The following is a 56,412-nucleotide window of genomic DNA, read 5'->3' as shown; positions in this document are numbered from 1 at the left end:
AAACAATCCCTAGCTCCACCGTGCAGATTCCCCTCTGGCAGCGGCTGCTTGCACCGCTGGTGTACCTGCTCCCCTGGAGTGATGCCATTCCGTTTGGCCTCGGGGCTGACGGCGTGTTCAACCAGATCCCGTTGCTGAGGCTGCTGATCGTTCCAGCGGTACCGCTGATCCAATTGGATCGGGGAGTTCCCTTCGGTGGCCTGCTGCTCTTCTTCGTGCTGTTTCTGGCGGTAGTGCGGAATCCAGCCGTTCCTTACTTCCTGCGCTTCAACACGCTGCAGGCCCTGCTCACCGACATCGTGATCGTTGTGCTCAGCTTCGCGTTTGGCATCCTGCTGCAACCGATTGCTGGGGGCAGCCTGCTTCTGGGCACCCTGTCCAGCACGATCGTGGTGGCGGTGCTGGCGATCCTTCTGTTCGCCCTAGTGGAGTGCTGGCGCGGGCGCGAACCTGATCTGCCCGGCATCAGCCAGGCCGTACGCATGCAGCTCTACTGAAGGTACGGGGACACACCAGGGGATAAGGTGTTGGATCCGTCGCTCACTCCGGTGAGCCTGATGCCCCTTAGGTGCTGCCCATGACGCACGATCCGTATTACGAAACCATGTACATCCTTCGTCCGGACATTCCGGAGGAGGAAGTTGAAAGCCACGTCACCAAGTACCGCGACATGCTCGTGGAAGCTGGTGCCGACGTTCTGGATAACCAGATGCGTGGCAAGCGCCGTCTGGCCTACCCCATTGCGAAGCACAAGGAAGGCATTTACGTGCAGCTGAGCCACAACGGCGATGGCCAGCAAGTTGCTGTACTCGAGAAAGCGATGCGTCTCAGTGAAGACGTGATCCGCTATCTGACCGTGAAGCAGGACGGCCCCCTTCCCGCACCTCGGGTGATGCCGGGCAGCGAAGCTGCTCAACAGCAACAAGCCGAAGCCGCTGCATCAGCTGACTGATCAGCATTGTTGGATTCGTGGGTGGGCGATACCGTCCGCCCATGGATTCGAAACACGACCAACCTCAGCCAACCGAACCTGTGTGGAACGAGCGTCATGGCGACGCTGAAGTGATTCGATTGCTGAAAAAAAGAATTTCAGAGCTCGAGGGCGAGATCAAGGCCTACAACGAGCTTTTGGCCGAACTGCCAGACGTTTTTGAACGCCGCTTCCAACAGCGGCTTGAGCCCTTGATGGAGCGTTATCAACTTCTGGCTGAACAGGTTGATCAAGAACAGATCGAGCGGTCTCAGCCGGCCCTGCCTGGAAGCTCAGAACCCGACAACGTTGTGCGTTTTCCGGTTCTGAGGCTTCCCAAGTTCCTGCAGAAACTGCAGCGCTCAGCTTGAACGGCGCTGGGATGCTGACCAGAGTCGGGTTGGCAGACCCCAGATGTAAATAAAGCCCTCTGCAGCGCGGTGATCGAACTGATCCTCACTGCCGTAGGAGGCCATTTCGGGGACGTACAGACTGCTGTCTGCTGAGCCGCGTCCGGTGACCGTGGCCGTTCCTTTGTGCAGCCGGAGACGAACGACACCATTGACGGTGATCTGGGTGCGGTCCATGAAGCCGTCCAAAGCATTCTTGAGGGGGCCAAACCAAAGCCCCTGGTAGACGAGGTCAGCCCACTGCATTTCCAATTGCCGCTTGCTGCGCAGCACATCGGCAGCCAGGGTCAGGCTTTCCAGTTCCTGGTGGGCCTGGATCAGCAGCAACAGCCCGGGCGTTTCATAGATCTCCCGGGATTTGATCCCCACCACCCGGTTCTCGATCATGTCGAGGCGGCCAATGCCATGGGTGCCCGCCAGACGGTTGGCTTCACGGATCAAAGCCACGGGGTCCAGCTGCTGACCGTTGATCGCCACAGGATTGCCTGCTTCAAAAGCAATCTCGATCTCTTCAGAGACATCCGGAGCAGCCTCCACCGATCGCGTCATCGCAAACACCTCCTCCGGCGGAGCCACCATCGGGTCTTCGAGGGGTCCTGCCTCAATGCTGCGGCCCAGCAGATTGAGGTCGATCGAGTAGGGCGACTTCTTGCTCACCGGTGCGGGCAGACCACAGCGTTCGCCGTAGGCGATGGTCTCCTCACGGCTCATGCCCCACTCACGGGCTGGGGTGAGCACCTTGAGATCCGGTGCCAACGCAGCGATGGCCACATCAAAACGCACCTGATCGTTGCCCTTGCCTGTGCATCCATGGGCAACAGCATCGGCACCCACTTCCCTGGCCACCTCCACCAGGCGCTTCGCGATAAGAGGCCTCGCCAGGGCCGTGGAGAGGGGGTAACGGCCTTCATAGAGGGCATTGGCACGAATCGCTGGAAAAGCGAAATCCTTAATGAAAGGCTCGATCAGATCTCCCACCAGCGACTGACTGGCACCGGCATCTAGCGCTTTCTGACGAATCGGCTCCAGTTCATCGCCCTGGCCGAGATCAGCGGCAAATGTGATCACATCCTCCACACCCCATTCCTGCTTGAGGTATGGGATGCAAACACTGGTATCCACTCCCCCGGAATAGGCGAGTACCACCTTCTTGGCGCGGCCCATCAATGGGTCTCCTGATCACAATCGTCTGATTCTCTCGTCTCGCCTGCCGCCACCGTTGAGGAAGCCACAAGCAACCATCCAGCCAACGCCAGAGCCGGGGAAAAGACCAGCAGCAGCGCCAGGGCCCAAGAGGTCTGCAACGGTTCAGACCGCTGCAAACCCCACCAATGCAGGCCAGCACTGATGATCAGGGCCAGGCCCCACAGAAAAACGAGCAGCGCAGATTTGTTCAGGTGCGGACCAAAAACAGCACGTGGTTTATCTTGGTTGATTGGCCCGCGTCCCTCCCTGCATGAGCGCTCTGGTTGATTTAAACGCCCTGGACAGCGTCAACCCGTCCCTCACCCGCTACGGGCGCCGCGACCCTGCGCCCGTGCTGCCCCTTCGTGAGGAGCCCGACCTCCTGTCCTGGCTCGAAACCAGCGGTCGTCTCGTTGCCGACGAAGAATCCGGATCACCTGAAGTGAGCACCGTCGAAGAGGAAGAACTCTCCGCGCTCATGGGCGAGAAAGAGGATTACAACAAGGATGACGAGCAAAACGAGGAGCAGTGGGAGGACTGACGTCCTCTTTGCACTGACTGGTCGACCCTGAGCGACTCACCTAGGGTCCCAGCGACCAGTCCGGTGCCGCTTTGCAATCCACGGATTCGAACCACCGTTCTTGGTGGGAGAACGGCTCAATAAGTGCCAGCTTGCTGATGCTGGTGGTCTTGATGACCAGCTTTGCAGCCGACAAATGGATCACCAATGCGCAACTGAGCCTGCCGCTCTTGATTTCAGCGGTCTGCGCAACAGCGGCTGCAGCCTTGGGCATTCCCCTTCTGCGTCGCTTGAAGATGGGGCAGTTCATCCGTGAGGAAGGCCCCAAAGCCCATCAGAGCAAGGCGGGAACCCCAACGATGGGGGGCCTTCTGGTGGTTCCCGTCGGGGTGATTCTTGGGAGCTTGATCACACGGGACGCCGTGGCGTCGCAACAATTGCTCAGCCTGGCCGGACTCACCTTGGCGTTCATGCTGATCGGCGGCATCGATGACTGGAGCAGCCTCACCAAACACACCAACACAGGCCTGACAGCACAAGGGAAATTGCTGCTGCAAGCCATGGCGGCTGCAGCCTTTCTTGCCATCGCTGCCTGGCAGGGCTGGATCAGCAGCAGCATTGCTTTGCCCTTTGGCCTTGAACTGCCGTTGGGACTGCTGATCTGGCCGCTGGGGCTGTTTGTCGTTCTGGCGGAGAGCAACGCCACCAACCTCACCGATGGCCTGGATGGCTTGGCCAGCGGCTGCGGAGCACTGGTGTTCACAGGTCTGGCACTTCAACTGATGCTGCGAGGAGACAATGGAGATCCCGCCTTGGCTGGCTTCTGCATGGCCATGGCCGGGGCATGGCTTGGGTTTCTCGTGCACAACCGAAACCCAGCTCGAGCCTTCATGGGCGACACGGGATCCCTGGCGATGGGGGCCGCCCTCAGCGGTGTGGCCCTGTTGTCCAACAGCCTCTGGCCCCTGCTGGTAATGGGAGGCGTCTTCGTGGCGGAATCCCTCTCCGTGATCATCCAGGTTTGGGTGTTTAAGGCCACGAAAGGCCCTGATGGGCAAGGGCGACGCGTGTTCCGCATGGCGCCACTCCATCACCATTTTGAGCTGGGGGGCGCCAATGAACGAAGCGTGGTGCCTGCGTTCTGGCTTGTCACAGCAGGGCTTGTCGTTCTCGGACTGGCTCTGCGTCCCTGATCTTTGATCCAATCCTAAGGAGCATCATTTTGAAGCGATCTCAATGATGCAGTGATTCAGATCGCCAATAAGAAAATTTAGTTTCGCACCAAACAAAGCCAATATCTTCGGAGAAAGATTGAACCTGACGCAGAAAAAATGACCGACATTTTTATATTTTGGAGTGACCACACTTAAGCGCCCTGAATGAAGGAAGGCCTGAACGACCTACCAGATACTCAGGGGATTTTTCATGTTCAGAACGAAAGCCTCATGCCGCTTAAATCCCTTAAAGTCATGTTTTGAGGCAGCAGGGCAAGATGACCTACTTCACCTGGCGTGAATCCGGTCTCACAGCTGACTGCTCAAGCCTCGAGGCGATGGCTGCCCGCTTTGAGGAGTCGGCCAGTTTGATGCGGCGCATGTCGAGCGAAGGGTTCCAACTGGAACGCCATGGAACGGAGCAGCGCATCACGCATCCCGATCCCACCGTGTTTGAAGCCTGGGGTTTCGTCAGCGAGGAATCACCGGTCCGCCAACTCACGCTGATCCCCGATCTTCAGAACTGATGGACAACCTGCTTGCCAAAACCGCTGAGCTGCTCGCCAACGCAGCTGCCGATCCAGATCGGGTTCTGCGGTGGGTGCTGATCTATTTCGGTGTGTCGTCGCTCGGATTTATGGGTGTATGGCTGATCGGAGAAGTGCGCCGTCAGAGCAGTACCGATTCGAACTGAGCCCTTAGCGGCTCGCTTCCACCGAGCGCTGACGCCATTGAGGCGATTGCTCCATCGATTTCAACTGCTCTGCGTTGGGGCTCTCGAGCACGTCCAGGAGATGCAGGGGTTCTGCTTCGAAATGCAGATGAGGACCTGTCGACCAACGGCCCGTGTTCCCGCAAAGACCAATGATCTCGCCGCGGTCGTAGGAGCCTGCTGGGGCACCAGCATTGAGATGGCTGTAACGCGTCTTGACGCCTGCCCCAGCCAGATGAAACGTCCATCCGTGGGTCGCTGTCCAGCGACTCCGACCGACCCCGTCATGAGCGGCACGCACAGGGCGACCAACACGGCAGGAGATGTCCAAGGCTGGATGGTCCTGTTCGACGCCTTGGGTCACCACACCCGACATCGGCACAAGCAACGCGGCAAACAGACCGAGCAAACAATCAAAACGAGAATTGGAAGAGAATCTTAAGACAAAGTCCCTTCCGTCAGAGAAAAGACAGCATTCTCGTTTTTCCTTAACGCTCTCTTAAAAGGAAAAAAACCCTGTGCTTCCAGGCCACTTCCCGGGCGGTCTGGCGACGGTTCGAAGGCAAATCAACTGCAGCTCATGCGCAGAGCACTTCTCTTCACCGGCGCCGGACTGATGGTCGCCGCTGCTGGACTTCCCAGCTTCGCCGCTCCCAAGCAAACCGCCCGCACCGTCACCAACGGTTTCGTGCGCTCCAACGTGCTGTTGCCCATCGGTGGCAAAAAAGCCGTCTCCAATCCCGTTCCTGAAGATCTGAGCGATCTGTCCGGTTGGACCCGTGAAGAACTCGAGGTGGGTCTGGAGAAGCAGTACGACGTCGACGTTGCAGACGTCACCCGCTTCCTCTACTCAACTGAAGGCGAGGCTTTCCTGAAAGAAAGCATCAACGGCAACTATCACCCGTACTACAGCCAGCAGAACGATCTGCAGGCCGTTCGCAGTGCCATCATCCTTGATGCTGAAGATGGCCAGCTTTCCAGCTACGGAATGATGGCCAAGCTGCCGACCGACCAGCGCCTGCAAGGTGCCATGAAGGTCTGCAATGCCGATGTGCAAGGTGATTTCCACAAGGACACCTCACTGCTCAGCTGGTACATGAACACCCCGGCCTGCATCCAGGCCTACACCGCCAAGGCCCCCGAGCCCGCTCCCGCTGCTCCCGTTCAGGGACTCTGGTGATCTAAAGGCAGAACGACAAAACACGTCCACCGAGCCCTGGGTCCACCCAGGGCTTTTTTATGTCCCTGTCTGTCAAGACAAAACCATCAAGGCAGAACCACCACCGGCGTCCCCACATCCACAAGGTCAAAGACCCTCTGGATGTGTTCGTCGTAGAGGCGAACACATCCATGGGACACGGCCCGTCCAACGGTCCAACGATGGGGCGTGCCGTGCAAGCCGACGTGGGAGCAGCCGCGAACCTGCACCACCTTTTCGCCATCCCAACCACCGGGATTGGAGCAGTCCTGATAGAAAGCAATCCAGCGGGATCCCAGGGGATTTCTACCGCCGGGGGGAACCAAAGCACCGGTGCCTGGATGCCGCCAGACGGGATCCACCGCTTTGAATAGCACCCGATGCTCACCGAGAGGCGTTTCCCAGCCTTGCGTGCCGACCGCAGCAGGCACACGCAAACGAAGCTGTCCCTGCTCCAGCAGGATCAGCTGACGGCTGGAACGATGCAGCACCAGCTGCTTGGTGGAACGGGAACGAACAGCAGCAGGCAACAAGGCCAGCGCCTCCGCATCACTGAGCCAGGGGGCAACCGGTGGAATGGGATCCGCAGACCTGGCCTGGGCAGGCCCGAGCTGGAGACAGGCTCCAGCCAAAACCGCCAACAACGTCGCCCGAAGCACTGGACTCAATCAAGAACGCATCCTTGACCTAGCGGGAGATCGGGCCCTGCACTCAAGGCTGCGGAAAGTCTCAGGACTTGCATTGATTGATGATGCAGGCAGGCCGTTCAAGGATCACCATGCCGTCGTTTCCACGCACCGTGATGCTGCTGGGCAGCGGGGAGCTGGGCAAGGAAGTGGCCATTGCTGCCCAACGGCTTGGCTGCCAGGTGATCGCCTGTGATCGCTATGACGGGGCCCCGGCCATGCAGGTGGCTGACGTGGCCGAAGTGCTGCCGATGACCGATGCCGATGCCTTGCTTGAGGTGGTCAGGCGCCACCAACCCGACGTGGTGATCCCAGAAATCGAAGCACTCGCCGTCCATGCCCTGGCGGAACTCGAACAAGAGGGAATCACCGTGATTCCAACGGCCCGTGCGACGGCCGTCACGATGAACCGAGACCGCATCCGCGACCTGGCGGCCGGCGAACTCGGTCTCCGCACCGCCCGGTTCGCCTATGCCTCCAGCGCTGAGGAACTCACAGCGGTGGCGGAACCTCTGGGCTGGCCCGTCGTGGTGAAACCGGTGATGAGTTCCTCCGGCAAAGGCCAGAGCGTGGTGGCTTGTGCGGACGATCTACCCAAAGCCTGGGAGGCCGCCATGGCCGGCGCACGGGGCACCTCAACCCAAGTGATCGTGGAGGAATTTCTCCATTTTGATCTGGAGATCACCCTGCTCACCATCCGTCAGCGCAATGGCGAAACCCTGTTCTGTGCACCGATCGGCCACGAACAGGAAGGAGGGGACTATCAGTGCAGCTGGCAGCCGGCGCAACTGACCGACCAACAACTGCGTCAGGCCCAGGCCATGGCCAAGACCGTCACCGACAACCTGGGCGGTGCCGGCCTCTTCGGTGTGGAATTTTTCCTCTGTGGCGATGAGGTGATTTTTTCCGAATTGTCTCCACGGCCGCACGACACAGGCCTGGTCACCCTGATCAGCCAGAACCTGAGCGAATTCGAACTGCACCTGCGCGCTGTTCTCGGTCTGCCGATCCCCACCATCACGGCAGCTGATGCCGCCGCCAGCCGAGTGATCCTGTCCCAAACAAAAATGGACTCCGTCGCTTTTGAAGGGGTCGAACAAGCGCTCACGGAAGCTGACACCCAATTGCTGCTGTTCGGCAAGCCCACGGCCCGCCCCGGTCGGCGGATGGGTGTAGCCCTGGCAAGGGGAGGAGATCGGAAGGAAGCACAAGCCAAGGCCGACAGGGCAGCCGCCTGTGTAACCGTGATCCCAGGATCAACGGCTGCCTGAAAACCGGTAGTGGGTTAAGCCATCCAGCACGGCTCCAACACTGGGGCGTTTCGACACATACACCCGCTGCTGGGTCCTTTGACCCAACAGGCAGGGATCGTGATCCGCAGGAACCACCGTGGCGGGCAAACCCTCCAGCAATTCTCCATCCCCCTGCTGACTGGCCACCACCAGAACCTGGTCCAGGGGGAGCTGCCAAGACTGGGCCAGAAAACGGATGGCCTCGCTGCGGGATGCGCGCTGGGGCAGAACATCCAGGAACCAGTGGCAACGGAGCTGGGGTTCAGCTTGCAAACCATGGCGGCGCAAGCACTGACGGGCCAAACCAATCAGACCGCGGTTGGAGGCACGCAAGAGGTAGCTGACCTTGAAGTGACTCTGATGATCAGACTCCTGAAGCTGAAGGTGTTCCTGGAGTTGCCCCATCGCTGCGAGAACAGCCTCGCGATCCCAGGCTTGGCTGATGCGCTGCGCCCAAACGGGATCTTCTGCACGATCCAGCCTGTGGTGAATCTCGGTCCCAGCACGGCAGATCCAGGCCTTGGGGTCGGGAAGATGCAACTCCTGGTAGCGCTGACGCGCCTGATCCAGCGACCGCCCCGTGAGGATCACCAAGCCTGTCGAGGCGGCAAAAGGTTCGGCATGAAGCCGATCGCGCAGATGCGCCAAGGAGCGTTCCTCCGGCAGCTCCAAGCAACTGTCAAGATCCAACGCCAACAGCCTGGAGACGGGACTTGGCCGCCGCACCACCGACATCGGACGAACAGGTGACACGCGGATCTTCTGCTGCATCAGGGCGAGGTACTGACACACATGGGCATCCCAGCTGAAGTGGCGACTGATGGCCTCAACCCCGTTGTCACTCCAACGACGCCAACGGGAGCGATCGCTGCCGGCCAATTCCAAGGCCTCTTGAAGTGCACCGGGATCGGTGACGTCCGCCAGAAGACCGTTGTCGCAGCGGAGTTGGATGTCCCGTGGACCGCCATCATCGGTGGCCACCATCGGCAAACCACAGGCCGCGGCCTCCAGAAGGGTGAGTCCGAAAGGTTCGGTCAACGCCGGGTTCACAAACAGCCCTCCACGACGCGCCGCCCAGCGGTAAAGAGCGGGAATCTGGGCACGGCTGTGTTGTTTGGGATAAGCCACCTGGCCATAGAGATCAAACCGATCCACCAGATCGAACACCTGCTGAAGCACATCACGCTGCTGCTTCTCGAGCTGACGCGGGTCATCCCGACAGCCCAGCACAAGCACCAGGTTGTGACGCTGCCGCAACACCGGCGACTGGCCAAAGGCTTCCACCAGCGCGGGAATGTTCTTGCGCCGCACCGCACGGGAAATCGCAAGCAGGGGCGGACGATCCGGCTCCCTTAGGAAAGGCTGCAACAGACTTTGCAGCGCGGAGCATTCCTGCGATGAACTGTGGGGATGGAACCGGGTGGCATCGACCCCGGGGGGCACAACCTCCGCCTGATCCGCCTGAAAGTGGCCGTAGCGGGAGTACTGCTGATCCGCCTCCTGACGGGTGCTGGTGATCACAAGATCCGCCTGGGCCAGAGCACGCTCTTCAGCGTCGATTCGGCGGCTGATGGCATAGGTCTGCTCGATCTGAGAGCGATCCAGGCCACTGGCAAGGAGACGTCGCTGTTTCTCCCGACCGAGGGAATGGCCGGTGAAGACAAGCGGAATCCCCAATCGCTGACTGACCAAAGCACCCACCAGCCCGGCATCGGCGTAGTGAGCATGAATCCAATCAACCCTCTGGCCGGGCTGGCTCAGATGTTCCACCAGCTGATCAGCCAGCTCCTCGAGATGGGGCCAAAGCAACTCCTTGCGCAGATACCGCTTCGGACCAAAGGGAAAGCGCAGGATGCGGGCAGCCGGACCAATGACCTCTTCCCGTTGGCTGTAATCGAGGTGAACCCGACGGTCCTGAATCAGGCGAGTGACCACATCAACCTGATCGACCTCGGCCCGCTGAGCCAGGCTTCGCACAAGCTCCAACACGTACAACGTCTGGCCACCGGTATCAGCATCCCGTCCCAGCTCAAGCTCATGAGAACGAAACAGGCCGTGAAGATGCAGATGCAACAACCGGATCCCCATTCGCTCACCTCACAAACAACAACGGAACCCAAATTCGGTCCCGTTGGTTTTTCTTTAGAGGCGGAAGAAGGAATAAAAAATGAAAAAAACCTTAGAAGAACAGCAATTTAAACCGACAAAAAAAGCCGAGTCCTTTTGCCTTGCAGTGGATCTGGACCTAAGAAACCAAAGTCGTTGCCGACTGCTGGATGTAACAAGCCAGCAACGTCAGAGACGGTTGCTCACATCGACAAGGCTGCCCTGCTCGTCACCCCAACCACCCGCAGAGAAGGTGACTGAGCCATCCATCTCAAGCTGCTCGTTGATCCAGCCAAGGATGACCGGCCCAACCTGTGCCGGGGACGTTTCACCTTGAAAACTGCGAAGGCTGAAGTGGTCCGCACCCTGCACCAACACCAGGCGGTGACCCAACCGCACGGCCTTGCTCTCACGCATCGGAACGATCGCTTCCGGCCCCGAAGGCACCACCCAATCACGGGTACCGCTGATCAGCAGCAACTTGGCCGGAAGGCTCTCCAGGCGACTGCCGTCAAACAACAAACGCAAGGGCGGGCTGACGGCCACAACAGCCTTGACCCTTGGATCAGCAACAGCGGCTTGTTTAACCCCCGACAGCCAACTGCATTGGAGCACCCAGCTGATGTTTCGCTCCGGATCCTTGAGGTCGTTGCAACGGGCTTTGAGTCTGTAATCAATAGGAACACCACCGGCCAATTGGAGCGTGGTGGTGGCTCCCCAGGAATGACCCACCACCGCTACGGCATCGGTGTTCAAGTTGGCCCCTGGCCGAAAACGTCCAGCACTGATTGCATCCAACAAAGAGGACACATCAAGGGGCCGAAGACGCAATTCTTCAGGCCCCGGCGGTGGCGCATCACCAGCGAGCATCGCCTTCTGCTGATTGAGATCGCTGCCGGGGTGGTCTGGCAGCAGCACGGTGTAGCCATGGGCAGCCAGCACCTCACCCCAACCTTCAAAGGATTCCGGATCGTCCCAGAGCCCATGGGAAATCACGACCAAGCGACCATTCCCAGGCGCTGCAGGCTGAAGCGTCAGAACCCGCAGGGGTTTCGGCCGGTGGGGCACGGACACCTGAACAACCTCACGGGACCAACTGGGCCGCAGTGGGCCCCGCAGAGCAGCCGTCACGGATGCGGGCTCAACGGAACGGGCCAAAGCAACCCCCTCCTCAAGATTGGTTTTAAGCCGATTGGCCACCTCAGCGAGACGCGACAGATCGATCGATGCCTGTTCTCCCGGCAACTCCCGCAAAAAACCAAGGATGTTGGGTTGCCCCCGGCGTTCAGCACGAATCAGGGCCTCGGTCAGCATCCGCCCGCTCACATCCGGCTCAACTCCTTCAAGAGCCACCACCTGCGTCGCCGCATGGAGGGCCTGCTCCAGAAGCGGCTGACCGGTCGATCCCGCCAGCAACGCCTTGGTTTCCAAGGGCAGTGGCGTGAGGAACACCTGGCGCAACAGCGGCAACAACTTGCCACCACTGGCCAGTTCCAGATCCTGCAGATCCGGACTGGCCTGGATCAATTGTTCAGCGGACTCACCGTCATCGAAGTTGATCGTGATCTCCGTTTCCAGGAATGGCAGTCGCAACACCAGCCGCTCCAACGCTGAAGCGGGACCCCCGCTGAGGGCCAGCGACATGCCAAAAGCCAGGGCCGCCAGGTGTGTCCGAAATCGAGCCATCAAGCCGCCAGGGGAACGAGTAGTTCTGGTGGATGCTGCTCCAAAACCCGGCTGAGGTAACGGCCGGTGTGACTAGTGGGATGCTGGGCGACCTCCTCTGGAGTGCCGGTGACCAGGATCTCGCCACCCTTGTCACCGCCTTCAGGGCCGAGATCGATGATCCAGTCGCTGCAACGGATCACATCAAGATTGTGCTCGATGCAGATGATCGAATTTCCCTTGTCCACTAGGCGTTGCATCACATCCATCAGCTTGTGCACGTCGTAAAAGCTGAGGCCGGTGGTGGGTTCATCAATCAGATAAAGGGTCTTACCGGTGGCACGCCGTGAAAGCTCCGTTGCAAGCTTCACCCGCTGGGCCTCACCCCCCGAAAGTGTTGGCGCCGGCTGGCCGAGCTTGACGTAGCCCAGGCCCACATCCACCAGCGTGCGCAAGCGATCTGCCGCCTGAGGAATTGCATCGAAGACTTCAGCGGCCTGCTCCACCGTCATTTGGAGCACATCCGCAATGGTGTGGCCCTTGTATTTCACCTGCAGGGTCTCACGGTTGAACCGAGCGCCCTTGCAGACATCGCATTGGACGTACACATCCGGAAGGAAGTTCATCTCAATCACGTTCACACCCTGACCGCGACAGGCCTCACAGCGGCCGCCCTTTACGTTGAAACTGAACTGCCCCACCTGATAACCACGGGCCTTGGCCTCCACCGTGGCGGCAAACACCTGACGGATTGGGTCAAAGGCACCGGTGTAGGTGGCTGGGTTGGAGCGGGGTGTCCGTCCGATCGGGCTCTGGTCGATCACGATCACCTTGTCGATCGACTTCAACCCCCTTAGTTCTCCCAACCCTTGAGGGAAGGGGACCTTGAGACCCAGTCCGTTCTCCAGAGCCGGATGCAGGAGCTCATTCACCAGGGTGCTCTTGCCGCTGCCGCTCACCCCGGTGACAGACACGAGCCGACCCAAGGGGAACTCAACCGAAACGTTCTTGAGGTTGTTGCGGTTGCAATCGATCAACTTGAGTGAGCGTGAACCGCTCTGGCGACGTTCGGCCGGCGTTGGAATCGAGCGACGGCCGCTCAGGTAAGCGCCGGTGATGGATTCGCTGCTCGCCACCAAGTCATCGAAACTTCCCTCCGCAACGATGTGACCCCCATGGACCCCGGCACCAGGGCCGATGTCCACCACGTGATCGGCAGCACGAATGGTGTCTTCATCGTGTTCGACCACCACCAGGGTGTTTCCGAGATCCCTGAGCCGCACCAACGTGTTCAAGAGGCGGTCGTTATCCCGCTGATGCAGGCCGATGCTCGGCTCATCGAGCACGTAAAGCACCCCGGTGAGACCAGCACCAATCTGGGTGGCCAGGCGAATGCGCTGGGCTTCACCACCGGAGAGCGTCATCGCCGGTCGATCCAGGCTCAGGTAGTCCAGGCCAACATCGAGCAGGAACTTCAGACGTAGGCGGATTTCCCGGAGCACCAAATCACCGATCTGGATCTGACGAGCATTCAGCAGGGGCTCTAAACCCTCATGAGCGCCCACACCCATCAATTTTTCGATCCGTTCCAGGGTCTGACCGACGCTGACGGCCGTGAGCTCTGGAATCCGATAGGGCCCCACCTTCACCGCCAGGGCTTCGGGGCGGAGCCGCTGACCAGCACAGCTGGCACAGGGCACCAACTCCAGATACTTCTCAAGTTTCTGGCGCTGGGACTCGCCGCTGGCGTCGCGAAGCTGACGCTCAAGAATCGGAAGAATGCCCTCAAACGGGCGGGTGTAACCGGCTTTGCCCTTGTGGTAGCGGCTATCAGCCTGGATCAGAATCGGTTCGCGGCTTCCATTGAGCAGCACATCCCGCTGTTCATCAGTGAGTTCATTCCATGGGGTCTTGATCTCGAAACCAAAGGCTTCTCCCACTGAGTAGAGCAGTGAGAAGTAATAGCTGTTGTCTTTCTCGGCCCAGGGAGCAACAGCGGAGTACACCGGCTGAGATGGATCCGGGATCACCCGGTCAACAGTGAACTTGCGCAGATGGCCAATGCCATGGCAAGCCTCACAGGCGCCGTAAGGGCTGTTGAACGAAAACAGCCGTGGTGAGAGCTCCTCCATCACAGCCCCATGCACGGGGCAGGCGTAATTCTCGGAATAGAGCCGCTCCCGCTCAAGGCCATCAGGAAGCTCCTCACCTTTCTTGGGCACCACCTCCACCAACGCCAGACCATCTCCACGTTTGAGAGCCGTGCGCAGCGAATCGGTTAGCCGCTCCTGAATCCCCTCACGGGCCACAAGGCGATCGACCACCACCTCGATGTTGTGGCTGTGATTCTTGTCGAGCTCAATGTTGTCGGCCAGCTCGCGCACCTCACCGTTAATGCGCACCCGCGCGAAACCTTCGGCCGCAAGGCCGCTGATCAACTTGGTGTGGGTTCCCTTTTTGCCGCGCACCACGGGCGCCATCAATTGATAGCGGGTTCCTTCCGGCAACAGCAGGATCTGATCGACCATCTCGTCGATGCTCTGCGGCTTGATCGAGCGGCCGCATTTGGGGCAGTGGGGTTCACCAGCCCGGCCGAACAGAAGACGCAGATAATCCTGAATCTCGGTGACGGTGCCCACCGTGGAACGGGGGTTGTGACTGGTGGATTTCTGATCAATCGAGATCGCAGGAGACAGGCCCTCGATGGCATCCACATCGGGCTTGTCCACCTGCCCCAGGAACTGGCGGGCATAAGCCGAGAGACTTTCGACGTAGCGGCGTTGCCCCTCCGCAAAGATCGTGTCGAAGGCGAGCGAACTCTTGCCACTTCCACTCACCCCGGTGAAAACCACCAGCTTGTTGCGGGGAATGGTGACGTCGACATTCTTGAGGTTGTGCTGTCGGGCACCCCTCACTCGAATTACATCGTCCTGAGTCGCCAGCGGGCCAGCTGAGTCAGCGATCTTGGCAGCAGCTCGCGCCATCAGGACCCATTGGAAAGCTCGTGAGCTTAGGAAGAACCGAAGCCTTCAAGCTGTTCGCTGGTCCAGCAGGCTCGCTGCATAGGCATCGGCCTGATCGCCACCAGCGAGGTCTGCCAGCTCCTGGCGGCGTTCCTGAGTGTCCCGCAGTCGGGACACTCGCGAGTGGGTGACACCGTCATTCACATGCTTGCTCACCCGGAAATGGTGATCAGCAACCGCTGCCACAAGCGGTTGATGGGTGACGCAAAACACCTGACGCTGACGGGCCAGGGTCTGAAGGAGATCCGCCATCGCTCCACTGACGCGACCGCTGACGCCGGCATCAATCTCATCGAACAGCAGCGTGCTGGAGCCATCCACCGCGGCAAGGGTGGTTTTGAGCGCAAGCAGAAAACGAGACATCTCACCGCCGGACGCCACCTCCGTCAGCGGTGCCATCGGTTGGCCGGGATTGGCGGAAAACAGAAATTGAACAGCGTCCGCACCATGCTCAGCCGGATCACAGGGGGTGAGATCCACCTTGAAACGCACGTTGGCCAAGCCCATGGGAGGCAACAGCTCCAGCAACGACGCCTGCAAAGCCTCCGCCGCCTTGGACCGCTCGCAACGCAAGGCGGCATTGGCCTGATCTCGCGTCTGGCGACGGTCGTTTTCCTCCTGGTGCAGGCGGGCGAGATCCGCCGCGAAGCCTTCCGATCCCAAACGCTGAAGCAGTTCATCGCGACGCTGAATCAAGCCGGCCAGATCAAGCCCGTAACGACGCTGCAGACGTTTCAAGACCGACAAGCGGTCCTGGATCCGCTCCAGATGGTCTGGATCGCTCTCAAGCGCCAGACCGTATTGATCGAGGGAGCGCAACAAACCGTCCACACCAGCCTCGAGATCCAGAGCCTGATCACGGAGAGGCTCAAGCGAACCATCCAGCTGCGCCATGGCCTGCAGCTCCTGAATGCACGCCGCGAAGTGATCCTGCAGCGAAGGCGCCTGATCCACACCATCGCGAATTCGGCCAAACAGCAAGGCCAGACCCTCCAGCAGCCTCACGCCATGGACGAGGCGGTCTTGATCCTGTTCCAGCCGCTGCTGCTCATCTGGGTCTTCGAGATCTGCAGCTTGAAGCTGCTCCAGCTGCTCTTCCTGTTCAGCCCGCTCCTGTTCGGAGCGCTGCTGCTCCTGCTCAAGTGCCATCAGGGCATCTGCAGCCTGGCGCCATTCGATCCAGGCATCAGCCACCCGTGCTTTGACCTCGGCCAATGCAGATCCACCGAGACGATCAAGCCAAAGCCGTTGCTGCCCCGCCCGCGACAACAACTGGGTCTGTCCCTGAACAGTGAGATCAATCAACAGCGGCCTGAGCTCAAGCAACTGCTGACGGTTCACCGTGCTGCCGTTCAGACGACAGCGACTGGAATAACGATCACCCTCCTGCCGTTTCCATTCACGGCTGATCAGGAGCTCCTCTTCGGGGTCAAAATCCGCCGCGGTCAACCACTGCTCGAGGGCTGGGTTGAGTTGAAATGCGGCTTCAATCCTGGCGCGATCCGACCCAGTCCGCAGCAGACGAACGCCACTCGAACCTTGCGCTCCACCCAGTACCGCATCGAGGGCATCGAGAAGGATCGACTTGCCTGCGCCGGTCTCACCGGTGAGCACCGTAAAACCCGAGCTGAACTCAAGTTCGAGACTCTCAATCAGAGCGATGTTCTGCAGCAGCAGACCGGTGAGCACGTCCAGCCCTGTGATGATGCCGACCGTAGCGGCAGCTCGGTTCGTTTAGAAGGGGTGTCGGACATCCCGATGAATTGATGGCGCAGGAGCTCGGGGATTTCATCGAAGCGGCGGGATTGCTCGAGTACGACCCCGCCGCCATCACACGTATTTATGCAGGCCATCCCCAGCGACTGATCCGCCGGCTCTGGCAAACGCTGGTGCCCATCGGCCTGTTGCTTCTGGGCGTTGCCTTCGACTGGATCTTCCAGTTGCTGAAAGATGAAGAACGGGCCCGGGGCCGAGCCCGCGAATGCGCTGAATTGCTGGTGGATCTTGGCCCCGCCTTCATCAAAGCCGGCCAGGCCCTCTCCACCCGACCCGACATCGTCCCCCCGCTGCTGCTGGAAGAACTGGCCCAGCTGCAAGACCAATTGCCCGGCTTCGATAGCGGCCTGGCCATGGCCTGCATCGAAGAGGACCTGGGCGCACCGGTGGATGAGATTTTCGAGCAGCTGGACCGGGAACCAATTTCAGCCGCCTCGCTGGGTCAAGTGCACAAAGGAAACCTCAAAGGTGGCGCCAGGGTGGCGGTGAAGGTGCAACGCCCGGGGTTGCGCGAACAGATCACCCTGGATCTGTACATCGTGCGAAACATCGCCGCCTGGTTGAACAGCAACATCGGATTGATCCGCAGTGACCTCGTCGCACTGATCGACGAGCTGGGGCGACGGGTGTTTGAGGAGATGGACTACCTCAACGAGGCCTCGAACGCTGAGACCTTCGCTGAGCTGCATCAGCACAACCCTCGAATCGCTGTTCCCACGATCTATCGCAGCGCCACCAGCCGCCGCGTGCTGACGATGGAGTGGATCGACGGTGTCAAGCTCACCAACCTTGAAGCGGTTCGGGAGCTCGGTGTAGACCCCGACGACATGGTGGAGGTGGGCGTGAACTGCAGCCTTCAACAGTTGCTGGAGCATGGCTTCTTCCATGCCGATCCCCACCCCGGCAATCTTCTGGCCCTTGAGGACGGACGCCTCTGTTATCTCGACTTCGGGATGATGAGCGAGGTGAGCCGCGAATCACGCACCGGCTTGATTCAGGCGGTTGTCCATCTTGTAAACCGGAACTTCGGGAAGCTCTCCAAAGACTTCGTCACCCTGGGGTTCTTGGCGGAAGACGTGAACCTGGAACCGATTGTTCCCGCCTTTGAAAAGGTCTTCAGCCAGGCCTTGGAAGCCGGCGTCAACCGCATGGATTTCAAAGCGGTCACCGACGACATGTCCGGTGTGATGTACAAATTCCCCTTCCGGGTGCCCCCTTACTACGCCCTGATCATTCGGTCGCTGGTCACCCTTGAGGGCATCGCCCTGAGTGTGGATCCCAACTTCAAGATCCTCGGTGCTGCCTACCCGTACTTCGCCCGGCGGCTGATGGAAGATCCCGATCCCCAGCTGCGTCAGAGCCTTAAGGAAATGCTGTTCGACGGTGACGCCTTCCGCTGGACCCGCCTTGAAAATCTGGTGTCGAGCGCTGCCAGCCAGGCCCAGCTGGATCTGGAAGCCTTGCTCGATCAACTGCTCGATTTCCTGTTCTCACCCAAGGCAGGACTACTTCGGGATCAACTGGTGACCGCCACCGTGGAACGGTTGGACGCCCTGGGTTGGTCAACGATGCAACGCCTGGGTCGACGCCTCCCCAAACGACTGCAACCCTCCGCCATTGCCCAGACACCTCCAGGGCTCTCCGATCCACTGATGCAACTGGAGCCGGTGCGGGAGTTGATTCAGGTGTTGCAGTCGTTGCCTGGATTCACACCCGACCTTCTGCTTCGTCGGATGCCAAGGGTGCTCAACGAACCCAGCACCCGACGCATGGGCTTCAAGGTGGCTCAGGGGCTGGCCGAACGGGGAGTTGTCCGCCTGGTGCGGGTCGCCGCTGGAGTTCCTGCCTAACTTCCGATCAACACCTTCAGCGTGATGCTCCCCAAGCCCTTCAGTCGTTCCTCTCTGCTGGCCGCGGCGGCGGGACTTGGGCTCAGTTTGGGCAGCGTGATGCAACCTCTGAATGCCGCCACGGATGTCGCCCTGGTGAGTGGGGCCTTCCGTCGCTCCATTCCCGTCAAGGAAATTGAACACCTGGCCGAAACCGGTGAAGCCACCGGCCTGCTGGAGGATCTGCTTGAACTCTCCGGGCAGGACCGCAATGAGGTGTCGCAGATGCTTAACCAGAGCCTCGAGCTTCCCCTGGTGCTCACAAGCCGTCTGATCAACACACGGATCGGTGAGGCCATCCTGCGTCGTGTTGCACGCATCATTCATCCGATCTACACACCGGAACCTGAAGTGAGTGTTCCGGCGATCCGCGCCGGAGTGATCAGTGGATTGCAGAGTGAAGATGGGCTGACTGCCGTGAGCTTTTTGAAGGGCTACCCCAATGGCGTGATGGCGGTGAATCTTCCAGCTCTGTTTGGGGTGATCGAAAAAGCAGAATCGATCGCCGGCCTGGTGCAGTTTTTCTCCGACTCCCCCTTGGACGGATTGAAGGAAGCGCAACCCTGACCAAGCCCTGAACGGACGCCGCCTAGATTCCGGAAATCCCCCCATCCCAGCCGGTGTCCCTGTTTCAGAACCTCCGTCGGCGTTTCACTGCCACCCCTGTGATGCAGGACTGGCCTGGACTGATCGAGGCCTATCGCAGCTGGCTGCCCGTCAGCGATGCGACCCCGGTGATCAGCCTGCGCGAAGGAGCCACCCCTCTGATTCCCGTCCCATCTGTTGCGGAACAGATTGGCAAGGGCGTGAAGGTGTTTGTGAAGTACGACGGCCTGAACCCCACAGGGTCCTTCAAGGACCGGGGCATGACCATGGCCATCAGCAAAGCCAAGGAAGCCGGTTGTGAAGCGGTGATTTGTGCCAGCACGGGCAACACCAGTGCTGCTGCAGCGGCCTATGCCAGGCGGGGAGGGATGCGCGCCTTCGTCTTGATCCCTGACGGCTATGTCGCCCAGGGAAAACTTGCTCAGGCTCTTGTATACGGAGCTGAGGTCTTGGCGATCCGCGGCAACTTCGACCGCGCTCTCGACATCGTTCGGGAAGCGGCAGAGAAGTATCCCGTCACCCTGGTGAACTCGGTTAATCCCTACCGGCTGCAGGGCCAAAAGACGGCGGCCTTCGAAATCGTGGATGCCCTCGGAGATGCACCTGACTGGCTGTGCATTCCCATGGGCAACGCAGGGAATATCACCGCCTATTGGATGGGTTTTCAGGAATATCAGCAGGCCGGCCGGAGCCGCAGTCTTCCCCGAATGATGGGATTCCAGGCCAGCGGATCAGCCCCACTGGTGAACGGCACCACGGTGACGGACCCCGAAACCATCGCCACCGCCATTCGCATTGGCAACCCGGTGAACCGAGCCAAGGCCCTGGCAGCACGCGAAGCCAGCAACGGTGCATTCCTGGATGTCACTGATGCGGAGATCATCGCGGCCTACAAGCTTCTGGGCGGCCAAGAGGGAATCTTCTGCGAACCCGCCAGCGCTGCCTCTGTGGCAGGCCTGCTCAAGCGCAAAAATGAAGTTCCAGCCGGAGCCACAGTGGTCTGCGTTCTGACCGGCAACGGCCTCAAGGATCCCGACTGCGCCATCAGCAACAACGACGCCTCGTTCCACACCGACCTCAATCCCGATCTGGGGACCGTCGCCAGTGTGATGGGCTTCTGACACCGCCTTCCATCAACGTGCTTCAGCCCCCTGACGGGGGCTTTTTTATGGCCATAAGACAAAACCAACCGACAAAGCGGCTACGGAAAACGCCCTAAAACCATCCCAACACGCTGTGGAAAACAGGCGAAAACAATCCACCCGTTGGCCCCGCAGGTTTTCCACTCCCTGTGAAGCGGTGGAAAACGGGGTCTCACTCCCCATCCTGTGAAAAATTCTCCTCAGGCTTGGTTCATCGAGAGCTGTGATGAAAGCTGGGTTTTGGGTGCTTTTCCCCCTTTTCCCCAAGCCCTACGACGGCTGTATTTGTTTTTTATTTTTTTAATCCATAAAAACCAAACAGCCGAACAGAGCCTCCCAATGCGCTGGCCATTGCACTTCCCCTCAGCCTGTGAAACCGTGGGACACCTCAGCGCGATCAGGTCGTCAGGACGATGAAGGTGGTCTGTTCACAGTCCGAACTGAATGGCGCTCTGCAGTTGGTGAGCCGTGCGGTCGCCACACGCCCCACCCATCCGGTTTTGGCCAATGTGCTTCTCACCGCCGATGCCGGCAGCAACCGCCTAAGCCTCACTGGTTTTGACCTAAGCCTCGGAATTCAGACGTCTCTCGCCGCCAGCGTGGAAACCAGCGGCGCCATTACACTTCCGGCCCGGTTGCTGGGAGAGATCGTTTCCCGCTTGTCCAGCGATTCTCCGATCACACTTGCCGTTGATGATTCCGGTGAGCAGGTTCAGCTCACCAGCCTCAGCGGCAGTTATCAGATGCGCGGCATGAGCGCTGATGACTATCCCGATCTTCCGATGGTGGAGAGCGGCATGGCGCTCAAACTGCAACCTGAACGGTTGGTGCAGGCGCTTAAAGGCACCCTTTTCGCCAGCAGCGCTGATGAAGCAAAGCAACTGCTCACCGGCGTGCATCTCAAGTTCAACCAGCGAGCTCTGGAAGCGGCTGCCACCGATGGGCACCGTCTTGCCGTGCTCAATGTTGATGATGCTCTGCAGGATGCTGCCGTAACCGACGCTGTGGATGACGAGGGTTTCGCGGTGACGCTCCCATCGCGCTCGCTGCGGGAGGTGGAGCGGCTGATGGCGTCCTGGCGGTCCGATGAACCCGTCAGTTTGTTCTGTGATCGCGGCCAGGTGGTGTTTCTTGCGGCCGACCAGATGGTCACCAGCCGCACCTTGGAAGGCACCTATCCCAATTACGGCCAGCTGATCCCTGATGGTTTCACCCGCACCTTCGGAATGGACCGTCGCGCCCTGATTGCAGCTTTGGAGCGGATTGCTGTACTGGCTGATCAACACAACAACGTTGTGAAATTCAGCAGTCAGCCTGAGGACGGTGTTGTCCAGATCAGTGCAGATGCGCAGGATGTGGGTAGTGGCTCTGAGTCGCTTCCCGCCAACTTGGAGGGTGACGCCATGCAGATTGCCTTCAATGTTCGTTATTTGCTGGATGGCCTGAAAGCCATGGGCTCTGATCGGATTGTTCTGCATTGCAACGCGCCCACCACGCCGGCCGTGCTCCGCTCCGATGACGTGCCTGAAGCCTTCACCTATCTGGTGATGCCCGTTCAGATTCGTTCCTGATGTGTCGCTACCGGATCAGCTGCTTCTCAGTGATCTTCTGAGTCATACGGTTCGTTGTGATCTGGGCCTGGATCACGGGCCTGGGGTCATGGCTTGGATGCATCCGCCGGTGCATCGTCTGCTGGGCTGGGTCAGCCGTCCATCAGCCTTGCGCATGTCGCGGGATGTCTGGCGTTTGAACCAGTGTTGTGGTTTGAGCGATCAACAGGTTTTTGTGCGTGGCGAGCCGGCGGTCACTGATCAGGTGACCTTGGAGCGCTTGCCAACGCTGATGGATGCAGCCTTGCTGGACCGCGACGGTGAGCGGATCGGGAGTGTTGTTGACCTTGATTTTCGACCTGCTGATGGCGCGATTCTTCATTACCTAATCGCCCGTAGCGACCCACGTCTGCCGGGGAGTTCCCGATGGCGTTTGGCTCCCGATCGCATCCTTGATCAACAACCGGGTCAGATCCAAACCGGTCTGATGGGATTGGATGATCTACCGATGGCCCGTGCCAGCGTTCGTCAGGATCTGCTCCAACGCACCCAACACTGGCGGGACCAGTTGCGTTCCATGGGTGACCGTGCGGGCGATCGCCTGGAGGGTTGGTTGGACGACTCGCCCATCGATGAGCTGCGATCGGAAACCAGGCGTTCGTCGCTTGACGACGATGAACCAGAGGAGGTGTCTGGACCTGAGGTCTGGGACGACGAAAGCTGGGAAGAGACCCCCACCCGCCGCCGCCGCGAGGACGAAGACCCTTGGGTCTGACGGCCGGTCGGCAACACTGGTAGGAGGTGCTCCGCGATTCGTGGTTTCCTCCCCTGCGTACGACATAGCTGCAGCCCTGAAGCAGGAAGGGCTCAAGCCCAGTGACTGGGATGAGATCTGTCGGCGGCTCGGTCGCGAGCCGAATCGAGCTGAGCTGGGCATGTTCGGTGTGATGTGGTCCGAACACTGCTGTTATCGCAATTCCCGGCCCTTGCTGAGTGGCTTCCCCACTGAGGGACCACGCATCCTGGTGGGCCCCGGTGAAAACGCCGGCGTGGTCGATCTCGGAGGGGGGCACCGGTTGGCTTTCAAGATCGAAAGCCACAACCACCCCTCCGCCGTCGAACCCTTTCAGGGGGCCGCAACAGGGGTGGGCGGCATCCTGCGTGACATCTTCACGATGGGGGCCCGTCCGATTGCGCTGCTGAACGCCCTGCGCTTCGGTCCCCTTGAGGATCCCGCCAACGTTGGCCTGATGGAAGGTGTTGTGGCCGGCATTGCCCATTACGGCAACTGCGTTGGGGTGCCGACGGTGGGCGGCGAGGTGGCCTTTGATCCCTCCTATTCCGGCAATCCGCTTGTGAATGCCATGGCTCTCGGGTTGATGGAGACCGAGGAGATCGTCAAATCCGGCGCGATCGGCGTCGGCAATCCTGTGGTGTATGTGGGCAGCACCACCGGTCGGGATGGCATGGGGGGAGCCAGCTTTGCCAGCGCTGAGCTCAGTGCTGATTCCCTGGATGATCGCCCCGCCGTTCAGGTGGGGGATCCGTTTCTGGAGAAAGGGCTGATCGAAGCCTGTCTTGAGGCCTTCGCCAGTGGTGATGTGGTGGCAGCGCAGGACATGGGCGCCGCTGGTCTGACCTGCAGCTGTTCGGAGATGGCCGCCAAAGGGGGCCTCGGGGTGGAACTGGATCTAGATCGTGTTCCGGCCCGAGAAGCCGGGATGACGGCTTACGAGTTCCTGTTGTCGGAGTCCCAGGAACGGATGTTGTTCGTGGTGAAGGCTGGCCGGGAGGACGCATTGATGCAGCGTTTCCGTCGCTGGGGATTGCAGGCGGCGGTTGTGGGCAAGGTGCTCCAAGAACCGATTGTGCGGGTGTTGCATCACGGTGCCGTTGCCGCTGAGGTGCCGGCCACGGCTCTTGCCGATGACACCCCGATCGAAAAACATGCTCTGTTGCAGGAGCCCCCGGCAGGCCTTCAGGCTCTTTGGAGCTGGACCGAGCAGGAACTTCCGGAGCTGAGCGATGCCGCGGCAGCCCTGCTTCAGCTTCTGGATGACCCCACCATTGCGAGCAAGCAGTGGGTTCACCGTCAGTACGACCAGCAGGTGCTGGCCAACACGGTGGTCTCATCCGGTGCCGCTGATGCTGCTGTGGTGCGTCTGAGACCCCAGCAAGGCGATGGATCCATGGCTGCATCCAATCGTGGTGTTGCCGCCACAGTGGATTGTCCCAACCGTTGGGTTGCCCTGGATCCCGAACGCGGCGCTCAGGCGGCCGTCGCAGAAGCGGCACGCAACCTGAGTTGTGTGGGGGCGGAGCCTCTGGCGGTGACCGACAACCTCAATTTCCCGTCACCGGAAACACCCAAGGGCTTCTGGCAGCTCGCTATGGCCTGTCGGGGGATATCTGATGCCTGCCGCGCCCTCAACACACCCGTTACTGGCGGAAATGTCTCGCTCTACAACGAGACCAAACAGGACGACGGCACCATGCAACCGATCCACCCCACGCCGGTGATCGGCATGGTTGGTTGTGTGGATGACATCAGCCGTGTGACTGGCTTGGCCTGGCAACAGCCCGGCGATGCGATTTTCCTCATCGGTGTTCCTCCGGAGGATGGTGCCAACCCCAGCCTTGGTTTGGCTGGCAGTGCCTATCAACAACAGACCCTTGGCTCCTTGGCCGGACGACCGCCCAAGCCCGATCTTGCCGTCGAATCAGCGGTTGGGCGTCTGGTGCGTGAGGCCATTGCTCAAGGTCTGTTGGCCTCCGCCCACGACTGCAGTGATGGCGGTCTGGCAGTGGCGTTGGCTGAATCCTGCATCGCCTCTGATCTGGGCATCAACGTGACGCTTTCCACAGGATCGGCGCGCCTGGAGCGGGTGCTGTTCGCCGAAGGCGGCAGCCGGGTGATTGTGTCGGTGAAGGCAGCTCGCCTCCCCGCATGGGAGCAGTTGATCGGATCCAATCCAGCGCTCTGCATTACCCCGCTGGGCAGTGTTACGGCGGAGTCTCGATTGGTGATTCGATCCGAATCTGCTGTTCAGCTCGATCTTGAGGTGCAACGCTGTGCTGCTGTTTTCCATGATGCGTTGCCCCGACGGATGCATTCGGAGTGATTGAGTCAGGCGTTGCCTGACGGTCGTTTCTCTTCCTTATCTATCTGACTTCGGATTCATCATGTGCGGCATTATCGGAATGTTCTGTGTTGACTCAGTCAACCAACAGATCTACGACAATCTGCTTCTGCTTCAGCACCGTGGTCAGGACTCGGCAGGGATTGTCACGATGGACAATCACACCTTCCATGTGCACAAACAAAGGGGACGTGTGCGTGAAGCCTTTCGCACTCGAGATATGCGAAAGCTGTTGGGCAATGCCGGGATCGGTCACGTTCGCTATGCCACCCGTGGCGCTGCTGCGTCAGAAGACGAAGTTCAGCCGTTCTATGTGAATGCCCCCTATGGCATCACTTTTGTTCATAACGGCAATCTCACCAACACCCATCAGCTTGAGCAGGATCTGTTCAAGATTGATCGTCGTCACACCAATTCGAGTAGCGATACGGAGATGCTGGTCAATGTGTTGGCCACGGAGATTCAATCTCAACTCACAGGCGGTGATTTGACACCGGATCAGTTGTTTGATGCGGTGGCGTCATTGCATCACCGCGTTCAGGGCTCCTATGCATCGATCGCTTTGATTGCGGGCCACGGAATGCTGGCCTTCCGGGATCCCTATGGAATTCGCCCCCTGATTCTCGGCAGGCGATTCTCTGAACAGGGTCGTGAGGAGTGGATTGTTGCCAGTGAATCGTTGGTGATTGAAAACAGTGGCTACGAGATCGTTCGCGATGTTGACCCTGGCGAGGCGGTGTTCATTGACGTTGATTTGAACTTGCACCAGCGTCAGTGTGCCGAGTCTCCTCGGTTAATTCCCTGTGCTTTTGAGTACGTTTATTTGGCGCGGCCTGATTCCGTCATGAACGGCATTTCGGTTTATGAGTCGCGGCTGCGGATGGGTGATCGTTTGGCTCAAACTATTGCGTCAACTTTGCCGGCTGGTGATATCGATGTTGTGATGCCGATTCCTGATTCAGCAAGGCCTTCGGCGATGCAGGTGGCCAAGCAATTGGGTCTTGAGTATCGCGAAGGTTTTTACAAGAACCGCTATGTCGGCCGCACTTTCATCATGCCGGGTCAAGCTGAACGGAAGAAATCTGTGCGGCAGAAACTCAACGCTCTCGGCACTGAATTTGCCGGAAAGAATGTCTTGATCGTCGATGATTCGATTGTTCGTGGCACAACGTCCCGCGAGATTGTTCAGATGGCACGCAGCGCTGGTGCCAACAAGGTGACGTTTACGTCGGCTGCTCCGCCGGTTCGCTATCCCAATGTTTATGGGATCAACATGCCGACCCGGGCGGAACTTCTTGCCCACGGTCGAACTAGTGATGAGATTTCAGATATTCTTGGTGCTGATCATGTTGTTTATCAGACTGTCGAGAACTTATTAGAAAGCATTGTTGAGAAAACTGAGATCAAGGATCTCGAGATGTCTTGTTTTGATGGTCATTATGTGACCGGTGGAATCGACGAAGATTATTTCCAATGGCTGGAGCAGAATTGCAGCTCCTGATCGGTGATTATGGATTCGGTTGAATGGCGTTAATCACTTCAACGATGGTTTCTCCGTCCTGAAGACCCGTCTGTTCCGTCAGTTTTTCTCCGGGGTTTGAGATGTTGGTGTCTTCCGGATCCAAGCGTCCGTGACGGTCTTTGCTGGTGCGCACGCCGACCAGTCCTGTCCCAGCGCTGATACCAACTAAGCGATCAGATTCCGCATCAACCTGCACGGCCATGCTGCCGAGATCGCCCCGTTGGTTGTAGCGCAGGCCTGAACAGTCGATTCGCGCGATCAATCCCCTTTGGCTGAACAGCATTAGTGGTGTCTGTTCCGTGCAGATGGCTCCGACGATCTGTTCCCCGGGCAGCAATCGCATGGTCATGGGTCCCTGCGCCAATCGACCCATCAAAGGGAGCGCTTCCTCAGTGACCCGCAGTCGCAGCAGGCGACCAATGTCGCTCATCAGCATCAGTGTTCCTTGGTCGCGACAGATCACTGCACTATTGAGCTCGACGCCCTCTTTCAATTTGAGAACGCTGGTGGCCCGACCGGACAGGTCCACCACTTCGCTGAGGGGAAGTCGCTTGAAACGACCATCGCTGCTGAGCAAGCCCAGACTTAACGCCTCGATGTTTTTGCTGGGCAACGACAGCAGCGAAACGATCGTGTCTCCGTCGAGTCCGGTGGGAAGGAAACGCTCCACTGGGCCCGGCTGTTGTCCTGCAAACTCCCAGCGCACTTGGGCAATGCGTCCGCTCGCACTCACGGCCAGCAGCCGCGGTGGTGGTTCGATTGGCAAGATCACGCGCGCTGGAGATGGTGCATCACCAATGGGGCAAGGATCATTGAGGTGCAGCCGGCCCAGCACCTGAGGGGTGACGATTTTCACTTGTCCATCGGCCTGGATCAGAACCCGACCATCTCCGGGCAATGCGGCCAGGGCCTGCTGACGCAGCAGTTCTGTGTTCGGGCGTTGGCTGGCTGCCCGTTCGGCTATCAGGGCATCACCGCCCTCCACCAGGCGGGTTCGACGCGGGGTGCTGAAGCGTTTTTTCAATGCTTTGAGCTCCGTCACCATCGCCTCCAGCAGCTGATCCCGGTTGTCCAAGAGCAACTTGAGCCGTTGACGTTCCGCCCGAAGCTCCTCCAGCTCCTGGCGCAGGCTTTCCTGTTCGAGTCCGGTCAGACGCCTCAGGGGCATGGCCAACACCGCATCCGCCTGCCGTTCGCTGAGGTCGAGGCGCACCATCAGGCTGGCGCGGGCTGAGGCGGCGTCATTCGCCTCCTGAATCATGGCGATCACGGCTTGAAGACTGTTAAGGGCTGTGATCAGTCCTTCCACCACCTCAAGCCGGTCTTCGGTCTTGCGCAGGGCATGACTGGTGCGCCGAATCAGGGTCAGTTCCCTGAAATCGAGGAAGGTCTGGAGCAGTTGGCGCAGAGACAGCTGCTGGGGGTGTCCATCCACAAGGGCCAGCAGGATCGCTCCAAAGTTGCTCTGCAGCGCCGTTCGACGCTGCAGATCCTTCAGCACCTTCTCCGGATCCGCATCGCGGCGCAGCTCCACCACCACGCGCATGCCTTCGCGGTCGCTTTCGTCCCGGATGTCGGCGATTCCGCCGATCTTGCCGTCGTTGACGGATTCCGCCAGTTTTTCAATCCAGCCGGCCTTGCTGAGCTGGTAGGGCAGTTCCGTGACCACAACTGCATTGCGTTTATGGCGCCCCTTGCCGAGTTGCACTTCTTCGGTGTGGGCGACGCCGCGCATCGGGATGCTGCCGCGGCCGTGCAGATAGGTGTCTCGTAGGCCTGAGCTGATCAGCACCTCACCACCTGTGGGGAAGTCGGGCCCTGGGATCAGTTCCAGAAGTTTGTCGTCACTCAGCTCCGGCTTGTGGATCAGGGCGATCAGGCCATCCACCACCTCTCCCAGATTGTGCGGGGGGATGCTGGTGGCCATGCCGACGGCGATACCGGAGCAACCGTTCAGCAGCAGGAAGGGAAGCTGGGCCGGAAGAACGGTGGGTTCCTGTTGGGATCCATCGAAGTTCGGCGCAAAATCAACGGTGTCTTCACCGATCTCCTCAAGCATCGCCTGATGGGAGATCGGCGCCAGGCGGGTTTCGGTGTACCGCATCGCCGCCGGTGGGTCGTCGTCCACCGAGCCGAAATTGCCGTGGCCGTCGAGCAGGGGATGACGGCTGGAGAAGGTCTGAACAAGCCGCACTAGGGCGTCATAGACCGCTTGATCACCGTGAGGGTGGTACTTGCCCAGCACGTCACCGACGACCCTCGCGCACTTGCGGTAGGGACGGTCTGGGGTAAGACCCAGTTCCTGCATCGCGTAGAGGATGCGTCGCTGTACAGGCTTGAGACCATCGCGGGCATCGGGCAACGCCCGACCCACGATCACGCTCATCGCGTATTCGAGGTAGGAGCGCTGCATCTCCTGATGCAGGGCGATCGGTTGAACGCGCTCCTCAGCCATTCGGTCTGTCGCTCTCCGACCGGAAGGCGCTCAGCCTACAGATGATCACTGGCTTTTCTTCCACGTTGCGTTGGCTTGAGCCCGTTCCACGATGTTGGTGAGCTCCGTCTCGCTCAGCAATTGTGCCGTCGCCTCACGGATGCGCACCCCCCAAAGCTGTTCGGCTTGATGCAGGGGCAAGACGTAGTTGGGGTTCTGGGCCAACGCTGTGGAAGCCAGCTGAATTGCCTCGGTCTGCTCACCCTGTTGATGCAGCGCTGCGGCCAGAGCCAGCATCGGTTCCGCGTTGGGCTCCAGCTTCAACACCCGGCGCCAACGCCGCACGGCTTCCTGACGCTGGCCCATCTCAAAAAGCACCAGGGCTTGGTTGTTCAGGGCTTCCCAGAACTCCGGTTTTAGAGCGGTGGCTTTTTCGAACGACTTCAGGGCCAGAGGGAGTACGCCCTGCATGATTCTGGCGTTGCCAAGGTCGAAATAGGCCGAAGCGTTGTTCGGATCCAATTGGAGTCCGCGGGTGATCAAGGGAACGGCATCGTTCGGTCGCTCTGCCCGAAGGGCGATCGCTGCTTCGGCGAACCACAGGCCGGCTTTTTCAGGATTCAGCTGCTTGGCGCGGGCCAAAGACCGGCTTGCGTCCTTGAGGTTGTTGTTGCGGAGTTGAGCCTCCGCCAGGATCGACCAGAACCGCTCGTCATTTGGGTTGAGCCGCACCGCTAGAGCCGCGAGTCGTGCCGCGTCCTTGGCTTGCCCCAGCTGCAGCAGCTGGGCAGCAGTCCGTCCGATGCCGATCGATGAGCCCTTGAGCTCCTCCTCGGTGGGTAGGTAGACGTAGGGGATCAGGGCGTTGGCTGCTGGGGCGCCGAACCAACTCCCCAGAACGACCAGTGCAGCCGCCAGCGTTTGACGCAAGCCAATTCGACGCAGCACTGGAGCAAGGGTTGAGTCGCTAAAGCGTAGGTGTGGGATCCGGTTGTGCTGCAGCGGCGTTGCGTCGCCACATCCAGGGTTTGATCCGTCGCAACGCCGACCCCCGCAGGTTTTGGTCCCAGACGCTGTCATCCCAGGTCTGGATCTGCTCCTTGTGCAGATTGAGCAGCCATGGGCGTGGCTGCATTTCGGGATCGCTGCTCTGGGGCAAGCTTCGATGATTCCAGGGGCAGACGTCCTGGCAGATGTCGCACCCGGCCACCCACGGTCCAAGGGCGGTGCGAATGTTCTCCGGTAGGTCGTCCTCACGGTTTTCGATCGTGTGAAAGGCCAGGCATCGCCTTGCATCCACCACAAAAGGTTCGTGAATCGCATCCGTGGGGCAGGCATCGATGCAGGCGCTGCAGCGTCCACAGAGGCTGCGGGCTGGTGTGTCGGCGTCCAAAGGCTCTGTGGTCAGCAGATGGCCGATCACCATCCACGAGCCCCTTTCGGGGTGAATCAGATTGCTGTGCTTGCCGATCCAGCCAAGACCGGCTTCCTCAGCCCAGGCCTTGTCCAGCAGCGGTGTTGCGTCAACACAGGCGCGCCAGTCGCAGTCTGGCCGTTGTTCCGAAAGCCAGCGGCCGATCCGTCGCAGCCGTTGATCCACAACCCGGTGATAGTCACGTCCCCAGCCGTAGCGGGCGACCTTGAGGGAGCCGGGCGAGGGTTGGGCGTCGACGTAATAGTTGAGGCCAACGGCGAGCACGCTGTTGGCTCCGTCCAACAGAAGCCTGGGGTCTCGCCGTCGTGGGGCCGCCATCCAAGCCATGTCGGCTTGATCGCCATGGTCCAACCAGCGCTGCAGGGCTTGAGTGCGCAGCTGCAGCCGTGGACTTCCCGGAATCCTGGCAATGCCAACGGGACTGAAGCCTTCCTCAGCAGCGCGACGCTTCAGAGCCTGACTCAACAGCGTTTGTTGATCGGTGACATGCCCTTGCATCGACCTTAGGGTTGGGCGCTTATCAGCATCTTCTCTGTGACCGGGACTGAGACAGGACGTCTTGCACCTTTGCTGCGCTGGCTGGGCTTGACCCTCGTGGTGATTCTCGTCCTGCAGATGCTGGCTGTTCTTGTTGGCGTCGACTGGAGTGAGGATGCTCCTCGCCCGCAGGTCACCGGTCCGCTGGTGGCTTTGGCTCCCCTTGGGTTTGCCGGTTTGTTGATCTGCCTGATTGGATCAAGGCTGGATCACCCTCAGCAGCAGCGCAGTCCTTTGCGCCTTCTGATCGCCGTCCTTTCAGGACTGTTGGCCCTCGGCATGGTGGTTGCCGTGCCGATGTCCCTGGATGGGGGTGCGGGTGACGTTGCCCGCCAGCGCAATCTGGAACAGGGTCGCGAAGCGTTGAAGGATGCCCGAGCCTTCCGCGCCGATGCAGCGCAGGTCACCTCCTTGGGTGAGCAGCTGGCCCAGGCCGGTCAACTCGCTGCCGATGCCACGGAGGACGACAAGCTGCGGGCGGCCGAAAAGATGGTGGACGATCAGATCACCCAGATGGAGGCCCAACTCAAGACAGTTGAGGTTGGCCAGGCCCGTGAATCCCAGCAGCGGTTCATCGGTGGAACCATCACGGCTGTGGTTCTTGCGATTGCGTTTGTGCTCCTCGCGTTCACGGCACTGCTCTGACCGCTGGTTAGGTTGGTCAGACCTTATTCAAAGCTGGGCGCAGTACCTCCTTGGTCCAGTCCAATCCCAGACCTGATCTGCCGCTGTCCGCAAGGCTTCGGCAGGATCTAAAGAACGACCTGATTGCAGGCTTGCTGGTGGTGATTCCACTGGCAACAACGATTTGGCTGTCAACGATTGTCAGTCGGTTTGTTCTGGCGTTCCTGACCTCGATACCAAAGCAGTTCAATCCGTTCATCACCCTGAATCCACTGCTTCAGGATCTGATCAACCTGGCTCTCGGTCTCACGGTGCCTCTGATGGGCATCCTTCTGATCGGCTTGATGGCTCGAAACATTGTCGGTCGCTGGCTGTTGGAGTTTGGGGAAGGCACCTTGAGCCGGATCCCCCTGGCTGGATCGGTCTACAAGACCTTGAAGCAGCTGCTTGAGACCTTTTTCCGCGATAACTCCACCCGGTTCCGTCGTGTTGTTCTCGTTGAGTACCCCCGGGAGGGATTGTTCAGCGTTGGGTTTGTGACCGGGGAAGTGGGTCCTTCACTTCAATCTGATTTGAAGGAGCCCCTGTTGAGTGTGTTCATTCCCACCGCTCCGAATCCCACCACCGGTTGGTACACCCTTGTTCCAGAGGGGTCCGTCCGAGATCTTGAGATCAGCGTTGAAGAAGCTTTCCGAACAATCATTTCGGCCGGCATCGTCAACCCCGATGATCGTGAAGCCCCTGTGAATCGGAGTTTTTCCAGCCTCATGGCCCAGTTACGGGCTTCTGCATCTCCTTCCAGCTGAGTCATGGCGACACGATCCCTTACACGCGAGCTGGCCTTGCTGGTGCTTGGTCAGGTGCCGGAACAGAAGTCAGCCTCAGTCGCTGACCTGGCCCTTGATTCAATCCTGGACCAGGCCCTCGACACCCTCACCCAGCACTGGCGTGAGTCGCTTGATGCCAGTGCTGCAGAGCTCGATCAGGCGCAGCAGTCCCTGCTGGACAGTGAGTTGCAGCAGGGCGAAACCGGAACCCATGACACCGTCCGCACCCATCTGCGCGCATCGTTGAGTTCCGCTGAACAGGTGCTGAATGGATTGTCCGCCAGTCTTGAGTTGCCTCGGCTGTTGTTGCTTGGGGATCAGGAGCAGATTCGCCGCGGTGCCATGGAGCGGGTTCAGAAGGTGCTCACCCAGCGCGAGGGCATTGACAAACGTCTGGATCAGGTGATGGAGGGCTGGAGGCTGACCCGACTTCCACGGATCGATCGCGACATTCTCCGGTTGGCTGTCGTTGACCTGGAAAGCCTGCGCACTCCGGCTCCAGTGGCGTTCAACGAGGCGGTTGAGCTGGCCAACCGTTATAGCGATGAGCAGGGGCGCCGGATGATCAATGGCGTGTTGCGCCGCTTCCATGACGCTCAATCGAAAGCATCGGCCTGATGGTGTTCAACTGGTTCGAACGACAGGCTGACGAGTCTCAGACGCCGGAGCCGACGCCCACCCCCGCGCCGACGCCGGAACCGACGGCTGGTGGGACTGATGCTCCCGTTTCAGAAGCGCCGGAGCCCACTCCAGCTCCTGCAGCCAGTGAGGAAGAAGACGAAGCTCTGGTTTGGGCCCGTGAGGCCTATGCCCGCCTGAAGGCTCAGCAACAGGCAGCGTCCCCTGTTGCTGAAGCGGCCCCCGAGCCCACCCCAGCGCCCAGTCCAGAACCAGCACCTTCACTTACACCTTTACCAACACCAGGTCCGGCACCTTTACCGACACCGTCTCCAGCACCAGCTCCCGGACTGTCGCTGCTGGAGCAGGCAGCGGCTCAGCGACAGCAGCGTCAGCAGGATCTGGATGACAGGGCTCGTGAGGCTCCACCTGCACCCACTCCGGCTCCCACCCCTGCGCCAGCTCTCGATTCAGAAGAGCCGCAGCTGGGTGACTTTGATCAGGATTTCACCTGGTCTGCCGAGGTGCTTGCGGCCCAGGGCCGTCGCGTTGATCAGGTTTCCCTCGAGGAAATCGATTGGTTGGGCCGGCTTCGCCGCGGCCTTGAAAAGACCCGTCAGGGCTTTGTCACCAGCCTTCTGGAGAATCTTGGTGACGACCCGTTAACGCCGGAGGTTCTTGACGATCTCGAAACTCTCTTGCTGAGGGCGGATGCTGGCGTCCAGGCCACCGATCAGGTGCTGGATGCCTTGCGTCAGCGGATGAATGAGGAGGTCGTTGATCCTGTGGAAGGGATTCGCTTCCTTAAGGAACAGCTGCGTGGCCTTTTGGACACGCCGATTGAGGCCAGTGGTGTTCCTCTTCTGGCGCCGGAACGGGATCGCCTCAACATCTGGTTGATGGTGGGGGTGAATGGGGTTGGTAAGACAACCACCCTGGGAAAACTTGCCAATCTGGCTGTTCGCAGCGGCTATTCGGCTCTGATTGCGGCCGCAGACACCTTCCGGGCTGCAGCCGTGCAGCAGGTTGAGGTCTGGGGAGAGCGCAGTGATGTTCCAGTGGTGTCCAACCCCAGCAGCAATGCCGACCCCGCTGCCGTTGTTTTCGATGCGATTGGTGCCGCTCGCTCGCGCAAGTCTGATCTGCTGCTGGTGGACACCGCCGGACGGTTGCAGACCAAGCACAACCTGATGGAGGAACTTCAAAAAGTCAGAAAGATCATCGACCGTTTGGCGCCGGAGGCGAAGGTCGAATCCTTGCTGGTTCTTGATGCAAGCCAGGGTCAGAACGGGCTTCGCCAGGCCATGGCCTTTGCCGAGGCGGCAGGCCTCACTGGTGTTGTAATCACCAAACTCGACGGCACAGCCCGTGGCGGCGTCGCCCTAGCGGTGTCGTCTGAGGCAGGTTTGCCGATTCGTTTCATCGGCGCTGGGGAAGGAATTCGTGATCTGCGCCCCTTCAACAGTTTTGAATTCGTTGAGGCTCTGCTGGCTGGACGCTGAAGCGTTGCTACCTTGCGGACCCTGGGGGTGCGAGGTTGAGCAGCAAGCCGCCCGGACGTCATCCCAGCTCTGCGCAGCGGACTGGACATCCCTCGCCCGAGGCCATGGCTTCGTTGCGTCAGCTGTTTGACAGCCTCAGCAGCGAACAGCGCCGCAATCAGGATCTGTTGGTCTCCCTGGGATTTGCCCTCCGCAGCTTCACCAACCTCCAGCGCTTTCTTGAGCTTGTGCCTGTCGTGGCCTCGCGCCTGGTGGGTGTTGAGGGGGCCTTGCTTGTTCCGTTTCAGACGGATGGTCGCCTCTGGCGTGATCAGTTGCAGGGGAGTCCAGCTGAGCCGTCCCAGGATCTGCTGCAGCGCTTAGCCGCCTTTGAACCTGGATCGGCCGTGGGTTTTGGCAGCGACGATCAGCAGCTGTTGGCGCTCGATCGTCTGGTTCAACGCTGCCTGCCCAAAGCGGCTTTGTTCGCCACGTCTGTCACGGCCCGTGGTCGGACGCGGGGCCGCCTTTACGTCTATGCCCGCAACGGCTCCTTAGTCTGGACCGAGGTGCACCGTCGGCACGTTCAGTTGGTGGCGGATCTTGCTGGTGTTGCGATCGAAAACGATCAGATGCTGCAGGACGCCCGCCGGCATGAGCGGGTGGATCGACAACTCAGCATTGGTGCAGAGATTCAGGCGCAGTTGTTGCCGGATCGTTGCCCCGTGATCGAGGGCATTGATCTGGCCGCGCGCTGTCGGCCCGCTTTTCAGGTGGGCGGTGACTACTACGACTTCATTCCCACCCGTCCGGAACTCATCGGCAGACGCCGTGAGCGGGGTCGCTGGGCATTGGTGATGGGGGATGTCATGGGCAAAGGCGTTCCTGCTGGTCTGCTGATGACGATGTTGCGCGGGATGCTGCGCGCTGAGGTTCTCAGCGGTCTGCCACCGGATCGGATTCTCCACGACCTCAACCAGCTGGCGCAGGAAGACCTTGCGCAGTCGCACCGGTTTGTGACGCTGTTTTATTCCGACCTGGATCCGCGCACGCTGCGGTTGCGTTATGCCAATGCGGCCCACAACCCGCCCCTGCTCTGGCGCGCCGAGCGACGGGTGATCATGCGGCTCGATGCCGCTGGGCTTCTGATCGGTCTCCAACCTGAAGCTGAGTTCGCCCTTGGCGAGGTTCGCCTTGAACCGGGAGACGTGTTGCTTTACTACACCGATGGTGTGACCGAAGCACCGGGGATCACTGGCGATCGTTTCGACGAGGCGCGGCTGATTCGTGCCCTTGAAACGGCCTGTCGAAGTGGTCAGGGAGCGCAGGGAATTCTTGAAAGCCTGTTTGAACGCTTGGACCGTTTTGTTGGTCCGGATCGTCAGCTGGAGGATGACGCGTCGCTTGTGGTGTTGAAAGTTCCGGAAGCGGTCACGTTGCCGAGTGTGCAGGGACGGTCAATCGCCTGACAAGCTGAGGAAATCGACGGATGAATTGATGGCTGGTGGGGTGACCGGTGGTGCTGCAGGCACCTGGAGCGATCGTTTTGAGCAAGGTCTGCATCCCTTTATCGAGGCGTTTAACGCCTCCATCGGTTTTGACCTGTCCCTTCTTCAGGAGGATCTCGATGGGTCGATCGCGCATGCCCGGATGCTGGCCGGCGTGGGAGTGATCACGGAGGCGGAGGCTGAGCAGTTGGTGGAGGGCCTGGAGACGGTTCGTGCTGAGGCGGCATCCGGCAGTTTCCAGCCCGGTTTGGCTGATGAGGATGTTCACTTCGCTGTGGAACGCCGGCTGATTGCTTTGCTGGGTCCCGTGGGCAAGAAGTTGCACACCGGACGCAGCCGCAATGATCAGGTTGGGACTGACCTACGCCTCTGGCTGCGGCGACGGCTGGATGGCCTGGATCAGGATCTGCAGCGGTTACAGGGGGCACTGCTGACCCAGGCGGATCGACATCGCCGCACCATGATTCCCGGCTACACCCACCTGCAGCGGGCCCAGCCGCTCTGTCTCGCCCATCACCTTCTCGCCTATGTCGAGATGTTGGAGCGCGACCGCGAGCGTCTTCAGGATGTGCGGAAACGCGTGAACATTTGCCCGCTCGGCGCTGCTGCCTTGGCGGGCACGCCAGTACCGATTGATCGCCAGCGCACCGCGAAGGAGCTGGGTTTTTCAGCGGTTTATGCCAACAGCCTCGATGCGGTCAGCGACCGTGATTTCTGCGTTGAGTTCTCCGCTGCCGCCTCCTTGGTGATGGTGCACCTCAGCCGTCTCGCCGAAGAGGTGATCGCCTGGGCGTCCGAGGAATTCGGCTTCGTGCGGCTCAGCGATCGCTGTGCCACGGGCAGCAGCCTGATGCCTCAGAAGAAGAATCCCGATGTGCCTGAGCTGGTTCGGGGCAAAACAGGACGGGTCTTCGGACATCTCCAGGGATTGCTAACCATGATTAAGGGTCTTCCGCTGGCCTACAACAAGGATTTTCAGGAAGACAAGGAGGCGTTGTTTGATGCCTTCCGCACAACACGTGATTGTGTTGAGGCGATGGCGATTTTGTTTGAGGAAGGCCTTGATTTCAGAGTCGAGCGCCTCAATGAAGCGGTGGAGCAGGATTTCTCCAATGCAACGGATGTGGCCGACTATCTGGTGTCTCGTGGTGTTCCATTTCGCGAGGCTTATCAATTGGTCGGCGCTGTCGTCCGGCGCTGTCTCGAGCAGGGTTGTTTGTTGCGGGACCTTGATCTGACTGCTTGGAAGGAACTTCATCCGGCCTTTGAGGCGGATTTGCATGACGCCCTGGCTCCCCGGGCTGTTGTTGCCGCCCGTCGCAGTGAAGGTGGAACGGGATTTGAGCGTGTTGATGAACAGCTTCAGCGTTGGTTACAGCGTTTCAACGGAACTCAACCGGTGGGATGACTCTCACCCATAACCGGGTCTACGCTTGTTTAGCCAGAGCTATGTCACTTCGTTCCGGAGTCATGGCCCGATGGCAAAGTTCAAGGCCTCATCGGTCCACTGTTTCGTACCCGGTCCACGCAAAACGTGAGCATTTTTGTCGGCAACCTTCCCTTCCGCGCTGAGCAGGAAGATGTGATTGAACTGTTTGCCCAGTTCGGTGAAGTGTCCAACTGCGCGCTGCCCCTCGAGCGGGACACAGGTCGCAAGCGTGGTTTTGCTTTCGTTGAGATGGCCGATGAGTCCACCGAAGAAGCAGCCATTGAAGGCCTGCAGGGTGCAGAACTGATGGGCCGTCCTCTCCGGATCAACAAAGCTGAGCCCCGCGGTAGCGCCCCCCGTCGTGGCGGTGGCGGCGGCTACGGCGGCGGTGGTGGCTACGGCGGCGGTGGTGGCGGTGGCGGCTACGGCGGCGGTGGTGGCGGTGGCGGCTACGGCGGCGGTGGTGGCGGTGGCGGTGGCGGCTACGGCGGCGGTGGTGGCGGCGGTGATCGCCCCTCCGGTGCAAGGGGATGGGAAGACCGCAGCTATGGCGCCCGAGACAATGCTGGTGAGGGCAATGCCTACGACGAGGGTCGCAGCCGTCGTCGCCGTGGATCCTCCAGCGGCGGTGGCGATGACTATTCCGGTTACGGCGGAGCTGAGGGCTGAACTCAGCCGTTCATCAGAGTCCTGCGTCCTTGAGTTGCTGTCCGGCTTGGAGCAGCACATCCAGATCAGCTCCAGGGCGCTGGGCTTTCTCCCCCAGCTCCCGCCGCCAGTGCCTTGCACCACGGACGCCTTCCACGAGTTGCACCAGGTGACGGCATATGTCCCACAGCCGGCCCCCTCTCTCCAGATGAGCCTCTGCATGGGGAAGTAGACCCTCCACAACATCTGACGCCAGCATCTGGCGTGACTCTTCCCCGAAAATCAAGGCATCGATGCTGGTCCAGCGCAGGGGATGGCTGTAGGCCGCCCGTCCCACCATGGCGCCATCGCATCCTTCCAGTGCCTCAAGGCAGTCTTCAGGGGATTCCAGCCCCCCGTTGAGTTCAATCACCAGATCGGGGCGGCGTTGTTTAAGAGCCACCACGCGGTCATGCTGCAGCGGAGGAATCGTTCGGTTCTGCTTGGGATCCAGGCCCTCCAGCCAGGCTTTACGGGCGTGAACAGCGAAGCGGCTGGCCCCTGCCAGAGCCACTCGATCCACGAAGTTCGTCAGCAGGGCATCGCTGTCGAGATCGTCAATACCGATCCGATGTTTCACGGTCACGGGGAGTCCCCCTGCGTCCACCATGGCCTCCACGCATCGGGCGACCAGATCCGGTTCCGCCATGAGGCAAGCCCCGAAATTCCCTGCCTGCACCTTCTGACTGGGGCAACCCACATTGAGGTTGATTTCGTCGTAGCCCCAGTCCTGCGCCAGTCGTGCCGCCTCGGCCAGTAGGGCTGGATCGTCTCCCCCCACTTGCAGGGCGATGGGATGTTCCACCGGATCGAAATCCAGCAACTTGTTGCGTCGTTTGCTGTGGTACAGCGCCTGGGCCACCACCATTTCGCTGTAGAGCAGGGCTCTACGGCTGATCTGCCGCATCAGCACCCGGAAATGGCGGTCGGTGCAATCCAGCATCGGCGCCACACTGAAGCGGTAGGCAGTGGTGGATCCGGCGGCAGTCATCAATCCATTAGAACCGCCCGTGATTCCCGCTTCAGCGTTGATGAGCTTGAGTGCCGCCGTTCTGTCCCGTCGATCGCTGTTGTTGGCGGCAATGGCAGGTGTGTTTGGCAGTCTCTGGAGACCTCAACCTGTGTTGGCGGCTTCCAACGCTGGCGATCCCTCTTGGGATCTCAATGCCGAGCAGTGGCGTGAGCGTTTGTCTCCCCAGGCCTATGACGTGTTGCGCAATGAGGGAACGGAACGTCCCTTCACGAGTCCGCTCAATGGAGAGAAGCGTTCCGGCACATATCACTGCGCCGGCTGTGATGCAGCTTTGTTTTCGTCGGAGGCCAAATTCGACAGCGGCACCGGCTGGCCCAGCTTCTGGCAGCCCCTAGATGGTGCCATCGCCACGAAAGTAGATTTCAAATTGATCCTGCCGCGCACGGAATACCACTGCAGCCGTTGTGGTGGGCACCAGGGCCACGTTTTCAATGACGGACCACGACCCACCGGCAAGCGCTACTGCAACAACGGAGTCGCCCTGCGCTTCCAGCCCGCTTGATCTGATTGTTGTTGGTGGTGGTCCTGCCGGGTACATGGCAGCAATCACTGCAGCCGAGCAGGGGGTTCGGCATGTGCTGGTGCTGGAAGGCACCTCTGAGCCCCTCCAGAAGGTACGCATCAGCGGTGGCGGTCGCTGCAATGTGACCCATGCCTGTTGGGATCCCCGTGAACTGGCCACCCACTACCCCCGTGGCAGTCGACCCTTGCGGGGGCCCTTCAGTCGCTTCGCCTGCGGCGATGCGATTGCCTGGTTTGACGAGCACGGGCTCACCCTGGTGGAGGAACCCGATGGACGGATGTTTCCGCAGCAGAACCGTTCTGAGGCCGTGATTCAGTGCCTGCAGAAGGCGGCAAGGGCTTCAGGTGTAGAGCTGCGCACAAAGGTCATGGTCCAGCAGGTGCGCGTTCACCCCAAGGGGGGGTTTGTGCTCGAGGGCCGCGGCCTGGAGCCTTTGCGTGGGCGCTGTTTGATGCTGGCCACGGGGGGGCATCCCAGTGGCCGAAAACTGGCGGAAGCCCTTGGTCATCAGGTGGTGCCGCCGGTGCCATCGCTGTTCAGCCTCACGCTGCAGGCACCGGCGCTGACGGCCTGCAGTGGCATTGCCATCGACGGTGTGGGCCTTGATCTGAAACTGGGCAACCAGCGCTTCCGCCAGACCGGGCGGGTGCTGATCACCCACCGCGGTCTGAGTGGTCCGGCCACGCTGCGCCTCTCGGCCTTTGCCGCCAGGGCCCTGCATCAGAACCGCTACCAGGGTGAGCTCAAGCTGGATTGGAGTGCTGGGTTGGGTCGTTCGGGGCTGACCGACCGATTGCAGCAATGGCGGCAGGAGCAGGCGCGGCGAACTCTTTCAGCATCGAAGCCTTTCGAGCATTTGCCGCGACGGTTGTGGCAAGCCTTTCTGAGCCTGGCTGGGGTGGAGCCAGAACGCCGTTGGGCCGATCTGCCGATCAAGGCGGAGCGTCGATTGGTGGAGCTGCTCTGCGCGCAGAGTGTGCCGATCCAGGGACGTGGGCCGTTCGGGGAGGAGTTCGTCACCGCCGGCGGTGTCGCCTTGGGGGACGTCAACCTGGCCACGATGGAGAGCCACCGATGCCCCGGCCTCTACCTGGCCGGAGAATTGCTGGATGTGGATGGGGTAACCGGCGGTTTCAACTTTCAGGCCTGCTGGAGCGGCGGTTGGTTGGCGGGCCAGGCCATCGCTGCAGTGCTTACTGGATCTGATCAAACACGGTGAACATCGGCAGGTACATCGCCAGCAGGATGGATCCCACAATTCCGCCCACCACAACGATCATCGCGGGTTCGAGCATTGATGTGAGTGCTTTGACCATGGCGCCGACTTCGTCTTCGTAGAAGTCCGCCACCTTGCTGAGCATTTTGTCCATTTCACCGGTTTCCTCGCCGATGGCCAGCATGTTCAGTGCCATGTCTGGCAGCACCTTCTGGCGGATCAGCGCATTGCTCAACAGCACGCCCTCCTGAACCATGGCCCGCGAGGCAAGGATGGCATCGGAAATGATCGCGTTGCCGGCGGTTTCGCTCGAGATTTCCATCGACATCAGGATCGGCACACCGGCCCGCGTGAGCGAACTGAAGATCCGGCAGAACTGAGCTGTCGCCGTCATCAGGATCAGTTCGCCGAAGAGTGGCAGCTTCAGCATCAGGCGGTCGATCGTTCGACGACCGTTGTGGGTTGCGTAGAACCGGTTCAACATCCAGATCGCTAGCAGGATCACCCCGATCGCATAAAGCGAGGCAGAGGAACGCAGCAGTGCGCTCAGATCAACGAGCAGTCGGGTGAAGGCCGGCAGCTCGGCCCCTAGATCTTCGAAGATCCCCGCGAAGGTTGGGATCAGAAAGATGGTCATCCCCAGGAACACCAGGATGGCGATCACCAGCACGGCGATGGGATAGCCCAAGGCTCCCTTGATCTGGTTCTGAAGTTTGGCGTTGTCTTCCAGCAACTTGGCAAGTCGCTTCAGGGCCTCATCCAGCACACCGCCGGCTTCGCCGGCTTCCACCATGGCGATGCTGAGTTGATCAAACACCTTCGGCCATTGACGCAGGGCTGTCGCCAGCGCAATGCCCTCATTGACGTCGAGGCTCACTTTGGTGAGCGCCCGTTTGAACATCGGCAGCTTTTGCTGCGTGGCCATTAGATCGAGACTGCGCACGATCGGCACGCCGGCATCGACCAGGGCCGCCAGCTTGCTGGCGAACACGGCCTTCTCCTTAACGCCCGGTGCCTTTTCAAACATTCGGTTGAGGTCGATCGACTTCAGACCTCCCGCCTCGGCCCCATCGGTTTTGGTGTCTTGGCTGTTTCCGGGGCTGACGGGCCGCAGTTCTTCGGCGCGAATTCCACGACGCCGCAGCAGCTTTTTGGCCTCAGCCAGGTTGGCTGCCTTGATCGTCACCGTTCGCGGTTGTCCGGTGGGACCGGAGTAGGAGGCAATGAAGGCGGCCATCGATGCTTACCCCCTGGCTTCAGATTTCACCGATTAAGCGCTGCAATTCGCCCGGTTTGCTGGCCTTGCCCATCGCTTCGGCGCGGGATACATCCCCATTGAGCACCAGGTTGGCCAGGGCTTTCTCCAGGGTCTGCATGCCCTGTTCTCCCCCCGTTTGGATTTGGGAATAGAGCTGCGCCGATTTGCCCTCGCGGATCAGGTTGGCCGTGGCGGGTGTGTTGATCAGGATTTCCTGCGCCATCACCCGACCGAACTGTCCCTCTGCGGGGTTCTGACGCCGGCAGAGGGTCTGGGAAAACACAGCCACCAAGCTTCCCGAAAGTTGCACACGGATCTGGGTCTGTTGCTCCGGCGGGAAGACGTCGACCATCCGATCCACGGTCTGGGCCGCTGAGCTGGTGTGCAGGGTTCCGAAGACGAGGTGTCCGGTTTCGGCGGCACTCACGGCCAGTTGAATGGTTTCCAGATCACGCATCTCACCCACCAGGATCACGTCCGGGTCCTCCCGCAGGGCGGCGCGCAACGCGTTGGCGAAGCTGCGGGTGTCTTCGTTGAGCTGGCGTTGGTGCACCAGACTTTTGTCGCTCTGATACACGAACTCGATCGGGTCTTCGATCGTGAGGATGTGTTCGCTGCGGGTGTGATTGATGTGATCCAGTAGAGCCGCCAGGGTGGTGGTTTTGCCGGATCCGGTCGGACCGGTCACCAGCACAAGCCCCCTGGGCCGCGCACTGGTCTCCAGCACCACAGGAGGCAGGTTCAGCAGGTCAACGCTTGGAATCGTGCTGCCAAGGGCCCTAAGGCAGGCGGCATAGCTGCCTTTCTGGCGGTAGACGTTCACGCGGAAGCGTGCAACGCCCTTCAGGCCGTAGGCGCAGTCCAGTTCCCAGGTCTGCTCCAGCGTTTTGCGCTGGCTGTTGTTCAGCATTGAGAAGATCAGCTTGTTGCAGTCCTCCTCGGCCAGGGGTCGGTCCGTCATCGGACGCAGTTCACCGCTGAAGCGGCCGTAGGGCGGTTGACCGGTGGCGAGGTGCAGATCACTGCCACCGCCCTGCACCAGTTGTTCCATCAGGTCTTCGATCATCAGATCCATGACCGGCTCCTCAGTGGCGTGGTGTAAGGCAATAGGGACACTCGAGCCAGCCTTCCTGCAGGCCGGCACCGCATCCTTCACAGGTCATTGTGCTGAGAGCGCGGGCTCTGCGCTCGGATTCCAGTCCGGAATCCGTCAGCACCATCCGCCCCACCTCTTCAAGCGTGGTCTCGCCCCGTCGCACCAGTTCGAGGCTGTAGCCGAGCAGGGTCACCATTCCTGATTCCAGGGCCAGCTGGCGTATCACATCGGTGCTGGCGCCCTTGGAAATGGCGGTGGCCATGTCCTCCTGGATCCGCAGCACCTCATAGATGCCGACGCGGCCCTTGTAGCCGCTCCCCTGGCAATGGGAACAGACCTGCTCGTTGGGGCTGTGATGATGAGCCCGATAAAAGGTGACATCCGCTTCCCGGCTGGCCATCAGCCCGAAGCGGCCCAGTTCCCGTTCCTCCGGCCGGTAGGGCTCGCGGCAGTGGGAGCAGACCCTGCGCAGCAGCCTCTGGGAAATGATTCCGATCAGGGATGCCGACACCATGAAGGGCTCCACGCCCATTTCATCCAGGCGGGCAATGGTGCTGGGGGCATCATTGGCGTGCAGGGTGCTGAGCACCAGGTGACCCGTCAGTGCGGCTTCAATCGCTGTTTTGGCGGTTTCGAGATCACGGGTTTCTCCCACCAGCAGAACGTCCGGGTCCTGGCGCATGAAGGCCCGCAGTGCCGTGGCGAAGTCGAAGCCCTTGTCTCGGTTCACCTGGCACTGGGTGATGCCCGGCAGGGTGTACTCGATCGGGTCCTCCACCGTGGAGATGTTGATGCCCGGATCGTTGCGCTCGGCGAGAAGTGAATAGAGGGTGGTCGACTTGCCGGAGCCCGTTGGCCCGGTGACCAGGATCATTCCAAAGGGTTTGGACCCCAGCTCTCGGACAAGGGCCAGTGCATCGGGATCGTCGATGAGCTTGTCCAGCCCCAGTTGGGTCGCTCCACTGTCCAGCAGGCGCAGACAGACCTTTTCACCGAAGCGGCTGGGCAGGGTGTTGACGCGGAAATCGATCACCCGGTCGCGGTACTTGCGGCGGATGCGGCCGTCCTGGGCCTGGCGCCGTTCGGCAATGTCGAGATCCGCCAGGATTTTGAATCGGGACGTCACCGCAGGAACCAGGCGACTGGGGAGCGGCTCCACGTATTGCTGGAGGACGCCGTCTTGGCGGAACCGCAGACGCAAGCCCTTCTGCTGTGGTTCCACGTGGATGTCACTGGCGCCCACTGACATGGCCTGCAGCAGGATCCGGTCCACCAGCGTCACCACCGGCGAGGCTTCTGCATCGTTAAGGCTGGCCTCAAGGTCAATGGCATCCCGGGCCAGTTGGGCGTCCTCGTCGCTCTCCAGCACCTCATCGGGGCTGAAGTCGTCGAGAAAGGACTCAGCATTCACCTCGAGAGTGCTTTCTGTCTCTGCCGGAGCAGGGTTGCTCGATTGTTCTGTTGCTGGCGGGTTTGGTTCTGTCGTTGTTTGGTTTGTTTCTGTGGCCAAGGCACGCTGCAGATCCGCTTCGATGGCAGGGTGCAGACGGATCGTGCGGTGTTGGTCCGGCAGCTGATCGATCAGGTGTTGCCATTCCTGGTCTCGCCATCGGCTGGGGATCGCGATGTCCAGGTGGTCAGCACCGATTGCGATCGGCATGGCCTGCAGTGTCTGCCATTGATCCGGGCTGACGTCCGGGAGGGCGTCGTTAAGCAGGTTGCGGCTTGCCAGCAGTTGCTCTGGACCTGGAACCGGCTGCTGCAACAGCAATTCAAGGGCGAAACGCTGCCGTGCCGTGTCGCCGGCATCGGGGCTGGGCAGCGTCAGAGTCATGGGTTGCGACCGAGGTGCGGGCTTCCGCAGCTTGTGGGAGGTAAGCGTTGCCCTTCAACATGTCTAGACAGCAATCCTTGAGCGGTCAGCATGAGCGGCGACGCCTCCACCCCAGAGCAGGACCAGACCGTTGCGTCCGGTGCTGTTCCAGCCACGCCGGAGTCCGCTCCTGATGCGCCAGAGGCGACGTCTGAACAGGCTCCTGCAGCGGTGGATCCGGCGGAGCGGATGCAGCAACTCGAGCAGGAGTTGAGCTCGCTCAAGCAAGAGCACGAGACGCTCAACAGCCAATACATGCGCATTGCGGCGGATTTCGACAACTTCCGCAAGCGCCAGAGCCGCGATCAGGACGATATGCGTCAGCAGCTGGTCTGTTCGACCCTTACGGAGATTCTCCCCGTCGTTGACAACTTCGAGCGGGCCCGTCAGCAGCTGAATCCTGAAGGGGAAGAAGCTCAGGCGCTGCATCGCAGTTACCAGGGTTTGTACAAGCAACTGGTGGAGGTGCTGAAGCAGCAGGGGGTGGCCCGGATGGAAGTGGTTGGCCAGGAGTTCGACCCGAACCTGCATGAGGCCGTGCTGCGGGAGGAAAGCAGCGAGTTCGCCGAGGACGTGGTGTGTGAGGAGCTCCAGCGCGGTTACCACCGCGACGGGCGTGTGCTGCGCCACGCCATGGTGAAGGTGTCGATGGGTCCAGGACCATCCGATCCAGCGTCTGCGCCTGCTGAGGCGGCACCGGATCAGACGGCGGAGGAGGCCTGATGGCCGACTTCTACGACCTGCTCGGCGTCAGCCGAGATGTGGATCCCGACAGCCTCAAGCAGGCTTATCGGCGCATGGCGCGTCAGTACCACCCCGATATCAATAAGGATCCCGGCGCTGAAGACCGTTTCAAGGAAATCGGCCGCGCCTACGAGGTGCTCAGTGATCCCCAGACCCGAGCCCGTTACGACCAGTTCGGTGAAGCCGGTCTTGGTGGTGCGGCTGGCGCCCCGGACATGGGGGACATGGGCGGATTCGCGGATCTGTTCGAGACGTTTTTCCAGGGCTTCGGTGGACCCGGTGGTGCTGGAGCTGGTCGGTCGCGGCGGCAGGGCCCCCAGCAGGGGGATGACCTTCGATACGACCTGACGATTGATTTCGAGCAGGCGGTGTTCGGTCAGGAGCAGGAGATCAAGATCCCGCATCTGGAGACTTGCGACACCTGCGGCGGCAGCGGTGCCAAAGCGGGAAGTGGGCCCACCACCTGCGGCACCTGTGGCGGCGCCGGGCAGGTGCGCCGTGCCACTCGGACGCCCTTCGGCAGCTTCACTCAGGTCGCCGAGTGCCCCAACTGTGGGGGCACTGGCCAGGTGATTTCGGATCCTTGCGGGTCCTGTGGAGGCCAGGGTGTCAAACAGGTGCGCAAGAAGCTGCGGATCAACATCCCTGCCGGGGTGGACACCGGAACACGGCTTCGCGTGACTGGCGAAGGCAACGCGGGACCCCGGGGAGGCCCGTCCGGTGACCTTTACGTCTTCCTCACCGTTCGCAATCACCCGCGCTTGCAGCGGGATGGTCTGAACATCTTTTCGGAGGTCAAGGTCAGCTATCTCCAGGCGATTCTTGGCGACACCATCGAGGTGGAAACGGTGGACGGCAGCAAGGAGCTGGACATCCCCGCCGGTACCCAACCCGGCACGGTGCTCACCCTGCCGAACCTGGGCATTCCCAAGCTCGGGAATCCGGTGGCACGGGGTGATCAGCGCGTGACGGTCACCGTGGACTTGCCGAAGCGGATCAGCGATGTGGAGCGTGATCTGCTGGAGCAGTTGGCGGGTCACCATTCCGCCCGCGGCAAGCAACATCACCACCACAACAGTGGTTTGTTCGCTCGCTTGTTTGGTCAGAAGGGATGAACAGGTGTTCCCTGGATCTGCGGGGAACGCCCTGTCCAGTGAATTTCATTCGCTGCAAGCTCAGCCTCGAGCAGATGAGCAGTGGTGACTGTCTGGAGGTCTGTCTCGATCGGGGTGAGCCTGAGGCCATGGTGCTTCCAGGCCTGAGGGATGCAGGCCACCGTGTTGAGTGCATTGATCAAACGTCGGATTCCGTCACCATTGAGGTGATCTGCGGTGGCTGACACCGGCAGTTCCGTGGCTTCCGGGATGGTTGTGGCGCTCCAGGCCAACTATGTGGAGGTTGAGCTGGATGCAGCACCTGACGGATGTCCAGGTCGGCTGCTCTGCACGCGCCGCACTCGGCTCAGCCATCGGGGCGAAGCCGTTTACGTGGGCGATCGGGTTTGCGTCGAGGCGATTGATCCAGGCCAAGGGCGGGCTGTGGTGGCCGACGTTGAGCCACGCCACAGCTTTCTCACACGCCCACCGGTGGCCAATGTCACCTTGGTGGCTGTGGTGTTAGCGGTGGAACAGCCCAGCTTTGACCCTGATCAGGCCAGTCGCTTCTTGTTGACGGCGGAACGGACAGGGCTGGAGGTGATCCTTCTGCTCACCAAGACAGACCTCATCTCAGCCGAAGCGCTCGAGAGGCTTGTGGCCCGCTTGCGAGGGTGGGGTTATGACCCGCTGGCGCTTTCGAGTGAAGCTGGAACAGGCATCGACGCCTTAAGGCAGCGCTTGGCTGGTGCGCAGCTTTCGGTGCTGTGTGGACCTTCCGGGGTAGGCAAGAGCAGCCTGCTGAACCAGCTTCGTCCTGATCTTCAACTGCGCACTGCTGCGGTGTCCGGTCGACTGCAGCGCGGCCGCCACACCACCCGCCACGTGGAGCTGTTTCCCCTGGGGCCGAGCGCGAGGGTGGCGGACACCCCTGGCTTCAACCGTCCAGATCTGCCAGATGACCCCCAGGAATTGGGGGTGCTTTTTCCGGAGCTCCGGCAGCAGCTTGATCCCTGGCCCTGTCGGTTCCGCGACTGCCTGCATCGCGGTGAGCCTGGCTGCGGTGTGTCCAGTGACTGGGAACGCTATGCCCTTTACAAGGTTGCGTTGATCGAGCAGAGCGGCCTCAGCCGCCCATCCCGGGGAGGTTGAGGTTTAGGCCACCGGTGAGTTCTTCCATGCGGCCCTTCATCGTGGCGGTGGATTGCTCATAGGCCGCTTGCAGGGCTTCGAGAGTGGCCGCTTCGCTGGCCTGTTGGCCCTCTTGCAGCAGGGCTGGGTCTAGCCGCACCCGGAGGGGTTGCTGGTTGCCCGACAGCCAAACGCTGGCCCGGCCATCGCTGCTCTGGCCCTCGATCTCCATCCCATCCAGTTCGTCCTGCAGTGCCTGGGCGTTCTGCTGAATCTCCTGGGCCTTCTTGAAGGCTTCCGTGAGCTGGCCGAAATTGGGGAGTCCGAACCCTGCCATGGCGATCCTGTGGGAGCCGGAAGGTTAAGCCGCCGAAGCGAATCCCAGCCGCTTCACTTCGGGGTGCAGACGGATTCCGTGCTCGGCTTCGACTCGGTCCTGCACCAGGTGGATCAGCTGGGCGATGTCCTTCGCCTGGGCATGACCGGTGTTGACGATGAAATTGGCATGCACGGTTGAGATTTCAGCGCCGCCGATGCGGGTTCCCTTCAGCCCCTGCTCTTCGATCAGCCGTCCGGCCTTAAGCGGTTCGGGATTGCGGAAGACACTGCCGCAGCTGGGTTGTTGATAGGGCTGCGTGGTGGTGCGGTGGCTGAGGTTCGCGCTGGTCACCCGCTTCAGTTCATCCGGATCGTGACCGGCCTCTAAGCGGAACCGTGCGGACAACACCACGAGGTTGCCCTCTTGGAGACGGCTATGCCGGTAGCCGAAGTCCAGTTGATCCCGTAGCAGCTCAAAGCACTCGCCCCCCTCCAGGGGCATGACCCGCACCGACTCCAACCATTCCGCTGTGCAGCCTCCCTGGGCTCCTGCATTCATCACAGCTGCACCGCCAGCGGTTCCCGGGATGCCAACCGACCACTCCAGACCATGCAAGCCAGCGCGTGCAACGCGTCTTGCCAGTGATGGGATCGGTTCGCCCGCGAGTACTTCCACGGTCCCAGTGGTTGCATCAAGCTGCAGCCCCTGAAGTTTGCGCAGACAGAGCGAAAGCCCAGGCAGGCCGTCATCGTGAATCAGCAGATTCGACCCAGCGCCGATGACGCGGCAGGGCATGCCCTGATGAGCGGCCCATTCGATCCAAGCCTGGGTTTCCTCAAGGCTGGCGGGTTCCGCAAGCCATTCGGCGGCTCCTCCCACACGCCAGGTGGTGTAGTCCGCCAGGTTGACTCCGGCCTGGGGCAGGCGGGCATCGCACTGCGTCATGAGGTCAGCCTTGACCACAGTCCATTCACATCTCCAGCACCCATGGCCAGAACAAGATCGTTCTCGCGGCTGTGCTGGATCACTAGGTCGGTGAGTTGATCGAGGTTGTCTGCGACGGCGATCTCAAGATCCGGTTTCAGGCTGCGCACCCGATCCGCCAGAGCGTTGCTGCAGATGCCCTGCAGCGGTTGCTCTCCTGCGGAATAGACGGGAGCCAGCAGCAGCAGATCACAGTTCTGCAGGGCCTGGGCGAAGTCATCGAGGAACTGCCGGGTGCGGCTGTAGCGGTGCGGCTGGAACACCGCCAGGAGCCGTTCTGGTGCTGTGGGGAGCGGGCTGCGACCACTGCTCACCATCAGGCGTGCCATGTCCAGGGTTGCCTTCACCTCACTGGGATGGTGGGCGTAGTCATCAACGATGTGACGGCCCTTCCAGGTGCCCCGAAGATCAAAGCGGCGTCCCGGTGCCTTCAGGCCAGCGAGGCCTTCCACCAACTGGTCAAAGGGGAGACCTTCCATCCGGCAGGCGGCCAAGGCGCCTGTTGCATTGCTGAGGTTGTGCAGCCCGGCCATCGGCAGGGTGAAGTCACCGACGGGGTGGCCAGCTTCGTAGAAACGGGCCAAGCAGCGATCGCCCTCAAGGCTCAGGGGCAGGGCGGCGAAGTCAACGGATTCGGCGCTTTGGTTGGACCACCAGGCCGTTGGCTGGAAGTGTTCCTGCAGGATCGGGTCGTCGTGATTGGCCAGCACGCGGTCGCAACCCCCTGCGAAGCGTTGCAGGGTGGAGATCAGGTCGTCGAGGCTTGAGTAGTGATCGGTGTGATCCAGCTCCAGGTTGGTGATCACCCCCAGGCTTGGACGGAACTTCACCAGGGACCCGTCGGATTCATCCGCCTCGGCCACGAGCAGCTTCCCCTGGCCAGCGTGACCATTGCTGCCGAGGCTGGGAACGATGCCTCCAATCACAGCGGTTGGGTCTTGATCGGCCTCCAGCAGCAAGGTGGTGATCAAGGTGCTGGTGGTGGTCTTGCCGTGGCTGCCGGCGACTGCAATGGAAGGTTGTTGCTCGATTAGAGCCGCCAGAAGATCGGAGCGATGCCAGATCTCCAGCCCCCGCTGTCGGGCCCGCTGCAGTTCTGGATTGCTCTCGGGGATGGCTGTGCTGATCACCACCACCGGTGAACAAGTGTCTTTCGCTCCCGTGACAACGTCAATGCAGGTGGCGTCCTGCTGGCGGAAGACCTTCACTCCGAGGGTCTTCAGTTGTTGTGTTGTCGCATTGTCACGCGGGTCCGAGCCGCTGACCGGGTGACCGCGGTCAACGAGAATCCGAGCCAAAGCCGACATGCCAATTCCGCCGACACCGATGAAGTGGACTGGTGTCTGACGGTCGAGCAGGCGCGGCAACGGAGGGCTTCAGTCTGGGGAAAGATAAGTCAGTTGCCGCTGCTTGTCTGCCGTTCTGAGGGCCGGATCGAACTGATTGATTCGGGGTGGAACAAGGTATTTCTGCTGATTTCTGTATGATCGGCGGCCAAAACCCCTGCGCGGCTTTGCCGCTTCTTCCATGACCCTGCGCGTTGCGATCAATGGATTCGGCCGGATCGGTCGCAATGTTCTGCGGGGATGGATCAGCCGGGGCGCTGACACCGGCCTGGAAATCGTGGGGATGAACTCCACCTCCGACCCCGCCACCAGCGCTCACCTGCTCACCTACGACTCCATCCTTGGGCGTCTGGATCCTTCCGTGGACATCAAGACCACGGACAGCTCGATGTTCGTCAACGGCAAGGAAATCAAGTTCTTCGCCGACCGCAACCCCCTCAACTGCCCTTGGAAGGAGTGGGGCGTTGACCTGGTGATCGAGTCCACCGGTGTGTTCAACACCGATGAGAAGGCCAGCATGCACATCCAGGCTGGTGCCAAGAAGGTGATCCTCACCGCTCCTGGCAAGGGTGACGGCGTCGGCACATTCGTGGTGGGCGTCAACGACGACCAGTACCGCCACGAAGACTGGGACATCCTCAGCAACGCCAGCTGCACCACCAACTGCCTGGCTCCGATCGTCAAAGTTCTGGACCAGAACTTTGGCCTCGACTGGGGTCTGATGACCACCATTCACAGCTACACCGGCGACCAGCGGATCCTGGACAACAGCCACCGCGATCTGCGCCGTGCCCGTGCCGCGGCTCTGAATATGGTTCCCACCACCACCGGTGCTGCCAAGGCTGTTGCTCTGGTTTACCCCGAGGTGAAGGGCAAACTCACCGGCTTCGCCATGCGCGTTCCCACCCCGAACGTCTCTGCTGTTGACCTGACCTTCGGCCCGTCCCGTGGCGCCAGCGTTGACGACATCAAGGCAGCGATCAAGTCGGCTTCCGAGAACGGCATGAAGGGGATCATCAAGTACAGCGACCTGCCCCTGGTGTCCACCGACTACGCCGGCACCAACGAGTCCACCATCTTCGACGCCGACCTCACCTACGCCATGGGTGACAAGGCTGTGAAGATCCTGGCCTGGTACGACAACGAGTGGGGCTACAGCCAGCGTGTTGTTGACCTTGCCGAGGTGGTGGCCAAGAACTGGAAGTGATCGTCAGCTGATCGCTCTTTTGATCCCTCCCGCCCTGGGGGGGATTTTTTTTGGTCAGGCTCCGTCGCGTTGGGCTGCTCAGGGCTGGCCGAAGTGATCAAATCCGCTTGTGTCTACTGGCTTCTGGTTGTGGCCCCAGCGGATGACGCCCGCTTCAGCATTGATCTGGCCGATGCGCTGGCTTTCGGGGACGCATTGCTGCCAGACATCGGCCCAGGCTTTGGGAAGACTCAGCACCAACTCAAAGTCCTCTCCTCCGGCGAGGCACCAATCCATCCATGGAGCTCCATCAGGCCAGCCTTCGGCCGTTGGAAGATGATCGTTTTGCAGCACCGCCCCACAGCCGCTGCTGCAGCAGAGGCCTGCGACGGCAGCGAGCAATCCGTCGCTGCTGTCGGTTCCCCCGGCTCGCCAGGGCAGATGCTTCGGTTTGCAGGCCAGCAGCTGCTGGACTTCTTTCAGCCGAGGCGTCGGTCGTTGGTGGCGTGCGATCGCTTGGTCCCGCAAGGTTGAGTGCAAATTGATGTCACGCACGCTTGGCTCGTCCTGCAGCAGGGCGAGGCCCAGTCGGCTGAGCCCATGGGGCCCACTGGTGACCAACACATCGCCAGGGCGGGCTGCATTGCGATGCAGACGCAGGGGGCCGAGACGGCCGAGCGCGGTGATCGAGAGCAGTCTCTGCTCTCCTCTGGAGCAGTCACCCCCCAGCAGAACGCCGCCGTACTGGCCCAAGGCGGCACTGATGCCTTGATACACCCCGTCTACCCAGTCCCAACTGGTGTGACCAGGGGCAACCAGGGCCACGGTGATCCCATCGATGTCGACAGCACCACTGGCGGCCAAGTCGGAGAGGTTGGCGGCAACGGCGCGCCAGCCCACATCCATGGACGTTGTGGTGGCATCGCTGAAATGAATGCCATCCACGAGAACGTCGGTGTTGATCAGCAGCGCCCGGGCGTCGGCGGCCAGGGCTGCGGTGTCGTCACTGAGCTGATTGGGCGGAGCGAAGCGAGCCAGCCGCCTGAGCAGCTCCGCTTCAGTTAGCTCCGCCAGGGTCGGGCTCATGCGTGGGCTTTGAGTTGTTCCGCTCCCTCGATCACCTTCACGGCGGTGATCCGGTCATCGACGCCCAGTTCCTCCAGAACATCGAATCCATCCACCACGTAGCCGAAGGCTGCATTGCGGCCATCCACGAGGTTCAGACCAGCCGGGGTGAGCTCCGCCTCGTAGAGAAACATGAAGAACTGCGAGGATCCGTCGTCGAGGGCCTGGTCTGAATGGGCCCAGCCAAGGGTGCCCAGGGTTGCGAACGGAAGGGTTGGTGTGGCCATGAACAGGCCCACGTCTTCAAAGGTTTGGTTGTAGATCGTGTCGTCTTCTTCGGGCACGCGGATCTCTAGGGGGACGTGTCGCTCCTGCTTGGTCTTCGGATCCACGTAGCCGATCTCAGGCCCTTCAGGATCACCGCTCTGGAGCACGTAGAAGTCCTCGGCTCGGATGAAGGGCAGTCCGTCGTAGAAACCCTGGAGAGCGAGATCGACGAAGGCTCCTGCGGTGAGTGGGGCGTTGAAGCCATCCACCACTGTGGTCAGTTCCCCCTGGGTGGTGCTCACGCTGAGGGTCGCTCTTCCCTGCAGCCGTGGCAGGGCATCGAATTCTGCGGGGATCTCCCGTTCAAAGCCATCGGGCACCAGCAGGGCTTCCACATCACCGATGGAGCGCAGCGTCCGGCGTCGATCGGCGATGAAGCCTGGTTTGTCAGTGGCTTTGACCTTCTCCTTGAGGTCTTCAAGACCCTGATCCACGCTCTCAAACAGCGCTTCAGCCGTACCGCGCTTGGCTTCAGGGACCGCGTTCAGGATGGTGTCGCGGCGGGTGTTGAGCAGCGCTTCAGTGCGTGACACCGTCTTGCCGAGAGCTGTCCAACGTTTGGCCCGCAGATCGTCACTGGTGAGTTCCAGCCGATGCTGCAGTTCCCGGATGTCGTCTTGATCGAAGGGAAGCGCGTCCCGAAGAATCGCGGCAGGGTCCTTCACAGCATTGCCCTGGGGCAAGGAGGCCCAAGCAGGGGCGGCGATTGTGATCAGAGCAAAGCTGATCAGAGCAGCAAGGACGGCGTTCAAACGCTGATGAACCAAGGGGGAACCCCAGTGCTGACGGGACTTTGGCACAGCCGTATAGTCCGGTGAACCGTTCGGTGGGAATGATCTCCAGTAACGACTTCCGCACCGGCACCACGATTGAGATCGATGGGGCCGTTTGGCGCGTTGTCGAGTTCTTGCACGTCAAGCCCGGCAAGGGATCTGCCTTCGTGCGCACCAAGCTCAAGGCCGTGAAGTCCGGCAACGTGGTGGAGAAAACCTTCCGCGCTGGGGAAATGCTTCCCCAGGCGATGTTGGAGAAATCCTCTCTTCAGCACACCTACATGGAAGGTGAGGACTATGTCTTCATGGACATGGCCACCTACGAGGAGACCCGCCTCAGTGCTGCCCAGATTGGAGAGAGCCGCAAGTACCTCAAGGAAGGCATGGAGGTGAATGTGGTGTCCTGGAACGACAATCCCCTCGAGGTTGAACTGCCCAACTCCGTTGTTCTGGAGATCAAAGAAACCGACCCTGGCGTCAAAGGCGACACCGCCACGGGTGGCACCAAGCCCGCCATTCTTGAGACCGGTGCACAAGTGATGGTTCCGCTCTTTCTTTCTGTGGGAGAAAAGATCAAAGTGGACACCCGCAACGACAGTTACCTCGGGCGCGAAAACGGATGACCATGCAGCTGGATCACGAACAACTGCACCGCTTGCTGGAGGCGCTCGGTGAGAGCGACATCCAGGAGTTCCGGTTGGAAGGAGATGATTTCCGTCTGGAAATCCGTCGCAACTTGCCTGGCCAGGCCGTCATGGCTCCGGTCATGCCCGCTCCCGTTGCTGCTGCACCAGCTCCTGTTGCGCCCGCCGAGCCTGCATCTGCGCCGCCTGCATCCACCGCAACGCGCAGCGACCTGCTCGAAGTCACAGCCCCCATGGTGGGCACCTTCTACCGTGCCCCTGCGCCAGGCGAACCTTCTTTTGTTGAAGTGGGCAGTCGGATCAATGTCGGCCAGACCGTCTGCATCCTCGAGGCAATGAAGCTGATGAACGAGCTGGAGTCTGAGGTTGGCGGTGAAGTGGTGGAGATCCTGGTGGACAACGGCACGCCCGTTGAATTCGGTCAGGTGCTGATGCGGGTCAAGCCGGCCTGAGTTAGCTCAGGTCCCAGGCGGCTTGAATCGCTGCCGTCGTGCTCTCAGGGCTGGCGACACCTTCAGCTGCGATGTCGAAGGCGGTGCCGTGGTCGGGGGAGGTGCGTAGGAACGGCAGTTCCAAGGTGGTGTTCACCGCAGCGTCGAAGGCCAGCAGCTTCACAGGAATGAGCCCCTGGTCGTGATACAGGGCCAAAATCCCGTCAGGACCTGGCTGGTTTGGGGTCTGCCAAGCGCGAGCAGCGCTGATCCAGCAGGTGTCGGGAGGAACGGGACCCTCCAGCTGCGCCTGAGGATGGTCCTTTCTCCATTGATCCAGTAGCGGCAGCAGCCATTCGGCTTCTTCATGGCCCAGCTGACCGGCTTCGCCGGCATGGGGATTGAGCCCGGCGATACGCAGATGTGGTTTGGTGGTGAAGCGTCGACAGAAGCCTTCCAGCACGTTCAGTTTGTGGTGCACCAGGTCTGGGGTCAGCGCATCAGGGATCTGGCTCAGGGGGATGTGGGTGGTGGCCAGCAAGGTGTTCAGGCGCCAACCGCTTCTTGGAGAAACCGCGGTGAACAGCATTGAGGAGCGCTGTCGTCCAGCCAACTCAGCCAGCCGTTCGGTCTGCCCGGGATAGCGATGGCCGGCCGCATGCCAGAGATGTTTGGCGATGGGGGCGGTGACCAAGGCGCGGGACCCCCGTTCCTGCAGCAGTTCGACGGCGCGGGTGAGCCAGCGAAACCCCGCATCGGCTCCGCAGGTGGTGGGTTGTCCTGGCTGAACACTGGCCTCCAGCGGTTGGTCGTCGATCCTGAGTGCTGCAGGGTCGGCAAGGGGGTGGTTTGTTTGCCGCCGCAGTCGCGCGTGGGTGCTGATCAGCGTGCGTCGGCAACCCACCAGCAGGGGTTGGAGCTCTGGGGGCAGCGTGGCTGAGGCGAGGGCCTTCAGCACCACTTCCATGCCGATGCCCGCGGGATCGCCGAGAGCGATCACAAGCTCATGCCTAGGGTTCGTGGAATCGTGGGGGGCCATCGCTGTGCTGCGCTTGCTGCTGCTGGGGTGTCTGTTGGTGGGATTGGCCTCTGGCTTGAGCAATGGCTGGATCGAACTGAACCTCTCCCGTTTTCTTGAGGATGTCGGGCTTTCACCTCCTGAGGAAGGTGAGGACTTCGATTT

Annotated in this window: 55 protein-coding genes (3 of these 55 cut by a window edge); 33 read left to right on the top strand and 22 right to left on the bottom strand. The window is 60.7% G+C overall.

What is annotated here, in order from left to right:
- The 3 genes from Q3Y53_RS01870 to Q3Y53_RS01860 all read left to right on the top strand — a co-directional run.
- A protein-coding gene (locus Q3Y53_RS01870; protein ID WP_226424688.1) for a Tic20 family protein crosses the window boundary here: on the top strand, window positions 1-497 show its 3' portion. 16 nt of this gene lie to the left of the window's left edge; the window shows 497 of its 513 coding nt (coding positions 17-513); its start codon lies beyond the left edge, outside the window; the stop codon is at window positions 495-497.
- A gap of 80 nt (window positions 498-577) precedes the next feature.
- The gene (rpsF, locus tag Q3Y53_RS01865) at window positions 578-952 is read left to right on the top strand and encodes a 30S ribosomal protein S6 (RefSeq protein WP_226424689.1); all 375 of its coding nucleotides are present in this window, start codon (window positions 578-580) and stop codon (window positions 950-952) included.
- A gap of 41 nt (window positions 953-993) precedes the next feature.
- Window positions 994-1,341, top strand: coding sequence for a hypothetical protein (locus tag Q3Y53_RS01860; RefSeq protein ID WP_303532219.1), 348 nt, complete (start codon window positions 994-996; stop codon window positions 1,339-1,341).
- On the opposite strand, the gene Q3Y53_RS01855 is transcribed toward Q3Y53_RS01860, so the two are convergent.
- Entirely contained in the window at window positions 1,333-2,544 is a 1,212-nt protein-coding gene (locus Q3Y53_RS01855) for an argininosuccinate synthase (RefSeq protein WP_226424691.1), read from the bottom strand. The genes Q3Y53_RS01860 and Q3Y53_RS01855 overlap by 9 nt on opposite strands.
- The gene (locus tag Q3Y53_RS01850; RefSeq protein ID WP_303532215.1) at window positions 2,544-2,684 is read right to left on the bottom strand and encodes a hypothetical protein; all 141 of its coding nucleotides are present in this window, start codon (window positions 2,682-2,684) and stop codon (window positions 2,544-2,546) included. The genes Q3Y53_RS01855 and Q3Y53_RS01850 overlap by 1 nt, the downstream gene beginning before the upstream one ends.
- A gap of 152 nt (window positions 2,685-2,836) precedes the next feature.
- Here Q3Y53_RS01850 and Q3Y53_RS01845 point away from each other — a divergent pair, with 152 nt between their 5' ends.
- The 4 genes from Q3Y53_RS01845 to Q3Y53_RS01830 all read left to right on the top strand — a co-directional run bounded on the left by Q3Y53_RS01845 (window position 2,837) and on the right by Q3Y53_RS01830 (window position 4,993).
- Window positions 2,837-3,106 carry a DUF3134 domain-containing protein gene (locus Q3Y53_RS01845; protein ID WP_006850710.1) on the top strand — a complete coding sequence of 90 codons (270 nt, stop codon included), beginning with the start codon at window positions 2,837-2,839 and terminating at the stop codon, window positions 3,104-3,106.
- 137 nt (window positions 3,107-3,243) lie between these two features.
- Window positions 3,244-4,278 carry a phospho-N-acetylmuramoyl-pentapeptide-transferase gene (gene mraY / locus Q3Y53_RS01840; protein WP_303532208.1) on the top strand — a complete coding sequence of 345 codons (1,035 nt, stop codon included), beginning with the start codon at window positions 3,244-3,246 and terminating at the stop codon, window positions 4,276-4,278.
- Between the two features lie 299 nt (window positions 4,279-4,577).
- Window positions 4,578-4,826, top strand: a complete 249-nt coding sequence (locus Q3Y53_RS01835; RefSeq protein WP_115094718.1) for a hypothetical protein — start codon at window positions 4,578-4,580, stop codon at window positions 4,824-4,826.
- Window positions 4,826-4,993, top strand: coding sequence for a hypothetical protein (locus Q3Y53_RS01830; protein WP_006851462.1), 168 nt, complete (start codon window positions 4,826-4,828; stop codon window positions 4,991-4,993). Before Q3Y53_RS01835 ends, Q3Y53_RS01830 begins: the two co-directional genes overlap by 1 nt.
- 4 nt (window positions 4,994-4,997) lie before the next feature.
- On the opposite strand, the gene Q3Y53_RS01825 is transcribed toward Q3Y53_RS01830, so the two are convergent.
- The gene (locus Q3Y53_RS01825) at window positions 4,998-5,420 is read right to left on the bottom strand and encodes a M23 family metallopeptidase (protein ID WP_226424693.1); all 423 of its coding nucleotides are present in this window, start codon (window positions 5,418-5,420) and stop codon (window positions 4,998-5,000) included.
- A gap of 171 nt (window positions 5,421-5,591) precedes the next feature.
- On the opposite strand from Q3Y53_RS01825, the gene Q3Y53_RS01820 reads away from it, so the two are divergent.
- Window positions 5,592-6,191 (top strand): alpha/beta hydrolase, encoded by a 600-nt coding sequence (locus Q3Y53_RS01820; RefSeq protein WP_226424694.1) that lies wholly within the window; start codon window positions 5,592-5,594, stop codon window positions 6,189-6,191.
- Window positions 6,192-6,277: 86 nt separating this feature from the next.
- Here the strand turns inward: Q3Y53_RS01820 and Q3Y53_RS01815 are convergent, their stop codons facing one another.
- Window positions 6,278-6,868: a L,D-transpeptidase gene (locus Q3Y53_RS01815; protein WP_226425027.1), complete on the bottom strand. Its 591-nt coding sequence runs from the start codon at window positions 6,866-6,868 to the stop codon at window positions 6,278-6,280.
- Between the two features lie 119 nt (window positions 6,869-6,987).
- Here Q3Y53_RS01815 and purT point away from each other — a divergent pair, with 119 nt between their 5' ends.
- Window positions 6,988-8,166, top strand: coding sequence for a formate-dependent phosphoribosylglycinamide formyltransferase (purT, locus tag Q3Y53_RS01810; protein ID WP_226424695.1), 1,179 nt, complete (start codon window positions 6,988-6,990; stop codon window positions 8,164-8,166).
- On the opposite strand, the gene Q3Y53_RS01805 is transcribed toward purT, so the two are convergent.
- From Q3Y53_RS01805 to recN, 4 genes are all read right to left on the bottom strand, one after another.
- Window positions 8,152-10,275 (bottom strand): HAD family hydrolase, encoded by a 2,124-nt coding sequence (locus tag Q3Y53_RS01805; RefSeq protein WP_303532190.1) that lies wholly within the window; start codon window positions 10,273-10,275, stop codon window positions 8,152-8,154. The two genes, purT and Q3Y53_RS01805, sit on opposite strands and share 15 nt — an antisense overlap.
- 207 nt (window positions 10,276-10,482) lie before the next feature.
- On the bottom strand, window positions 10,483-11,979 hold the full coding sequence (locus Q3Y53_RS01800; protein ID WP_303532188.1) for an alpha/beta fold hydrolase: 1,497 nt from the start codon (window positions 11,977-11,979) through the stop codon (window positions 10,483-10,485).
- Complete coding sequence (uvrA, locus tag Q3Y53_RS01795; protein ID WP_226424698.1) at window positions 11,979-14,942, bottom strand: excinuclease ABC subunit UvrA; 2,964 nt, start codon at window positions 14,940-14,942, stop codon at window positions 11,979-11,981. Before uvrA ends, Q3Y53_RS01800 begins: the two co-directional genes overlap by 1 nt.
- A 45-nt stretch (window positions 14,943-14,987) precedes the next feature.
- Window positions 14,988-16,670, bottom strand: a complete 1,683-nt coding sequence (gene recN / locus Q3Y53_RS01790) for a DNA repair protein RecN (RefSeq protein WP_226424699.1) — start codon at window positions 16,668-16,670, stop codon at window positions 14,988-14,990.
- 77 nt (window positions 16,671-16,747) lie between these two features.
- Between recN and Q3Y53_RS01785 the strand changes: the two genes are divergently transcribed.
- From Q3Y53_RS01785 to purF, 7 genes are all read left to right on the top strand, one after another.
- Window positions 16,748-18,607, top strand: coding sequence for an AarF/ABC1/UbiB kinase family protein (locus Q3Y53_RS01785; RefSeq protein WP_303532184.1), 1,860 nt, complete (start codon window positions 16,748-16,750; stop codon window positions 18,605-18,607).
- 24 nt (window positions 18,608-18,631) lie between these two features.
- Window positions 18,632-19,213, top strand: coding sequence for an alpha/beta hydrolase (locus Q3Y53_RS01780; protein WP_303532182.1), 582 nt, complete (start codon window positions 18,632-18,634; stop codon window positions 19,211-19,213).
- 101 nt (window positions 19,214-19,314) lie between these two features.
- Entirely contained in the window at window positions 19,315-20,373 is a 1,059-nt protein-coding gene (gene thrC, locus Q3Y53_RS01775; protein ID WP_226425028.1) for a threonine synthase, read from the top strand.
- A gap of 434 nt (window positions 20,374-20,807) precedes the next feature.
- The gene (gene dnaN, locus Q3Y53_RS01770) at window positions 20,808-21,965 is read left to right on the top strand and encodes a DNA polymerase III subunit beta (RefSeq protein WP_303532180.1); all 1,158 of its coding nucleotides are present in this window, start codon (window positions 20,808-20,810) and stop codon (window positions 21,963-21,965) included.
- 1 nt (window position 21,966) lies between these two features.
- Window positions 21,967-22,719 carry an RNA methyltransferase gene (locus Q3Y53_RS01765; RefSeq protein WP_226424703.1) on the top strand — a complete coding sequence of 251 codons (753 nt, stop codon included), beginning with the start codon at window positions 21,967-21,969 and terminating at the stop codon, window positions 22,717-22,719.
- A gap of 40 nt (window positions 22,720-22,759) precedes the next feature.
- On the top strand, window positions 22,760-25,066 hold the full coding sequence (purL, locus tag Q3Y53_RS01760; RefSeq protein WP_303532178.1) for a phosphoribosylformylglycinamidine synthase subunit PurL: 2,307 nt from the start codon (window positions 22,760-22,762) through the stop codon (window positions 25,064-25,066).
- 61 nt (window positions 25,067-25,127) lie between these two features.
- A complete protein-coding gene (gene purF, locus Q3Y53_RS01755) occupies window positions 25,128-26,585 on the top strand; it encodes an amidophosphoribosyltransferase (RefSeq protein ID WP_303532175.1) in 1,458 nt (485 codons plus the stop codon).
- A gap of 7 nt (window positions 26,586-26,592) precedes the next feature.
- Here purF and Q3Y53_RS01750 read toward each other — a convergent pair whose 3' ends face one another.
- The 3 genes from Q3Y53_RS01750 to queG are packed head-to-tail and all read right to left on the bottom strand — an operon-like array spanning window position 26,593 to window position 30,973.
- Window positions 26,593-29,061: a DNA topoisomerase (ATP-hydrolyzing) subunit A gene (locus Q3Y53_RS01750; RefSeq protein WP_303532173.1), complete on the bottom strand. Its 2,469-nt coding sequence runs from the start codon at window positions 29,059-29,061 to the stop codon at window positions 26,593-26,595.
- 45 nt (window positions 29,062-29,106) lie between these two features.
- Window positions 29,107-29,988: a tetratricopeptide repeat protein gene (locus Q3Y53_RS01745; RefSeq protein WP_303532172.1), complete on the bottom strand. Its 882-nt coding sequence runs from the start codon at window positions 29,986-29,988 to the stop codon at window positions 29,107-29,109.
- Between the two features lie 19 nt (window positions 29,989-30,007).
- Entirely contained in the window at window positions 30,008-30,973 is a 966-nt protein-coding gene (queG, locus tag Q3Y53_RS01740; protein WP_303532170.1) for a tRNA epoxyqueuosine(34) reductase QueG, read from the bottom strand.
- A 36-nt stretch (window positions 30,974-31,009) separates the two neighbouring features.
- Between queG and Q3Y53_RS01735 the strand changes: the two genes are divergently transcribed.
- The 7 genes from Q3Y53_RS01735 to Q3Y53_RS01705 all read left to right on the top strand — a co-directional run bounded on the left by Q3Y53_RS01735 (window position 31,010) and on the right by Q3Y53_RS01705 (window position 38,168).
- Entirely contained in the window at window positions 31,010-31,657 is a 648-nt protein-coding gene (locus Q3Y53_RS01735; protein WP_226424708.1) for an HpsJ family protein, read from the top strand.
- 50 nt (window positions 31,658-31,707) lie between these two features.
- Window positions 31,708-32,442 carry a DUF502 domain-containing protein gene (locus Q3Y53_RS01730; RefSeq protein ID WP_226424709.1) on the top strand — a complete coding sequence of 245 codons (735 nt, stop codon included), beginning with the start codon at window positions 31,708-31,710 and terminating at the stop codon, window positions 32,440-32,442.
- A 3-nt stretch (window positions 32,443-32,445) separates the two neighbouring features.
- A complete protein-coding gene (gene nusB, locus Q3Y53_RS01725) occupies window positions 32,446-33,081 on the top strand; it encodes a transcription antitermination factor NusB (RefSeq protein ID WP_303532165.1) in 636 nt (211 codons plus the stop codon).
- Window positions 33,081-34,583 (top strand): signal recognition particle-docking protein FtsY, encoded by a 1,503-nt coding sequence (ftsY, locus tag Q3Y53_RS01720; RefSeq protein WP_303532162.1) that lies wholly within the window; start codon window positions 33,081-33,083, stop codon window positions 34,581-34,583. The genes nusB and ftsY overlap by 1 nt, the downstream gene beginning before the upstream one ends.
- A 35-nt stretch (window positions 34,584-34,618) precedes the next feature.
- Window positions 34,619-36,031: a PP2C family protein-serine/threonine phosphatase gene (locus Q3Y53_RS01715; protein WP_303532161.1), complete on the top strand. Its 1,413-nt coding sequence runs from the start codon at window positions 34,619-34,621 to the stop codon at window positions 36,029-36,031.
- A 28-nt stretch (window positions 36,032-36,059) separates the two neighbouring features.
- Window positions 36,060-37,478: an argininosuccinate lyase gene (argH, locus tag Q3Y53_RS01710; protein ID WP_303532158.1), complete on the top strand. Its 1,419-nt coding sequence runs from the start codon at window positions 36,060-36,062 to the stop codon at window positions 37,476-37,478.
- 126 nt (window positions 37,479-37,604) lie between these two features.
- Window positions 37,605-38,168, top strand: a complete 564-nt coding sequence (locus Q3Y53_RS01705) for an RNA-binding protein (protein ID WP_303532157.1) — start codon at window positions 37,605-37,607, stop codon at window positions 38,166-38,168.
- Between the two features lie 13 nt (window positions 38,169-38,181).
- On the opposite strand, the gene dusA is transcribed toward Q3Y53_RS01705, so the two are convergent.
- Window positions 38,182-39,177 (bottom strand): tRNA dihydrouridine(20/20a) synthase DusA, encoded by a 996-nt coding sequence (gene dusA, locus Q3Y53_RS01700; protein WP_303532155.1) that lies wholly within the window; start codon window positions 39,175-39,177, stop codon window positions 38,182-38,184.
- 40 nt (window positions 39,178-39,217) lie between these two features.
- On the opposite strand from dusA, the gene msrB reads away from it, so the two are divergent.
- Window positions 39,218-39,721, top strand: a complete 504-nt coding sequence (msrB, locus tag Q3Y53_RS01695; protein WP_303532152.1) for a peptide-methionine (R)-S-oxide reductase MsrB — start codon at window positions 39,218-39,220, stop codon at window positions 39,719-39,721.
- Window positions 39,651-40,961 carry an NAD(P)/FAD-dependent oxidoreductase gene (locus Q3Y53_RS01690; RefSeq protein ID WP_303532150.1) on the top strand — a complete coding sequence of 437 codons (1,311 nt, stop codon included), beginning with the start codon at window positions 39,651-39,653 and terminating at the stop codon, window positions 40,959-40,961. The genes msrB and Q3Y53_RS01690 overlap by 71 nt, the downstream gene beginning before the upstream one ends.
- Here the strand turns inward: Q3Y53_RS01690 and Q3Y53_RS01685 are convergent.
- From Q3Y53_RS01685 to Q3Y53_RS01675, 3 genes are read right to left on the bottom strand one after another with little or no spacing between them, the layout of a single operon-like run.
- Window positions 40,936-42,195, bottom strand: a complete 1,260-nt coding sequence (locus Q3Y53_RS01685; RefSeq protein ID WP_226424718.1) for a type II secretion system F family protein — start codon at window positions 42,193-42,195, stop codon at window positions 40,936-40,938. The two genes, Q3Y53_RS01690 and Q3Y53_RS01685, sit on opposite strands and share 26 nt — an antisense overlap.
- A gap of 19 nt (window positions 42,196-42,214) precedes the next feature.
- Complete coding sequence (locus Q3Y53_RS01680) at window positions 42,215-43,291, bottom strand: type IV pilus twitching motility protein PilT (RefSeq protein ID WP_226424719.1); 1,077 nt, start codon at window positions 43,289-43,291, stop codon at window positions 42,215-42,217.
- A gap of 10 nt (window positions 43,292-43,301) precedes the next feature.
- Complete coding sequence (locus Q3Y53_RS01675) at window positions 43,302-45,146, bottom strand: GspE/PulE family protein (RefSeq protein ID WP_303532144.1); 1,845 nt, start codon at window positions 45,144-45,146, stop codon at window positions 43,302-43,304.
- A 90-nt stretch (window positions 45,147-45,236) separates the two neighbouring features.
- On the opposite strand from Q3Y53_RS01675, the gene grpE reads away from it, so the two are divergent.
- The 4 genes from grpE to rsgA are packed head-to-tail and all read left to right on the top strand — an operon-like array spanning window position 45,237 to window position 48,175.
- Window positions 45,237-45,908: a nucleotide exchange factor GrpE gene (grpE, locus tag Q3Y53_RS01670; protein ID WP_303532141.1), complete on the top strand. Its 672-nt coding sequence runs from the start codon at window positions 45,237-45,239 to the stop codon at window positions 45,906-45,908.
- The gene (gene dnaJ, locus Q3Y53_RS01665; RefSeq protein WP_303532140.1) at window positions 45,908-47,044 is read left to right on the top strand and encodes a molecular chaperone DnaJ; all 1,137 of its coding nucleotides are present in this window, start codon (window positions 45,908-45,910) and stop codon (window positions 47,042-47,044) included. The genes grpE and dnaJ overlap by 1 nt, the downstream gene beginning before the upstream one ends.
- Complete coding sequence (locus tag Q3Y53_RS01660; RefSeq protein WP_226424723.1) at window positions 47,041-47,268, top strand: sulfurtransferase TusA family protein; 228 nt, start codon at window positions 47,041-47,043, stop codon at window positions 47,266-47,268. Before dnaJ ends, Q3Y53_RS01660 begins: the two co-directional genes overlap by 4 nt.
- 25 nt (window positions 47,269-47,293) lie before the next feature.
- Entirely contained in the window at window positions 47,294-48,175 is an 882-nt protein-coding gene (gene rsgA / locus Q3Y53_RS01655; protein ID WP_303532747.1) for a ribosome small subunit-dependent GTPase A, read from the top strand.
- Here the strand turns inward: rsgA and Q3Y53_RS01650 are convergent.
- From Q3Y53_RS01650 to murC, 3 genes are read right to left on the bottom strand one after another with little or no spacing between them, the layout of a single operon-like run.
- Window positions 48,150-48,491 carry a YbaB/EbfC family nucleoid-associated protein gene (locus Q3Y53_RS01650; RefSeq protein ID WP_226424724.1) on the bottom strand — a complete coding sequence of 114 codons (342 nt, stop codon included), beginning with the start codon at window positions 48,489-48,491 and terminating at the stop codon, window positions 48,150-48,152. The two genes, rsgA and Q3Y53_RS01650, sit on opposite strands and share 26 nt — an antisense overlap.
- Before the next feature lie 24 nt (window positions 48,492-48,515).
- Window positions 48,516-49,418: a UDP-N-acetylmuramate dehydrogenase gene (gene murB, locus Q3Y53_RS01645; RefSeq protein WP_303532136.1), complete on the bottom strand. Its 903-nt coding sequence runs from the start codon at window positions 49,416-49,418 to the stop codon at window positions 48,516-48,518.
- Window positions 49,415-50,824, bottom strand: a complete 1,410-nt coding sequence (murC, locus tag Q3Y53_RS01640; RefSeq protein WP_303532134.1) for a UDP-N-acetylmuramate--L-alanine ligase — start codon at window positions 50,822-50,824, stop codon at window positions 49,415-49,417. Before murC ends, murB begins: the two co-directional genes overlap by 4 nt.
- A 160-nt stretch (window positions 50,825-50,984) precedes the next feature.
- On the opposite strand from murC, the gene gap reads away from it, so the two are divergent.
- Entirely contained in the window at window positions 50,985-52,010 is a 1,026-nt protein-coding gene (gene gap / locus Q3Y53_RS01635; protein ID WP_226400533.1) for a type I glyceraldehyde-3-phosphate dehydrogenase, read from the top strand.
- Between the two features lie 78 nt (window positions 52,011-52,088).
- On the opposite strand, the gene thiL is transcribed toward gap, so the two are convergent.
- Window positions 52,089-53,075, bottom strand: a complete 987-nt coding sequence (gene thiL, locus Q3Y53_RS01630) for a thiamine-phosphate kinase (protein WP_303532127.1) — start codon at window positions 53,073-53,075, stop codon at window positions 52,089-52,091.
- A complete protein-coding gene (locus Q3Y53_RS01625) occupies window positions 53,072-54,148 on the bottom strand; it encodes a peptidylprolyl isomerase (protein ID WP_303532124.1) in 1,077 nt (358 codons plus the stop codon). The genes thiL and Q3Y53_RS01625 overlap by 4 nt, the downstream gene beginning before the upstream one ends.
- A 65-nt stretch (window positions 54,149-54,213) precedes the next feature.
- On the opposite strand from Q3Y53_RS01625, the gene efp reads away from it, so the two are divergent.
- Complete coding sequence (gene efp, locus Q3Y53_RS01620) at window positions 54,214-54,777, top strand: elongation factor P (RefSeq protein ID WP_226414710.1); 564 nt, start codon at window positions 54,214-54,216, stop codon at window positions 54,775-54,777.
- Entirely contained in the window at window positions 54,774-55,250 is a 477-nt protein-coding gene (gene accB / locus Q3Y53_RS01615) for an acetyl-CoA carboxylase biotin carboxyl carrier protein (RefSeq protein WP_226424729.1), read from the top strand. The genes efp and accB overlap by 4 nt, the downstream gene beginning before the upstream one ends.
- Before the next feature lies 1 nt (window position 55,251).
- On the opposite strand, the gene pdxA is transcribed toward accB, so the two are convergent.
- Window positions 55,252-56,268 carry a 4-hydroxythreonine-4-phosphate dehydrogenase PdxA gene (gene pdxA, locus Q3Y53_RS01610; protein ID WP_303532118.1) on the bottom strand — a complete coding sequence of 339 codons (1,017 nt, stop codon included), beginning with the start codon at window positions 56,266-56,268 and terminating at the stop codon, window positions 55,252-55,254.
- Here pdxA and Q3Y53_RS01605 point away from each other — a divergent pair.
- Window positions 56,249-56,412 carry the 5' portion of a hypothetical protein gene (locus tag Q3Y53_RS01605; RefSeq protein WP_226424731.1) on the top strand. Its footprint extends 46 nt past the window's final position, so the window shows 164 of its 210 coding nt (coding positions 1-164); it begins with the start codon at window positions 56,249-56,251; its stop codon lies off the right edge, out of view. The genes pdxA and Q3Y53_RS01605 overlap by 20 nt on opposite strands.
- Window position 56,412 carries a 1-nt sliver of an SDR family oxidoreductase gene (locus tag Q3Y53_RS01600; RefSeq protein ID WP_303532116.1) on the bottom strand. 968 nt of this gene lie beyond the right edge of the window, so a 1-nt sliver of its 969-nt coding sequence is all that appears in the window; its start codon lies beyond the right edge, outside the window — the gene reads right to left on this strand; only part of the stop codon is in view: it crosses the right edge, with 1 base visible at window position 56,412. The genes Q3Y53_RS01605 and Q3Y53_RS01600 overlap by 47 nt on opposite strands.

Source organism: Synechococcus sp. YX-04-1, assembly GCF_030546365.1.
In the GTDB taxonomy this organism is placed as follows: domain Bacteria; phylum Cyanobacteriota; class Cyanobacteriia; order PCC-6307; family Cyanobiaceae; genus Parasynechococcus.
This window is presented reverse-complemented; position numbering and strand designations above follow the sequence as displayed.

Coding starts and splice junctions, on each gene's coding strand:
- rpsF (WP_226424689.1), top strand. CDS start 578: ATGACGCACGATCCGTATTACGAAACCATGTACATCCTTCGTCCGGAC.
- Q3Y53_RS01680 (WP_226424719.1), bottom strand. CDS start 43,291: ATGGATCTGATGATCGAAGACCTGATGGAACAACTGGTGCAGGGCGGT.
- uvrA (WP_226424698.1), bottom strand. CDS start 14,942: ATGGCGCGAGCTGCTGCCAAGATCGCTGACTCAGCTGGCCCGCTGGCG.
- mraY (WP_303532208.1), top strand. CDS start 3,244: ATGCTGGTGGTCTTGATGACCAGCTTTGCAGCCGACAAATGGATCACC.
- Q3Y53_RS01855 (WP_226424691.1), bottom strand. CDS start 2,544: ATGGGCCGCGCCAAGAAGGTGGTACTCGCCTATTCCGGGGGAGTGGAT.
- Q3Y53_RS01675 (WP_303532144.1), bottom strand. CDS start 45,146: ATGACTCTGACGCTGCCCAGCCCCGATGCCGGCGACACGGCACGGCAG.
- Q3Y53_RS01820 (WP_226424694.1), top strand. CDS start 5,592: ATGCGCAGAGCACTTCTCTTCACCGGCGCCGGACTGATGGTCGCCGCT.
- Q3Y53_RS01860 (WP_303532219.1), top strand. CDS start 994: ATGGATTCGAAACACGACCAACCTCAGCCAACCGAACCTGTGTGGAAC.
- dnaJ (WP_303532140.1), top strand. CDS start 45,908: ATGGCCGACTTCTACGACCTGCTCGGCGTCAGCCGAGATGTGGATCCC.
- Q3Y53_RS01685 (WP_226424718.1), bottom strand. CDS start 42,195: ATGGCCGCCTTCATTGCCTCCTACTCCGGTCCCACCGGACAACCGCGA.
- argH (WP_303532158.1), top strand. CDS start 36,060: ATGGCTGGTGGGGTGACCGGTGGTGCTGCAGGCACCTGGAGCGATCGT.
- thiL (WP_303532127.1), bottom strand. CDS start 53,075: ATGAGCCCGACCCTGGCGGAGCTAACTGAAGCGGAGCTGCTCAGGCGG.
- Q3Y53_RS01805 (WP_303532190.1), bottom strand. CDS start 10,275: ATGGGGATCCGGTTGTTGCATCTGCATCTTCACGGCCTGTTTCGTTCT.
- Q3Y53_RS01660 (WP_226424723.1), top strand. CDS start 47,041: ATGAACAGGTGTTCCCTGGATCTGCGGGGAACGCCCTGTCCAGTGAAT.
- Q3Y53_RS01690 (WP_303532150.1), top strand. CDS start 39,651: ATGACGGACCACGACCCACCGGCAAGCGCTACTGCAACAACGGAGTCG.
- dnaN (WP_303532180.1), top strand. CDS start 20,808: ATGAAGGTGGTCTGTTCACAGTCCGAACTGAATGGCGCTCTGCAGTTG.
- ftsY (WP_303532162.1), top strand. CDS start 33,081: ATGGTGTTCAACTGGTTCGAACGACAGGCTGACGAGTCTCAGACGCCG.
- Q3Y53_RS01785 (WP_303532184.1), top strand. CDS start 16,748: ATGGCGCAGGAGCTCGGGGATTTCATCGAAGCGGCGGGATTGCTCGAG.
- queG (WP_303532170.1), bottom strand. CDS start 30,973: ATGCAAGGGCATGTCACCGATCAACAAACGCTGTTGAGTCAGGCTCTG.
- murB (WP_303532136.1), bottom strand. CDS start 49,418: ATGACGCAGTGCGATGCCCGCCTGCCCCAGGCCGGAGTCAACCTGGCG.
- Q3Y53_RS01835 (WP_115094718.1), top strand. CDS start 4,578: ATGACCTACTTCACCTGGCGTGAATCCGGTCTCACAGCTGACTGCTCA.
- Q3Y53_RS01845 (WP_006850710.1), top strand. CDS start 2,837: ATGAGCGCTCTGGTTGATTTAAACGCCCTGGACAGCGTCAACCCGTCC.
- nusB (WP_303532165.1), top strand. CDS start 32,446: ATGGCGACACGATCCCTTACACGCGAGCTGGCCTTGCTGGTGCTTGGT.
- pdxA (WP_303532118.1), bottom strand. CDS start 56,268: ATGGCCCCCCACGATTCCACGAACCCTAGGCATGAGCTTGTGATCGCT.
- Q3Y53_RS01750 (WP_303532173.1), bottom strand. CDS start 29,061: ATGGCTGAGGAGCGCGTTCAACCGATCGCCCTGCATCAGGAGATGCAG.
- grpE (WP_303532141.1), top strand. CDS start 45,237: ATGAGCGGCGACGCCTCCACCCCAGAGCAGGACCAGACCGTTGCGTCC.
- efp (WP_226414710.1), top strand. CDS start 54,214: ATGATCTCCAGTAACGACTTCCGCACCGGCACCACGATTGAGATCGAT.
- Q3Y53_RS01650 (WP_226424724.1), bottom strand. CDS start 48,491: ATGGCAGGGTTCGGACTCCCCAATTTCGGCCAGCTCACGGAAGCCTTC.
- rsgA (WP_303532747.1), top strand. CDS start 47,294: ATGGTTGTGGCGCTCCAGGCCAACTATGTGGAGGTTGAGCTGGATGCA.
- Q3Y53_RS01800 (WP_303532188.1), bottom strand. CDS start 11,979: ATGGCTCGATTTCGGACACACCTGGCGGCCCTGGCTTTTGGCATGTCG.
- dusA (WP_303532155.1), bottom strand. CDS start 39,177: ATGACTGCCGCCGGATCCACCACTGCCTACCGCTTCAGTGTGGCGCCG.
- gap (WP_226400533.1), top strand. CDS start 50,985: ATGACCCTGCGCGTTGCGATCAATGGATTCGGCCGGATCGGTCGCAAT.
- thrC (WP_226425028.1), top strand. CDS start 19,315: ATGCAGGACTGGCCTGGACTGATCGAGGCCTATCGCAGCTGGCTGCCC.
- purF (WP_303532175.1), top strand. CDS start 25,128: ATGTGCGGCATTATCGGAATGTTCTGTGTTGACTCAGTCAACCAACAG.
- Q3Y53_RS01780 (WP_303532182.1), top strand. CDS start 18,632: ATGCTCCCCAAGCCCTTCAGTCGTTCCTCTCTGCTGGCCGCGGCGGCG.
- purT (WP_226424695.1), top strand. CDS start 6,988: ATGCCGTCGTTTCCACGCACCGTGATGCTGCTGGGCAGCGGGGAGCTG.
- Q3Y53_RS01830 (WP_006851462.1), top strand. CDS start 4,826: ATGGACAACCTGCTTGCCAAAACCGCTGAGCTGCTCGCCAACGCAGCT.
- msrB (WP_303532152.1), top strand. CDS start 39,218: ATGAGCTTGAGTGCCGCCGTTCTGTCCCGTCGATCGCTGTTGTTGGCG.
- accB (WP_226424729.1), top strand. CDS start 54,774: ATGACCATGCAGCTGGATCACGAACAACTGCACCGCTTGCTGGAGGCG.